The 56865-nt window shown below is 58.8% G+C and carries 52 protein-coding genes, 4 tRNA genes and 1 pseudogene (2 of these 57 running past the window's edge); 35 read left to right on the forward strand and 22 right to left on the reverse strand.

Translation table 11 applies throughout. The features are described 5' to 3' along the window. The 3 genes from IB252_RS27135 to IB252_RS27145 form a co-directional block, all read right to left on the reverse strand. Window positions 1-33, reverse strand: the 5' end (the start) of a protein-coding gene (locus IB252_RS27135; protein ID WP_111451110.1) for a C4-dicarboxylate transporter DctA. The gene continues 1281 nt to the left of window position 1, outside the view; 33 of the gene's 1314 nt are visible here — the first part of the coding sequence; it begins with the start codon at window positions 31-33; the stop codon falls past the left edge of the window. 277 nt (window positions 34-310) lie between these two features. After that, window positions 311-1564 carry a serine hydroxymethyltransferase gene (gene glyA / locus IB252_RS27140; RefSeq protein WP_111451109.1) on the reverse strand — a complete coding sequence of 418 codons (1254 nt, stop codon included), beginning with the start codon at window positions 1562-1564 and terminating at the stop codon, window positions 311-313. Between the two features lie 241 nt (window positions 1565-1805). Then, window positions 1806-5654 (reverse strand): bifunctional diguanylate cyclase/phosphodiesterase, encoded by a 3849-nt coding sequence (locus tag IB252_RS27145; RefSeq protein WP_192410856.1) that lies wholly within the window; start codon window positions 5652-5654, stop codon window positions 1806-1808. 283 nt (window positions 5655-5937) lie between these two features. On the opposite strand from IB252_RS27145, the gene ettA reads away from it, so the two are divergent. Beyond that, complete coding sequence (ettA, locus tag IB252_RS27150; RefSeq protein ID WP_192410857.1) at window positions 5938-7602, forward strand: energy-dependent translational throttle protein EttA; 1665 nt, start codon at window positions 5938-5940, stop codon at window positions 7600-7602. A 158-nt stretch (window positions 7603-7760) separates the two neighbouring features. Here ettA and IB252_RS27155 read toward each other — a convergent pair whose 3' ends face one another. The 4 genes from IB252_RS27155 to IB252_RS27170 all read right to left on the reverse strand — a co-directional run bounded on the left by IB252_RS27155 (window position 7761) and on the right by IB252_RS27170 (window position 11325). Next, window positions 7761-8255 (reverse strand): GreA/GreB family elongation factor, encoded by a 495-nt coding sequence (locus IB252_RS27155; protein ID WP_192410858.1) that lies wholly within the window; start codon window positions 8253-8255, stop codon window positions 7761-7763. A gap of 70 nt (window positions 8256-8325) precedes the next feature. Further along, window positions 8326-8682 carry a hypothetical protein gene (locus IB252_RS27160; RefSeq protein WP_008154250.1) on the reverse strand — a complete coding sequence of 119 codons (357 nt, stop codon included), beginning with the start codon at window positions 8680-8682 and terminating at the stop codon, window positions 8326-8328. A 196-nt stretch (window positions 8683-8878) separates the two neighbouring features. After that, complete coding sequence (locus IB252_RS27165; RefSeq protein WP_192410859.1) at window positions 8879-10732, reverse strand: DUF4105 domain-containing protein; 1854 nt, start codon at window positions 10730-10732, stop codon at window positions 8879-8881. Between the two features lie 104 nt (window positions 10733-10836). Then, the gene (locus IB252_RS27170) at window positions 10837-11325 is read right to left on the reverse strand and encodes a DUF3015 domain-containing protein (RefSeq protein WP_111451104.1); all 489 of its coding nucleotides are present in this window, start codon (window positions 11323-11325) and stop codon (window positions 10837-10839) included. A gap of 276 nt (window positions 11326-11601) precedes the next feature. On the opposite strand from IB252_RS27170, the gene IB252_RS27175 reads away from it, so the two are divergent. Together IB252_RS27175 and IB252_RS27180 are read left to right on the forward strand one after the other, a co-directional pair. Continuing rightward, complete coding sequence (locus tag IB252_RS27175; protein ID WP_008154256.1) at window positions 11602-14040, forward strand: Lon protease family protein; 2439 nt, start codon at window positions 11602-11604, stop codon at window positions 14038-14040. A gap of 319 nt (window positions 14041-14359) precedes the next feature. Next, window positions 14360-14701, forward strand: a complete 342-nt coding sequence (locus IB252_RS27180) for a hypothetical protein (protein WP_008154258.1) — start codon at window positions 14360-14362, stop codon at window positions 14699-14701. A gap of 5 nt (window positions 14702-14706) precedes the next feature. Here the strand turns inward: IB252_RS27180 and IB252_RS27185 are convergent, their stop codons facing one another. Further along, window positions 14707-16536 (reverse strand): hypothetical protein, encoded by a 1830-nt coding sequence (locus tag IB252_RS27185; RefSeq protein WP_192410860.1) that lies wholly within the window; start codon window positions 16534-16536, stop codon window positions 14707-14709. 159 nt (window positions 16537-16695) lie between these two features. Here IB252_RS27185 and IB252_RS27190 point away from each other — a divergent pair, with 159 nt between their 5' ends. The 3 genes from IB252_RS27190 to IB252_RS27200 all read left to right on the forward strand — a co-directional run bounded on the left by IB252_RS27190 (window position 16696) and on the right by IB252_RS27200 (window position 18356). Next, entirely contained in the window at window positions 16696-17184 is a 489-nt protein-coding gene (locus IB252_RS27190; RefSeq protein ID WP_033054284.1) for a TIGR00645 family protein, read from the forward strand. A 133-nt stretch (window positions 17185-17317) separates the two neighbouring features. Further along, window positions 17318-17617 carry a DUF6482 family protein gene (locus IB252_RS27195; RefSeq protein ID WP_192410861.1) on the forward strand — a complete coding sequence of 100 codons (300 nt, stop codon included), beginning with the start codon at window positions 17318-17320 and terminating at the stop codon, window positions 17615-17617. 121 nt (window positions 17618-17738) lie between these two features. After that, window positions 17739-18356 carry an FKBP-type peptidyl-prolyl cis-trans isomerase gene (locus tag IB252_RS27200; RefSeq protein WP_008154266.1) on the forward strand — a complete coding sequence of 206 codons (618 nt, stop codon included), beginning with the start codon at window positions 17739-17741 and terminating at the stop codon, window positions 18354-18356. 134 nt (window positions 18357-18490) lie between these two features. Here the strand turns inward: IB252_RS27200 and IB252_RS27205 are convergent, their stop codons facing one another. The 3 genes from IB252_RS27205 to IB252_RS27215 all read right to left on the reverse strand — a co-directional run bounded on the left by IB252_RS27205 (window position 18491) and on the right by IB252_RS27215 (window position 20447). Beyond that, window positions 18491-18748, reverse strand: a complete 258-nt coding sequence (locus tag IB252_RS27205; RefSeq protein WP_018925879.1) for a hypothetical protein — start codon at window positions 18746-18748, stop codon at window positions 18491-18493. A 206-nt stretch (window positions 18749-18954) separates the two neighbouring features. Continuing rightward, window positions 18955-19296, reverse strand: coding sequence for a zinc ribbon domain-containing protein YjdM (locus IB252_RS27210; RefSeq protein WP_008154270.1), 342 nt, complete (start codon window positions 19294-19296; stop codon window positions 18955-18957). A gap of 182 nt (window positions 19297-19478) precedes the next feature. Beyond that, window positions 19479-20447 (reverse strand): polyprenyl synthetase family protein, encoded by a 969-nt coding sequence (locus IB252_RS27215; protein ID WP_033054288.1) that lies wholly within the window; start codon window positions 20445-20447, stop codon window positions 19479-19481. Window positions 20448-20687: 240 nt separating this feature from the next. On the opposite strand from IB252_RS27215, the gene rplU reads away from it, so the two are divergent. The 5 genes from rplU to IB252_RS27240 all read left to right on the forward strand — a co-directional run bounded on the left by rplU (window position 20688) and on the right by IB252_RS27240 (window position 24463). Beyond that, window positions 20688-21002 (forward strand): 50S ribosomal protein L21, encoded by a 315-nt coding sequence (gene rplU, locus IB252_RS27220; RefSeq protein WP_003176051.1) that lies wholly within the window; start codon window positions 20688-20690, stop codon window positions 21000-21002. Window positions 21003-21036: 34 nt separating this feature from the next. Next, window positions 21037-21312: a 50S ribosomal protein L27 gene (gene rpmA / locus IB252_RS27225; protein ID WP_017340859.1), complete on the forward strand. Its 276-nt coding sequence runs from the start codon at window positions 21037-21039 to the stop codon at window positions 21310-21312. A gap of 194 nt (window positions 21313-21506) precedes the next feature. Continuing rightward, window positions 21507-22730 (forward strand): Obg family GTPase CgtA, encoded by a 1224-nt coding sequence (gene cgtA / locus IB252_RS27230; RefSeq protein WP_111451101.1) that lies wholly within the window; start codon window positions 21507-21509, stop codon window positions 22728-22730. A 137-nt stretch (window positions 22731-22867) separates the two neighbouring features. After that, on the forward strand, window positions 22868-23986 hold the full coding sequence (gene proB / locus IB252_RS27235; protein ID WP_111451100.1) for a glutamate 5-kinase: 1119 nt from the start codon (window positions 22868-22870) through the stop codon (window positions 23984-23986). Window positions 23987-23998: 12 nt separating this feature from the next. Then, window positions 23999-24463, forward strand: coding sequence for a CreA family protein (locus IB252_RS27240; RefSeq protein ID WP_008154938.1), 465 nt, complete (start codon window positions 23999-24001; stop codon window positions 24461-24463). Window positions 24464-24648: 185 nt separating this feature from the next. Here the strand turns inward: IB252_RS27240 and rpsT are convergent, their stop codons facing one another. Further along, on the reverse strand, window positions 24649-24927 hold the full coding sequence (gene rpsT / locus IB252_RS27245) for a 30S ribosomal protein S20 (RefSeq protein ID WP_008154937.1): 279 nt from the start codon (window positions 24925-24927) through the stop codon (window positions 24649-24651). A gap of 252 nt (window positions 24928-25179) precedes the next feature. On the opposite strand from rpsT, the gene murJ reads away from it, so the two are divergent. From murJ to ispH, 6 genes are all read left to right on the forward strand, one after another. Then, the gene (gene murJ, locus IB252_RS27250) at window positions 25180-26718 is read left to right on the forward strand and encodes a murein biosynthesis integral membrane protein MurJ (protein ID WP_111451099.1); all 1539 of its coding nucleotides are present in this window, start codon (window positions 25180-25182) and stop codon (window positions 26716-26718) included. A 129-nt stretch (window positions 26719-26847) separates the two neighbouring features. Next, window positions 26848-27798: a bifunctional riboflavin kinase/FAD synthetase gene (gene ribF, locus IB252_RS27255; RefSeq protein ID WP_192410862.1), complete on the forward strand. Its 951-nt coding sequence runs from the start codon at window positions 26848-26850 to the stop codon at window positions 27796-27798. Continuing rightward, a complete protein-coding gene (ileS, locus tag IB252_RS27260) occupies window positions 27799-30630 on the forward strand; it encodes an isoleucine--tRNA ligase (protein WP_192410863.1) in 2832 nt (943 codons plus the stop codon). Beyond that, window positions 30623-31135 carry a signal peptidase II gene (lspA, locus tag IB252_RS27265; protein ID WP_008154929.1) on the forward strand — a complete coding sequence of 171 codons (513 nt, stop codon included), beginning with the start codon at window positions 30623-30625 and terminating at the stop codon, window positions 31133-31135. Before ileS ends, lspA begins: the two co-directional genes overlap by 8 nt. Window positions 31136-31142: 7 nt before the next feature. After that, window positions 31143-31580 (forward strand): FKBP-type peptidyl-prolyl cis-trans isomerase, encoded by a 438-nt coding sequence (fkpB, locus tag IB252_RS27270; protein ID WP_177327872.1) that lies wholly within the window; start codon window positions 31143-31145, stop codon window positions 31578-31580. Between the two features lie 240 nt (window positions 31581-31820). Beyond that, window positions 31821-32768 carry a 4-hydroxy-3-methylbut-2-enyl diphosphate reductase gene (gene ispH, locus IB252_RS27275; protein ID WP_007901894.1) on the forward strand — a complete coding sequence of 316 codons (948 nt, stop codon included), beginning with the start codon at window positions 31821-31823 and terminating at the stop codon, window positions 32766-32768. Here the strand turns inward: ispH and IB252_RS27280 are convergent. Then, the gene (locus tag IB252_RS27280; protein ID WP_192410864.1) at window positions 32737-33294 is read right to left on the reverse strand and encodes a GspH/FimT family pseudopilin; all 558 of its coding nucleotides are present in this window, start codon (window positions 33292-33294) and stop codon (window positions 32737-32739) included. The two genes, ispH and IB252_RS27280, sit on opposite strands and share 32 nt — an antisense overlap. 131 nt (window positions 33295-33425) lie before the next feature. Between IB252_RS27280 and IB252_RS27285 the strand changes: the two genes are divergently transcribed. The 7 genes from IB252_RS27285 to thiO are packed head-to-tail and all read left to right on the forward strand — an operon-like array spanning window position 33426 to window position 40218. After that, window positions 33426-33899, forward strand: coding sequence for a GspH/FimT family pseudopilin (locus tag IB252_RS27285; protein WP_008154923.1), 474 nt, complete (start codon window positions 33426-33428; stop codon window positions 33897-33899). Further along, entirely contained in the window at window positions 33896-34345 is a 450-nt protein-coding gene (pilV, locus tag IB252_RS27290) for a type IV pilus modification protein PilV (protein WP_192410865.1), read from the forward strand. Before IB252_RS27285 ends, pilV begins: the two co-directional genes overlap by 4 nt. Next, window positions 34342-35055, forward strand: a complete 714-nt coding sequence (locus IB252_RS27295; RefSeq protein WP_192410866.1) for a PilW family protein — start codon at window positions 34342-34344, stop codon at window positions 35053-35055. Before pilV ends, IB252_RS27295 begins: the two co-directional genes overlap by 4 nt. Window positions 35056-35066: 11 nt before the next feature. Further along, window positions 35067-35546, forward strand: a complete 480-nt coding sequence (locus IB252_RS27300) for a PilX N-terminal domain-containing pilus assembly protein (protein ID WP_111451093.1) — start codon at window positions 35067-35069, stop codon at window positions 35544-35546. Further along, window positions 35533-38652, forward strand: a complete 3120-nt coding sequence (locus IB252_RS27305; RefSeq protein WP_192410867.1) for a pilus assembly protein — start codon at window positions 35533-35535, stop codon at window positions 38650-38652. The genes IB252_RS27300 and IB252_RS27305 overlap by 14 nt, the downstream gene beginning before the upstream one ends. 14 nt (window positions 38653-38666) lie before the next feature. Next, window positions 38667-39062 carry a type IV pilin protein gene (locus IB252_RS27310; protein ID WP_008154912.1) on the forward strand — a complete coding sequence of 132 codons (396 nt, stop codon included), beginning with the start codon at window positions 38667-38669 and terminating at the stop codon, window positions 39060-39062. A 55-nt stretch (window positions 39063-39117) separates the two neighbouring features. Beyond that, complete coding sequence (gene thiO / locus IB252_RS27315; protein ID WP_192410868.1) at window positions 39118-40218, forward strand: glycine oxidase ThiO; 1101 nt, start codon at window positions 39118-39120, stop codon at window positions 40216-40218. A gap of 3 nt (window positions 40219-40221) precedes the next feature. Here the strand turns inward: thiO and IB252_RS27320 are convergent, their stop codons facing one another. From IB252_RS27320 to IB252_RS27335, 4 genes are all read right to left on the reverse strand, one after another. Then, entirely contained in the window at window positions 40222-41562 is a 1341-nt protein-coding gene (locus IB252_RS27320) for a sigma-54-dependent transcriptional regulator (RefSeq protein ID WP_111451090.1), read from the reverse strand. Between the two features lie 2 nt (window positions 41563-41564). Beyond that, entirely contained in the window at window positions 41565-43154 is a 1590-nt protein-coding gene (locus tag IB252_RS27325) for a sensor histidine kinase (RefSeq protein ID WP_192410869.1), read from the reverse strand. Next, the gene (locus tag IB252_RS27330) at window positions 43144-43377 is read right to left on the reverse strand and encodes a PP0621 family protein (protein WP_111451088.1); all 234 of its coding nucleotides are present in this window, start codon (window positions 43375-43377) and stop codon (window positions 43144-43146) included. Before IB252_RS27330 ends, IB252_RS27325 begins: the two co-directional genes overlap by 11 nt. Before the next feature lie 122 nt (window positions 43378-43499). Beyond that, window positions 43500-44522 carry an outer membrane protein assembly factor BamD gene (locus IB252_RS27335; RefSeq protein ID WP_192410870.1) on the reverse strand — a complete coding sequence of 341 codons (1023 nt, stop codon included), beginning with the start codon at window positions 44520-44522 and terminating at the stop codon, window positions 43500-43502. Window positions 44523-44673: 151 nt separating this feature from the next. Here IB252_RS27335 and rluD point away from each other — a divergent pair, with 151 nt between their 5' ends. The 9 genes and pseudogenes from rluD (at window position 44674) to IB252_RS30670 (ending at window position 51580) form a co-directional block, all read left to right on the forward strand. Continuing rightward, a complete protein-coding gene (gene rluD, locus IB252_RS27340; RefSeq protein WP_007942311.1) occupies window positions 44674-45636 on the forward strand; it encodes a 23S rRNA pseudouridine(1911/1915/1917) synthase RluD in 963 nt (320 codons plus the stop codon). Next, the gene (pgeF, locus tag IB252_RS27345) at window positions 45633-46358 is read left to right on the forward strand and encodes a peptidoglycan editing factor PgeF (protein ID WP_192410871.1); all 726 of its coding nucleotides are present in this window, start codon (window positions 45633-45635) and stop codon (window positions 46356-46358) included. The genes rluD and pgeF overlap by 4 nt, the downstream gene beginning before the upstream one ends. A gap of 130 nt (window positions 46359-46488) precedes the next feature. Next, window positions 46489-49053 carry an ATP-dependent chaperone ClpB gene (clpB, locus tag IB252_RS27350; RefSeq protein ID WP_111451085.1) on the forward strand — a complete coding sequence of 855 codons (2565 nt, stop codon included), beginning with the start codon at window positions 46489-46491 and terminating at the stop codon, window positions 49051-49053. A 316-nt stretch (window positions 49054-49369) separates the two neighbouring features. Next, window positions 49370-49445 (forward strand) — tRNA-Asn (locus IB252_RS27355). A gap of 9 nt (window positions 49446-49454) precedes the next feature. Next, window positions 49455-49531, forward strand: a tRNA-Pro gene (locus IB252_RS27360). A 5-nt stretch (window positions 49532-49536) separates the two neighbouring features. After that, a tRNA-Lys gene (locus IB252_RS27365) sits at window positions 49537-49612 on the forward strand. A gap of 98 nt (window positions 49613-49710) precedes the next feature. Next, a tRNA-Pro gene (locus IB252_RS27370) sits at window positions 49711-49787 on the forward strand. Window positions 49788-49954: 167 nt separating this feature from the next. Further along, window positions 49955-51227 (forward strand): annotated as a pseudogene (locus IB252_RS27375) (methyl-accepting chemotaxis protein); the annotation flags it as partial. A gap of 26 nt (window positions 51228-51253) precedes the next feature. Continuing rightward, window positions 51254-51580 (forward strand): hypothetical protein, encoded by a 327-nt coding sequence (locus IB252_RS30670; RefSeq protein ID WP_412548183.1) that lies wholly within the window; start codon window positions 51254-51256, stop codon window positions 51578-51580. Between the two features lie 62 nt (window positions 51581-51642). Here IB252_RS30670 and IB252_RS27380 read toward each other — a convergent pair whose 3' ends face one another. From IB252_RS27380 to IB252_RS27400, 5 genes are all read right to left on the reverse strand, one after another. Continuing rightward, window positions 51643-52041, reverse strand: a complete 399-nt coding sequence (locus IB252_RS27380; protein ID WP_192410872.1) for an EF-hand domain-containing protein — start codon at window positions 52039-52041, stop codon at window positions 51643-51645. 318 nt (window positions 52042-52359) lie between these two features. After that, window positions 52360-53658, reverse strand: a complete 1299-nt coding sequence (locus tag IB252_RS27385) for an NAD(P)/FAD-dependent oxidoreductase (RefSeq protein ID WP_192410873.1) — start codon at window positions 53656-53658, stop codon at window positions 52360-52362. A 60-nt stretch (window positions 53659-53718) separates the two neighbouring features. After that, on the reverse strand, window positions 53719-53892 hold the full coding sequence (locus tag IB252_RS27390; protein ID WP_008154890.1) for a DUF3094 domain-containing protein: 174 nt from the start codon (window positions 53890-53892) through the stop codon (window positions 53719-53721). Between the two features lie 55 nt (window positions 53893-53947). Beyond that, window positions 53948-54475, reverse strand: a complete 528-nt coding sequence (locus tag IB252_RS27395) for an MOSC domain-containing protein (RefSeq protein WP_192410874.1) — start codon at window positions 54473-54475, stop codon at window positions 53948-53950. Next, the gene (locus IB252_RS27400) at window positions 54472-55098 is read right to left on the reverse strand and encodes a DUF1780 domain-containing protein (RefSeq protein WP_008154887.1); all 627 of its coding nucleotides are present in this window, start codon (window positions 55096-55098) and stop codon (window positions 54472-54474) included. The genes IB252_RS27395 and IB252_RS27400 overlap by 4 nt, the downstream gene beginning before the upstream one ends. A gap of 129 nt (window positions 55099-55227) precedes the next feature. On the opposite strand from IB252_RS27400, the gene IB252_RS27405 reads away from it, so the two are divergent. Together IB252_RS27405 and IB252_RS27410 are read left to right on the forward strand one after the other, a co-directional pair. Continuing rightward, entirely contained in the window at window positions 55228-55695 is a 468-nt protein-coding gene (locus IB252_RS27405) for an FAD/FMN-containing dehydrogenase (RefSeq protein WP_192410909.1), read from the forward strand. A gap of 302 nt (window positions 55696-55997) precedes the next feature. Then, window positions 55998-56865, forward strand: the 5' portion of a protein-coding gene (locus IB252_RS27410) for an aromatic acid/H+ symport family MFS transporter (protein WP_192410875.1). Its footprint extends 497 nt past the window's final position; only the first 868 of its 1365 coding nucleotides appear in the window; its start codon is at window positions 55998-56000; its stop codon lies off the right edge, out of view.

The following is a 56865-nucleotide window of genomic DNA, read 5'->3' on the forward strand; positions in this document are numbered from 1 at the left end:
GAGGAAGATTGAACGCGAGCACCATCTGAGCATGGGAGGAATCCTGGTCGGTGTCCTGGCTGCCGTGCGCTTCGCGCATCAGATTCAGGACTTAATTATTGTGGTCTTACCGGTATGTCCAGTGCAGGCGCAGTCTAGGCGCTGTTTTTGGGTGTTCGCAAGCAAATTTTGAGTGATTGGCATGACCGGTCTTACCAGTTGGGCGCAATACCCCGACCTTGAGCCTTTTCGCGGTTCTAAAAAAATTGCGGACGAAAAAAAACCGGCCATCACTGGCCGGTTTTTTCATTGCTGCGGTTTAGCGGGCTGATTAGGCGCCGTATACCGGCAGCTTCTTGCAGATGGCCTTGACCTTCTCACGAACGGCGTCGATCACCGCTTCGTTGTTCAGGTCCGCCAGGATGTCGCAGATCCAGCCGGCCAGTTCTTTGCACTCTGCTTCCTTGAAGCCACGAGTGGTCACAGCCGGAGTACCGAAGCGCAGACCGGAGGTGACGAACGGGGAGCGTGGATCGTTTGGCACGGAGTTCTTGTTCACGGTGATGAACGCTTTGCCCAGAGCGGCGTCGGCGTCTTTACCGGAGATTTCCTGCTTGATCAGCGACAGCAGGAACAGGTGGTTCTGAGTACCGCCCGACACCACGTCGTAACCGCGCTCGATGAACACGCCGGCCATGGCCTGGGCGTTTTTCACCACTTGTTGCTGGTAAGTCTTGAACTCAGGTTGCAGCGCTTCCTTGAAGCAGATCGCTTTAGCGGCGATCACGTGCTCCAGCGGGCCACCCTGGGCGCCCGGGAATACCGCGGAGTTCAGCTTCTTCTCGATGTCGGCGTTGGCGCGAGCCAGGATCAGGCCGCCACGTGGACCGCGCAGGGTCTTGTGCGTGGTGGTGGTCACGACGTCAGCGAAAGGCACCGGGTTCGGGTAGACGCCAGCGGCGACCAGACCGGCCACGTGGGCCATGTCGACGAACAGGTAGGCGCCAACCTTGTCGGCGATTTCGCGGAAACGCGGGAAGTCCAGAATCTGCGAGTAGGCAGAGAAACCGGCCACGATCATTTTCGGCTTGTGCTCAACCGCCAGGCGCTCGACTTCGTCGTAGTCGATCAGGCCGTTGCTGTCGATACCGTATTGAACGGCGTTGTACAGCTTGCCGGAGGAGGAAACGCTGGCACCGTGGGTCAAGTGACCGCCGTGCGCCAGGCTCATGCCCAGGATGGTGTCGCCCGCTTGCAGCAGAGCCAGGTAAACGGCGCTGTTGGCTTGCGAACCGGCGTGTGGCTGAACGTTGGCGTAATCGGCGCCGAACAGTTCTTTTGCACGGTCGATGGCCAGTTGCTCGACCACGTCGACGAACTCGCAACCACCGTAGTAGCGCTTGCCCGGGTAGCCTTCGGCGTACTTGTTGGTCAGTACCGAGCCTTGAGCTTCCATCACCGCAGGGCTGGTGTAGTTTTCCGAAGCGATCAGCTCAATATGCTCTTCCTGGCGCTGAGCTTCTTGCTCCATGGCGGCAAAGAGATCGGCGTCGTACTTGGCAATAGTCAAATCACGGCTGAACATGGCGGTCCTCAGGGATCGGGGCAGAAAAGGGGGGCATTCTAACCCAATGGGTTTTAGATGGCATATGAAAGGACATCATGTCGCAGACAAGTGGGCTTCATGACGGGATCGGTGGTGATCATGCTGGCCCAAATCGCCAGCAGGCTGGCTCCCACAGTAGATCTTCAGTGGCCCCAAATCTTGTGTACAGCCAAAAAACCTGTGGGAGCCAGCCTGCTGGCGATGGCCTTCCTACAAAATTTCAGTCGAACATGAAGAGCGCATCATTGCTGAACTGCGCTTCAAACCGGTTCGCCGGCATCGGCCGCCCGAACAGATACCCCTGAACCTCGTCGCAACCATGCTCACGCAGGAAGTCGAGTTGCTCGTGGGTTTCCACGCCCTCGGCGATCACCGCCAGATTGAGACTGTGGGCCATGGCGATGATCGCGCGGGCAATCTGTGCATCCTGCTCACCCGACGGCAGGCCGTCGACGAAGGTGCGGTCGATTTTCAGCACGTCGATCGGGAACTGCTTGAGGTAGTTGAGCGATGAGTAACCGGTGCCGAAGTCGTCGACCGCAATGCTCAGGCCGAGATTTTTCAACCCGGCGAGAATCTGCATCGCTTCGCTGACTTCGCGCATCAGGATACTTTCGGTCAGTTCCAGCTCCAGGCACGCTGGTGGCAGGCCGGTTTCCTTGAGGATGGTGGCGATCCGGGTCCCGAGTTGGCCGTCGGAGAACTGCCGGGCCGAAATGTTCACCGACACCTTCGGCACCCGAACCTTGGCCTGATGCCAGGTCTTGAGCTGACGGCAGGCCTCGCTGATCACCCAGTCGCCGACATCCACCACCAGGCCGAGCTCTTCGAGCACCGGAATGAAGTCTCCCGGCGGCACCAGGCCGCGTCGCGGATGGCGCCAGCGCAGCAAGGCTTCAGCGCCGGTCAGGCGTTTGCCATCGCCGCTGAACTGCGGTTGGTAGTAGAGGACGAATTCGTTCTGTTCCAGGGCGTGACGCAAGTCGCTTTCCAGCTCCAGACGCTCCAGGGCGCTGGCGTTCATGTCGGCTTGATAGAACTGGAAGTTGTTCTTGCCACGCTCCTTGGCGTGATACATCGCGGTGTCGGCGTTTTTCATCAGCTGGCTGAGTTCGTTACCGTCCTGAGGGCTCAGGGCGATGCCGATACTGGCGGTGACGAAGAACTCGCGGCCTTCAAGCACGAACGGTTTCACCAGGCTGGCGAGAATCTGTTCGGCCACATGAATCGCCCGGTTCAAGGCAATTTCACGGTTGGCCCGCGGTTGCAGGAGCAAGGTGAACTCATCGCCGCCCATGCGCGCCACGGTGTCGTCATCATCGACACAGCCGAGCAGGCGCGTGGCCATTTCCTTGAGCATGCGATCGCCGGCGGCGTGGCCCAGGGAGTCGTTGATCGGTTTGAAGCGGTCCAGGTCGAGGAACATCAGCACCACCCAGGACTTCTGCCGTTCGGCCGATTGCAGCGCCGAGTGCAGACGATCCTGGAACAGCGTGCGGTTGGGCAGGTGGGTCAGGGCGTCGTAATAGGCGAGGCGGTGAATCCGCTGCTCACTGGCCTTGCGTTCGCTGATGTCGCTGAAGAAGCACACGTAGCTGGCCAGATCGCCTTCGTCATCCAGCACCGCCGTGATCCCGACCCAGGCCGGGTAATGCTCGCCATTGCGTCGTTTGAGCCAGACTTCGCCTTCCCACGTGCTGTGCTGATGCAATTGCTTGAGCACATAACGCAGATGGGCTTCCTGCTGCTCGTCGACGGTCAGCATGTTCGGCAACTGGTCGAGCACCTGCTCCACCGCATAACCGCTGACACGGCTGAAGGCTTCGTTAGCCTGGACGATGTAGCCGGCCGGGTCGGTGATCAGGATCGCAGAAGTCGAGTGCTCAAATACGGTCGCGGCCATGCGCAGGTCTTTTTCGGCCCGGCGTTGCTGGCTGATGTCGCGACCGACGCCCAGCACGCCTTCGAATGCACCGTGTTCGTCCCAGACCAGCACCAGCCGCAGTTCGATCGGAATCTTGCGCCCGTCGGCCCGCAGGCAATCGAACAAAAACAGTTGGGTCTGCACCTGGCTGCGCAACAGCGCCAGTTGCTCGGGTTTATTCAGCGCTTTGCTGACCCGGTCCATCAGTTGATAAATGCCGGTCAGCTGTTGTGGGTTGGCGATGGTCGATTGCCAGCCGTTCTGGAAAATCCAGTCGGCGTCGTAGCCCAGCACGGCTTGCACCGACGGGCTGACGTAGTTGAGCGCCATCTTGCTGTCGGTTGAGAAAATCACGTCGCTGATGCTTTCGGCGAGCATCCGGTAGCGCTGCTCACTGTCGCGCAGGGACTCACTGGCCTCAATCTGATCGGTGATGTCCTTGGCCACGCCGATGATTCGCGTGACCTGATCGTGCTTGTCCCGCGCCAGCGCCTGTTCGCGGATGTCGAAGCGCCGCCATTTACCGTCCCGGTGGCGGAAGCGCAGCTGGCATTGCATCAGTTGTCGGTAACCGGCCTGGCGCTGGGTCTGGCGCGAGCGGTGGTAGAAGTCGGCATCTTCGGGGTGCAGCAGAATTTCCCAGAAATACTCGCCCATCTGGTGCAGTTCGGTACGGTTGTAACCGAGCGTCTGGCCCAGGTGGTGGTTGCTGAAAATCATTCGCTGGCTGATCACGTCCTGCACGTACAGATGATCCGGCACGGTGCGCACCACGTCGGACCAGAATCCTTCACGCTCCAACAGCGACAGTTCGACGAGCTTGCGACTGGTGATGTCGGTGATGCTCAGGATCACCGCTTTATAGTCGTCCTGGTCTTCCGGCAGACGCAGCACCAGCCACAAGTGCTGGTCGCGGCCATTGGCGTCTTGCAGTTTGATTTCCAGTTCAAGCTGTTTCTGCTGGTTGAGCACTGCGTCGAGCACTTGATTGCCGATGGCTGTGCCGTCCTGCGGGTTACCGTCGATCAGCAGTTTCCAGGCTTGATCGCAGGTGTTGACGTTGAGCAGTTGCAGGGCGACCAGGTTGACTTCGGTGATGCGCAGTTCCTGCAGCAGGTGCTGGCGCTGTTGCGGTGTTTCGAGCCAGGCCTTCAGTTGCTCGCTGCTGTGCAACTGAGCATTGTCGAAGACGCTTTTGAGCCCGGACACGTCGAGTACACACAAGGCGACGCCGGTGCCTTCGAAAATATCCTGGTAGCGTCGACGGCCTTCGTGCACCTGGCGTTGGCGGCGGCGTATGTTCAGCAGGGCGATGAACGGCAGGAGCGAGAAGGCCAGGCCCAGAAGGCATTTGCCAATGAACGCCGGCAGCAGGTGTTCGATCACCCGTTGCCGGTCGAACAACCCGCGCAGTTGCCAGTCGCTGCTGCTCAGGGGCACGGTCAGCACGCTGTTGGCCAGCTCATCCGGTGTTATCACCGCCGGCGTGGCCGAGGGCTGCCCATCGTCGCGGCTGATGATCTGGTGATTGACGCGGTTTTCCACCACCCACAGCGGGCGAATACCGGTTTCGTTTTGTTTGGTCAGCGAAGAGAAAAATGTCGGCGTCAGGCGCAGAGCCCAGTAGCCGCGGGTGCTGCCGCTGGCTTGATGCAGCAGTAGATGCACCACCGAACCGTCATTGGCGTTGCTGAAATAGTGGGCCTGGGCGCGACTGCGCCGTACCAGTTCGCTCAGGTAGTCGGCGTCATCGCTGTTGTCGGCGCTGTCGGTGAGGACTTTCCCGGAAGGGCTGAGCAACGCGAGGCTACGCAGCTCGGGCAAGGATTTCTGCAGTTTGCGAAACAGCGCCTGCTGTTCGTCGGCGCTTTGCGGTTGTTCGACGATCGGTAGCAGGTTGAGGGCGATCTGGGCGTTGAGCGCCATGTTCAGGCTGACTTGCGAGGCCAGATCGGCGGTGTAGTCGATGGTGTACTGACGCTGGTTTTTCTGGGTTTCGCGAAGCTGATCCAGCAATTGCCAAAACAGCAGCGCGAGCAACATCAGCGCGAGCGCCGCCAGCGCGCCCTTCAGGGACCCACGCAGGGGTGAGCCGGTCGCAGGATTGAGTGCGCTCACGGAAGAAGGTGGGGTGACATTAGACAAACTGTAATCCTGCGGTTTGGCTGGACTGGCGCGACGTGCACTATAAGCCGGACGCCCGGAGGGCGGCTAGCATGCCCTGAGTTGTGGCAAAGTGCCAGTCCCGCTCGGCTGGACTGCCTTCCGTCAATCAGGTAGCTTTGCCGGTTACGCGGGAGCGTTCCAGCTCCTAGAATCAGGTTTTTTCAGCGCGCAGCATTGATCGCTATCAATCGTCGACGCGCACAACCTGGACGGGCATCGCCCGCGCCCCAATCATTCATCGTTCACTGACCCTAGGTTCTCCATGGCTCAATACGTATTCACCATGCATCGGCTGGGTAAAGTTGTTCCGCCGAAGCGGGAAATCCTGAAAAACATTTCGCTGTCGTTCTTCCCGGGCGCCAAGATTGGCGTGCTCGGCCTCAACGGTTCGGGTAAGTCCACGCTGCTGAAAATCATGGCCGGCGTCGACACCGAGTTCGAGGGCGAAGCCCGTCCGATGCCAGATCTGAACATCGGCTACCTGCCGCAAGAACCGATCCTGGACCCGACCAAGACCGTGCGTGAAGTGGTCGAGGAAGCGGTCAGCGTGATCAAGAACGCCCAGGCGCGCCTGGACGAGGTCTACGCGGCTTACGCCGATGAAGATGCCGACTTCGACAAACTGGCCGCCGAACAGGCCAAGCTCGAAGCCATCCTGCAGGCCAGCGACGGTCACAACCTGGATCGCCAACTGGAAGTCGCCGCCGATGCGCTGCGTCTGCCGGCCTGGGATGCCAAGGTCGAATTCCTGTCCGGTGGTGAGAAGCGTCGTGTGGCCCTGTGCCGCCTGCTGCTGTCCGCCCCCGACATGCTGCTGCTCGACGAACCGACCAACCACCTGGACGCCGATTCCGTTGCCTGGCTGGAGCACTTCCTGCACGATTTCCCGGGCACCGTGGTTGCGATCACGCACGACCGTTACTTCCTGGACAACGTTGCCGGCTGGATCCTCGAGCTCGACCGCGGCGCCGGTATCCCGTACGAGGGCAACTATTCGGGTTGGCTCGAAGCCAAGTCCGATCGTCTGGCTGCCGAATCCAAGCAGCAGTCGGCCCACGAAAAAGCCATGAAGGAAGAACTGGAGTGGGTGCGCAAAGGCGCCAAGGCCCGCCAGTCCAAATCCAAGGCTCGTCTGCAACGCTTCGAAGAAATGCAATCGCAGGAATTCCAGAAGCGCAGCGAAACCAACGAGATCTACATCCCGGCCGGTCCACGCCTGGGCGACAAGGTCATCGAATTCAAGAACGTTTCCAAGGGGTATGGCGATCGCGTGCTGATCGACAACCTGTCGTTCTCCATGCCTAAAGGCGCCATCGTTGGCGTGATCGGCGGTAACGGTGCCGGTAAATCGACCCTGTTCCGCATGCTGATGGGCAAGGAAACACCGGATTCGGGCACCATCGAAGTCGGCGAAACCGTGCAACTGGCGTGCGTCGATCAGAGCCGGGAAGACCTGGACGGCAGCAAGACTGTGTTCCAGCAAATCTCTGACGGTTCGGATCAGATCCGCATCGGCAATTACGAGATCCCGTCGCGCACCTACGTCGGTCGCTTCAACTTCAAGGGCGGCGATCAGCAGAAGTTCGTCAAGGACCTGTCCGGTGGTGAGCGCGGTCGCTTGCACCTGGCCCTGACCCTGAAAGAGGGCGGCAACGTCCTGCTGCTCGACGAGCCGTCCAACGACCTCGACGTTGAAACCCTGCGTTCCCTGGAAGAAGCCCTGCTGGACTTCCCGGGCGCTGCCATTGTGATCTCTCACGATCGGTGGTTCCTTGACCGCGTCGCGACTCACATCCTGGCGTACGAAGACGACTCGCAAGCGGTGTTCTTCGAAGGCAACTACACCGAGTACGAAGCCGATCGCCGCAAACGCCTGGGCGAAGCGGCGACTCAGCCGCACCGTGTACGGCACAAGAAACTGGCCTGATTTCAGGTTGGTTGCATGAAAAAACGGAGCCTTCGGGGCTCCGTTTTTTTATGGGGTTTTAGATAGACCATTAGGCCGCCATCGCGAGCAGGCTCGCTCCCACAGGGGAGTGCATTTCAAGTGTGGGAGCGAGCCTGCTCGCGATGGCGGCCTAATGGTCACTCAATATCTATATTCAAAACCTCAATCACCAAATCCCCCACCGGCCGCTTCCAGACCACCTCATCTCCGACCTGCGCGCCCAACAGTGCCCGACCCAATGGCGAACCCCAGTTGATCAGCCCACTCGCCGCATCCGCCTGATCCTCGCCCACCAACTGCACACGCTGCTCGTTGCCCTGTTCATCGGCAAACGTCACCCAGGCGCCAATCTGTACTTTGTCAGTCGAAGAGGCCGGGACGACTAACTGAGCGCTTTGCAATCGCTGGTTGAAATACCGCCAGTCACGCTCAAGGTCAGCCTGGCGCTGTTTGTCGGCCAGTTCAGCTTTGGCACTCTGTTCATTGAGCAGGTTCTGCACCTCGGCCAGTTTCGCCTGAAGCTGGGCGAGCCCGGCCGGGGTGACGTAGTTGGGCTGCGCACTGACCTGCCGTTCGACGGGCTGATCGGCTTGCGCGGCGGCGTTATCTTCATTGACGAAGGCGCGACTCATGGTTTTCTCCCGTTATAGGGTTTGGGCCATGGTCGCAGGCTTTTAGTTTCGACCTATATCTGTCAGCGACTTATTGCGAGCGAAAAGCACGAGCAGCGTCCTGATCCTTCTGCTGCTGCCAGGCCTTTTCGCGCTCGTCCCAATGGTGGCTGCGATAATCCTCACGGTCCTCGCTTTCGCGCATCGCCTGACACTGACGGAAGCCATCGCTCCAGCCCTCGGCGTATTGCTTGTCCTTGAGGTAACGCGGAACGTTTTTACGAAACTCTCCGGTGATTGCCCCTGCCGCTTGCCGGCCACTGCTGCAACCGTCATCGAAGCCATCGGCGAATGCCGGTGGATAACCCTTGGCGATCAGATCCTCGTGGGTCGTCTGGCAACCCGCGATCAACATCAGCAAACCCACCACACCCACGCAACGCCACATCTCAGACTCCCAGACCGTCAACGGCCTATAAGAGAAGTCTAGGAGTGGATTCGTGAGCGGGATGTGAAAGAGATATCAAAAGATCGCAGCCCTGTAGGAGCACAGCTTGCTGGCGATGGCATCACCTCGGTCTATCTGAATAACCGCGTCGATATCATCGCCAGCAAGCTGTGCTCCTACAGGTAGTGCGGGGCGGTTAGTAGTGATACCACTTCATCTCAAGCATCACTTCGTTCTCGGGCGAAGCCAGGTGGCTGAATTCGCGCTGGGCACTCAGGCGTAAACCCAGGTTGCGCGACAATTCCCACTGCTGATTCAGACTCACGCTACGGCGCACTTCGCCATTGGTGAAGAAGTCGCCCTTGGCTTCCAGGCTGAAGTTGCCCAGCGGATTTTTCCACAGCGCACCGCTGTTGAAGCCCGCCGCTGGCGCGATGAAACCGGCAAAGTCGTTGTTGTGTTCAATGCGCACGGTGCCCAATGCAAAGCCGAGCATGTCGTCGCCCAGTTGCCAGGTCCCGCCACCGCCACCATTGACGTGGCTGACCAGGGTTTCGTCGTCATGCTTACCCGGCACGCGCTCCAGGCCGCCGGTAACTTGCCACGAGAGTGGCTGCAGCAATTCATTGCGCGGGGTCAGGGAACGGATGGTCGCCAGGTCCAATTGCTGCAACTGCCAGTGATTGCCTTCGTACTGGCGCAGTTTCATTTGCAGGATTTCAATTTGCGCGCCGAGGGGGAAACTCTCGGCGTTGTCGTTGAGGTCGTGATACGCCATGCGCAAGCCGTACTCGCCAAACGCCTTGTCGCCTCGAGTGCCGATACCGGCCTGCCAGGTACGCGATTCATGGCCATCTTCAGGCAGGCCGGGTTGCGGGATGTCCAGTTCCGGTGCCGGGTTCTGGTTGATCGCCCGCAGCAGTTCGAAACTGCGCTGGGCCCGTTGCGGATCACGCTCTTGGCCGTTGGCTCGGTAGCGCTCCAGGCGGTAGGCGGCGTCGATGATCAGCGCCTGACGATCCTTGGGTTGAGCCTTGAACGCCGGGTCTTGCAGTTGCTTCTGGTCGGCACTGACTTTCAGCACCCAATCCTGTTCTTCAGTGGTCAATGGTTCGGCGCGGCTCAGCAGTTCACGTTCGCGAGACGGTCGATACTGAATGGATTCCACCAGTCCTGCTTCTTTCACCGCTTTGACGGTGTCGGTAGGAATTGCGGTGAGCGGGAATTGTTCGGTCAGTCGCAGGCTCGGACGGGCGACTTGCAGCAATTCCAGCAGGCGATAAGAGCAGTTTTCGTCGAAGAAAAAATAGTCGAACTGGATCTGCTTGAGCTCCCAGACGTGCTCGACCATGCGTTCGGTTTCTGCCTGGGTCAGATTGAGGCGGTACTCCCACAGATCGCGATTCTCGAGGCTGCGGTACTCCGAGAGTTTTTCTTGATAGGGCACCAGGGCAAACAAGCCGGGATAGCCGCCCATCAAGCCTTTCCAGGCATACAGGATGCTGTTGTCCGAGCCCTCGATGTACGCGCCGAAGTTGATTGCATAACTGAGCAGGGCGGTTTGATCGCTCTGCACATTGGCCTGGTCGATACGCAGCAACGTGTGGCCGAACATCGATGACGGACTGTTCAGATACGCCGCCGGAAAAATCATCACCGCACTGTGGGGCGAAACATCCTTGAACCATTGCTTGAATTCAGTACAGGGAAGCGTCGGCAGATCGGTCAGGTTGAGCTGTGCCTTGAGCCAGCGGGTGCGGGCCGGGTAGACGCATTGCGCATGTTTCTCGCCAGCACTGGCCGGGGCGTACAGCGCTTGCACGGTCGCCGCCAGCTCGTTGTCGGGATGTTCATTGCCGTCGGCGGCAAGGAAGAATTTCTTGTCGCTGACATAGCTGCGCCAGCCGCCGAGTTTGGCGGTTTCGTAGTGACCCAGGGAAATCCAGAAGGGATCATTGGCCAGTTGCTGCAAACGTTGATTGTCGATTTTGGGCGTGGCAGACAGCGGGGCGCAGACACAGAGCGCCAGCCAGGCAAGGCGTTTGAGCATAGTGGGCAACTTAAGTCGGAAGAAACAAAGACCCAAAGGGGCAGGCCAAAAGGGCCAGGTTCAAAAAATAAAACCCGCCCCGAAAAGGAGCGGGCGGGTCGAGCTTAAGCTTGAGTGGCGTACTTGGCCAGACGCGGATCGCTCTTCAGAACGGCCAGGGTGTTGGTATGCACGTCGTCAGCGGTCACGTCAGCCTTGCTGAAGATCTGCTGGAAGTGCTCATGAGTGACAGCGGCGAAATGCGCACGGTCTTCCGGCGCCACGCCCAGTACCACAGCGTAAGTGGTCAGCGCTTCGCCCTGACCTTTAGCCATGTCTTCGGACAGCTCGTTCATCATGCCATTCATGGCAATCCAGGATTTGCCGCCATAGGTCAGCGACGCATTGGTCGCGCAACCGTTGGTACCCGAGGTCATACCGAACGTTGCGTTGCCGGAAGTGCCGTTGGTGGTGGATGCCAGGAAGTGAGCCGGGGTGCCACGCTGACCTTCGAACAGCATGTTGCCCCAACCGCAATCCGGGCCGCCTGGCGCCTGAGCCATGGCATTGAGGGATACAACGGTGAAGAGAGTACCGAGAAGAATCCGTTTCATAGCTTTGTTCTCTTTATGTGCATACCAATGGACAAGGGGTCTGGCCCGATCTGGCGCCAGTGGGCCGGTTATTGTTCCAGCCGCGCAGTTTGGAGTTTAGGCACGTTCCTGGGGTTCCGTGATTTTTTGCGAAACATTCGTTGAAAACGTTGATTTAGACCCGGCCCGCTTGCCGATAGCGCTTTGTCTATGCTTTGGCTAGAGGCGCGCCTTGCAAGTGAGGTATGGGCAGCGCCAGAATGCCGCTATCTGCCCCGCCTGATGTAAGGAAGCCCGATGCCTGATCCTGTTGCTGCCAGCTTGCGTCTAGCGCCTGAAGCGCTGACCCGTCCGTTTTCCGCTGAACAGTTCAGCTTCTCTACCACCAATGATTTGGAGCCCTTCCGCGGTGTGCTTGGCCAGGAACGTGCGGTCGAAGCCTTGCAGTTCGGTGTGGCAATGCCACGCCCCGGTTACAACGTATTTGTCATGGGCGAGCCCGGCACCGGCCGGTTTTCGTTCGTCAAACGCTACCTGAAAGCCGAAGGCAAACGCCTGCAGACCCCGGCGGACTGGGTCTACGTCAACAATTTCGATGATCCTCGCGAACCTCGCGCACTGGAGTTGCCGTCGGGCACCGCCGGCGCCTTTATCGATGACATCAACGGCTTGATCGACAACCTGCTGGCGACTTTTCCGGCCGTGTTCGAGCACCCGTCCTACCAGCAAAAGAAAAGCGCCATCGACCGCGCCTTCAACCAGCGTTACGACAAGGCGCTGGACGTGATCGAGCGCCTGGCGCTGGAGAAGGACGTTGCGCTGTACCGCGACAGTACCAATATCGCCTTCACACCGATGAGCGAAGGCAAGGCCGTGGACGAGGCCGAATTTGCCCAGTTGCCGGAAGCCGATCGCGAGCGTTTTCACGACGACATTGCATGGCTGGAAGAGCGGCTGAACGAAGAACTCGCCAGCCTGCCGCAATGGAAGCGTGAGTCGAGCAATCTACTGCGCCAGCTCAACGAAGAAACCATCACCCTGGCCTTGCAGCCATTGCTTTCTCCGTTATCGGAGAAGTATGCGGAAAACGCGGCGGTCTGCGGTTACCTGCAAGCGATGCAGGTGTACCTGCTCAAGACCGTGGTCGAGCAACTGGTGGACGACAGCAAGACAGACGCCATCGCCCGCAAGCTGCTGGAAGAGCAATACGCGCCGAGCCTGGTGGTCGGTCATCCGTTCAGCGGCGGTGCGCCAGTGGTCTTTGAGCCGCACCCGACATACGAAAACCTGTTCGGCCGCATCGAGTACACCACCGATCAAGGCGCGCTCTACACCACGTATCGACAGTTGCGTCCGGGTGCGCTGCACCGCGCCAACGGCGGCTTCCTGATTCTTGAAGCGGAAAAAATGCTCAGCGAGCCGTTCGTGTGGGATGCGCTCAAACGCGCGCTGCAATCGCGCAAATTGAAAATGGAATCGCCGCTGGGCGAGATGGGCCGTTTCGCCACCGTGACCCTGACTCCGCAACATATTCCGTTGCAGGTCAAAGTGGTCATCATTGGCGCCCGACAGCTCTACTACACGCTGCAGGACCTCGATCCGGACTTCCAGGAGATGTTCCGCGTCCTGGTGGACTTCGACGAAGACATTCCGATGGTCGACGAAAGCCTGGAGCAGTTCGCCCAGTTGCTCAAGACCCGCACTTCCGAAGAAGGCATGGCGCCGCTGACCGCCGATGCGGTGGCGCGTCTGGCGACTTACAGTGCTCGCCTGGCTGAGCACCAGGGGCGTTTGTCGGCGCGGATCGGTGATCTGTTCCAACTGGTCAGCGAGGCGGATTTCATTCGCCAACTGGCCAGTGACGAAATGACCGACGCCGGGCACATCGAACGTGCGCTCAAGGCCAAGGCCACGCGTACCGGGCGCGTCTCGGCGCGGATTCTCGATGACATGCTGGCAGGAATCATCCTGATCGACACCGCTGGTGCGGCGGTCGGCAAGTGCAACGGGCTGACAGTGCTGGAGGTCGGTGACTCGGCGTTCGGTATACCGGCGCGGATCTCCGCAACCGTCTATCCGGGCGGTAGCGGCATCGTCGACATCGAGCGCGAGGTTAACCTCGGTCAGCCGATTCACTCCAAAGGCGTGATGATCCTCACGGGGTATCTGGGCAGTCGTTACGCTCAGGAATTCCCGCTGGCGATTTCCGCGAGTATCGCCCTTGAGCAATCCTACGGTTACGTCGATGGTGATAGTGCATCGTTGGGCGAGGCTTGCACGCTGATTTCGGCGTTGTCGAAAACCCCGCTCAAGCAGTGCTTTGCGATCACCGGTTCGATCAACCAGTTCGGTGAAGTGCAGGCGGTGGGTGGGGTCAATGAGAAGATCGAAGGCTTCTTCCGACTCTGCGAAGCGCGCGGGCTGACCGGTGAGCAGGGCGCAATCATTCCCCACGCCAACGTTGCCACGCTGATGCTCGACGAGAAAGTGCTGACGGCGGTGCGCGCGGGGCAGTTCCACGTCTACGCCGTGCGCCAGGCTGATGAAGCCCTGAGCCTGTTGGTCGGCGAGCCGGCCGGTGCGCCGGACGCTGATGGCCAGTTCCCTGAAGGCAGCGTTAACGCGCGAGTGGTGGAACGCTTGCGGGTTATCGCAGAAATGATCAGCGAAGAAGACCTCAAGGAAGCCGAGAAAGAAGCTGCGCAGGAAGCACTGGTCGAGGCCAAACCGGCCTGACCTATCTGAAGGATCACACCGATCCACTGTGGGAGCGAGCCTGCTCGCGATGAGGCACCGCCATCCAACACATGTGTTGGCTGGAAGTCCGCTATCGCGAGCAGGCTCGCTCCCACACTTGTATTAAGTGAACGCTGAAAAAAGTGCCATCAGTCTGGCGTCAATATTCACACAATGACCATTCGGCGCCTTCTGGTCTCACTTGACGTGCTAGTCAGACTTTTCCTCTATTCTCAGGTCAAGGATATCGACAGTAATCACTGGATCGAGACAGCCCTCCCGTGGGGGCTGAATACCGGATCTACCGAGGGTCGCCGCCATGTCGCGCAACCTCTGCCTCACCCGTCAATGCCTGGGCCTTGTGACCCGTATCGAGTGTGCCATCCGCCCATTGGCGGGGGATACGGGCATGTGGACCTTACTCTTCGCCGCCGGAATGGCTGGCGAACAACCTTCTGCCATTAAAGCCCAGGGCCCGTTTCATGGCCCCTTTGTGGCTGAGTCGATTCTCGACACCATCGTTGAAAGTCTCACCCTGCACGGCTATGAACTGGCCGATGATCCGCAAATCTGGTGCCTGCACCTGCAAGCTCAGCTGCGCGAAATCAATGGTGGCCGCTGCCGCAACACTGGAGGTTTCGAGTTTCGGCCCGAACACTGAACAGGCTATTGAGCAAGGCTGGATGTGTCCGCCTTGTCGAGTTTGACCTCGAAGCCATATTGCACGGTGGAGAGATCGGTTCGTTGATAGGTTTCCAGACGGGTTGGCTGCCCGTAGAAGTAATGCACCCCCAATAATGCCGGGCCTTCTGCGCTCGCATCGTGGCTGACCGACAGAATCTCCTTCAGATAATTGCCGCTGTCGTCCTTGGCGAAGAAACGCCAGTCCTGGGCGGGAAACAGCTTCAGATCAACCACCAGCGCATTGCCTTTAAGCGCCAGGCCTTTGGGCAACTGGTGGGCGTCGATGGTTTTCTTTTCGATGGTGGCGAGAAACAGCGGCATGGAGCCCACCGCATAAGCCGGCGTTTCCGGAAAGAGGTTCAAGTCGTAGGTGATGATGCCGCGCAAGGGATCGACCTGGTAAGCCTCAGGCGGCAATTCGATCGGCTCATCACGCTTGCCGTTACTGTCCTCGGTAAAGAAACTGACCGGGCTTTCGCCGGGGGTGAAGGAGGTGCCGAGCAGCTCGTCATTGAAGCTTCTGGGGTGATCGAACTCGATGCGCGCAGCGCTGAGGTCTTCGACCGACTGACTGATGCGGACGCTTTTTTTCAGTTGTTCCTCGCCCAGTGTGGCGCCCTTGAGCCAGATCGGGGCCTGGTCGTCGTACACCACCACCGGCAGCGTCAGTGGCTGGATGGTCTTTTGCGTGGTGTGTGGGTCGAAGCGACGTACCGGCAAGTTCAGGTCCTTGCGGGTCACCGTGGCGGTTGAAAAGTCCAGTACGCTGACCTCAAGCGTTTCGATCGGCCCGTTGAAGTACACCTTGGAATAATGGTGGCTCTGTTGCTTCTCGAAGGCGCGCTGTTCTTCTTCGATCTGTTTCTCGAAGCTCTCGCTCCAGGCTTTCTGCTGTTGCATTTTCGCCAGTTGCTTTTGATAGAAGGCTATTTGTGCGGAGGTTTCGTTGATCGAGCCTGAGCGCGAGAGAAATTGCCCGGTGCTGTCCTTGGCCTGGACGATCAGCGGGTTCAGCGGTGTTTCGCTGACCTCGGGGGCCAGTGGCGCGCTGTTGTTGAATTCGATTTCGGCGTAGTTGTTTGCAAGGTTCAGCAGGGTGACGCTGAGGTTGTCGTTGGTGCGAGTCTGGCCAACGTCCTTTTTCGTCAGGTCGAAGCTGTAGAGCCGGCGCGGCGCGATGACTTCCACCTTGCCTTGCAGGCTCACCGGTTGTGGCTGGTTCTTGTTTTCAACATCCAGGCCATCGATGAAGGGGTAGGTCACCGTCAGGTCGTCGGGGTTGGTCAGGTTTGAGCTCGATGGGCTCAGTTGAATTCCAGGATCGGTTTCTGACCATTCCGGCTGAAACGGGATGACGCGTTTGTTGCTCAAAGTCACCGATTGCCATTCAAGACTATGAGGAAAGAGAAACGCGACCGGAATGTTGAAGTTGAAGGGGAACACCGGTTGCAGGTCGGTCAGGTAGTCGGAACCGGAATCTCTATGCAGCACCAACAGGCCGTTGATGTAGGTGTCGACCAAGGCTTGTGGAGTGGGGTAGTGCTTGAGGACGGCGAGGGCGTCTTCGCCATATTCTGTTTCCACCGGTTTGCTGTCGAGCTTGAGCTGGGCACGCTCAAGCAGCAACAGTGAGCCACCGAGTTCAGCCACGGCATCCTTGAGTTTCGGGTCCTGAATCGCATCCAGAGACTTCTCGAACTGCGCCGTCTTTTCCTTGAGGCTGACCTGGCGCTTCTCATCGCTGGGTGAGCAGGCACTCATCAGCAAAGCCAGGCAAATGCCGGCGCTCGTCAAAGGCAATCGCACATCCATTTCCCGTCTTCCTGTCCGATGTCGCTGAGCTGTCAATACTTTGGACACTAGCAGAAAAACCTTGTCACACACGCGCAGGTTGCGGATTTCCCAACGGTTTCTGGGTGTGACAGGCGGCTGTTATACTCGCGGCCATTTCCAGGCCTTGTGTGAGATTTGATGGAACGCTTTATCGAAAATGCAATGTACGCCAGCCGCTGGCTGCTGGCGCCGATCTACTTCGGTCTGTCCCTTGGGCTGCTGGCCCTGGCGCTGAAATTCTTCCAGGAAGTGTTCCACGTCATCCCTAACGTGTTCTCGATGGCCGAGTCGGATCTGATTCTGGTGCTGCTGTCACTGATCGACATGGCGCTGGTAGGCGGTTTGCTGGTGATGGTGATGATTTCCGGTTACGAGAACTTCGTTTCCCAACTGGACATCGACGACGACAAGGAAAAGCTCAACTGGCTGGGCACCATGGATTCCTCTTCATTGAAGATGAAGGTGGCCGCTTCCATCGTGGCCATTTCTTCCATCCACCTGCTGCGGATTTTCATGGACGCCAAGAACGTCGATCCCGAGCATTTGAAGTGGTACGTGATTATCCACATGACCTTCGTGATTTCGGCGTTTGCCATGGGTTATCTGGATAAGCTGACCAAGCACTGATCGCTTTTTATCGCTATACCCAACCGCCCGTCTGTTGCGAAACAGACGGGCGGTGTCGTTTGTGGCTTGTACTTTGATGCGCCGAGGCCTATGCCTGTAATGATCTTGGCTCGCCATTGCGTGAGGTGTGTTCATGGACCTGAAAGAGTTGAATGCTTATGCCATCGCCGGGAAGATCGATGAGCTCAACCTGATTTCAATGGAAGGTGGGATCTACCTGTTGGAAGCGCGGATGCATGGCGCGGCGTACCCGTTGAGCGATGCCCATGGCCAGATGTTTCATTTGCGTTCGGTCGAGCATGCCCGTGAAGTGCTTCATGCCTTTCCCAGCTTGCCGTTCAACCTTGTACATGTTTCGGTTCATGACGAGATGTGTGGGCTCGGTGCCAGCTCCGAGGTGAGCCTGAAGGTACCGATTGCGTGGCACCACTGACGCCCCTCATCAACGCGATAGCATCTGTGCTAGTCTGCTGGCCCTTTTGGTTCCGGGCGCTCCGGGACGCGCTGTGTACGCACGGCTAGTTCCAGGGTCGTCCGCACAGCGGAGCAGTGTCATGTCCGAAGTAAATCTGTCCACCGACGAAACCCGCGTCAGCTACGGTATTGGCCGTCAGCTGGGCGATCAACTGCGCGACAACCCGCCACCGGGCGTTAACCTGGACGCGATCCTGGCAGGTCTGACCGACGCTTTCGCCGGCAAGGAAAGCCGTGTAGGTCAGGAAGAAATGTCCGCGAGCTTCAAGGTCATTCGCGAAATCATGCAAGCTGAAGCAGCAGCCAAAGCTGAAGCCGCTGCTGGCGAAGGCCTGGCATTCCTGGCTGAAAACGCCAAGCGTGATGGCATCACCACCCTGGCTTCCGGCCTGCAATTCGAAGTGCTGACTCAAGGTGAAGGCGCCAAGCCAACCCGTGAAGATCAAGTGCGCACTCACTACCACGGCACCCTGATCGACGGCACTGTGTTCGACAGCTCCTACGATCGTGGTCAGCCTGCAGAATTCCCGGTTGGCGGCGTGATCGCTGGCTGGACCGAAGCCCTGCAACTGATGAACGCCGGCAGCAAATGGCGTCTGTACGTGCCGAGCGAACTGGCTTACGGCGCTCAAGGCGTTGGCAGCATTCCGCCGCACAGCGTACTGGTATTCGACGTCGAGCTGCTCGACGTTCTGTAATACCTGGCTCGATATCACATCGGGCTAATGTGGGAGCGAGCCTGCTCGCGATAGCGGCATAACAATCGACAGAAGTGTTGAATGCTAGTCAGCCTTCGCGAGCAGGCTCGCTCCCACAGTTTTTGCAGTGATCTTCATACCTCGAACTTTGTATTGAGATCATGAGACGGGCGCAATGCCCGGGCATAGCAGAACAGAAACAGATTGCGCACCAGTTCCTTGAGCACCACCGGCTCGCTGGAACTCAAGCCGTTGACGTCCAGATCACCCTGATCCTGCAATTCGTTCAAGGCTTCTTCTTCAAGCACCGCACAGACTTCCCCGGTTTCCCGATGCAGGATCCTGAGGTACGGGTGTGGGCGGTCCAGCCAGGCATCGATCAAATAAGTCATGGGTCTCATCTCCATTGACGGGTTTCAATGAGAATAATTCTTATTCGCCAAATAGCAAGGACCTATTGGCGGTTTGGGTTTTTTTAGGGGTAAAGGTTGCGTAAGGTCAAAACGGCTGGCGTTTGGCTATTGCGAGGGATTGTTGGGCGAAGCGGGGGAGGGTGAAGCACCATCCCACGCAGGACGCGGGATGGAATACAGCAGGCTCAGACTTTTCTGACGAACTCGGATTTGAGCTTCATCGGGCCAATGCCGTCGATCTTGCAGTCTATGTCGTGATCACCATCGCACAGGCGGATGTTCTTGACCTTGGTGCCGACCTTGACCACCAGCGACGTACCTTTGACCTTGAGGTCCTTGATCACGGTGATGGTGTCGCCGTCCTGCAGGACGTTGCCGACCGAATCCTTTTTCACGGTGTCATCGGACACTGCTTCGGCTTCGCCGCTGGCGGACCACTCGTGGGCGCACTCAGGGCAGATCAACTGGGCGCCGTCTTCGTAGGTGTATTCGGAATTGCATTTTGGGCAGGGTGGCAACGTGCTCACTAAAGCTCCTTGGATTGAGGATCGCTAAAAAGCGCACATTATATAGGGTTTTAGGCGGAAGAGGGCGTGGCGCTAAATAACCTGTGGGAGCGGGCTTGCTCGCGAAGGCTGACTAACATTCAACATTGATGTCGACTGTTACGCCGCCTTCGCGAGCAAGCCCGCTCCCACAGGGGGATGAATCAGTGCGTGCGGGCGACCGCAAATTCACTCAACTCGACCAGAGCATCGCGGTATTCGCTGGCAGGCAGCGCATCGAGGCATTTGATCGCTCGGGCCACGTAGTCACGGGCCAGTTGCGCGGTGTAATCCAGCGAACCTGAGGCTTCCACGGCTTCGCGGATGCTTTCCAGGTCTTCGATGCCGCCTTTCTGGATCGCCTTGCGCACCAGTGCAGCCTGCTCCGGCGTGCCTTCGCGCATGGTGTAGATCAGCGGCAGGGTCGGTTTGCCTTCAGCCAGGTCGTCACCGACGTTCTTGCCCAGGGTTTCGGCGTCGCCTTTGTAGTCCAGCAGGTCGTCGACCAATTGGAACGCAACGCCCAGGTGATCACCGAATGTACGCAGGGCTTCCGACTGTTCCGATGTCGCTTCGCAGAGCGCAGCAGCACTGTGTGTCGAGGCCTCGAAGAGCATCGCAGTCTTGCCGCGGATGACTTCCATGTAGGTTTCTTCGGTGGTGCTGGCGTCACGAACCTTCGACAGCTGCAACACTTCGCCTTCGGCGATGATGCGCGTGGCTTGCGAAAGGATTTTCATCACCGGCATGGAGCCCAGCTCGACCATCATTTCGAAGGACCGCGAATACAGGAAGTCGCCCACCAGCACGCTAGGGGCGTTGCCCCACATGGCGTTGGCGGTCGAGCGGCCACGGCGCATGCCGGACATGTCGACCACGTCGTCATGCAGCAGGGTTGCGGTGTGCAGGAACTCGATGGTCGCCGCCAGCAGGCGCAGGTCATCGCCTTCGCGCCCCAGCGCCTTGCCACACAGCAAAACCAATAGGGGGCGCAGGCGTTTACCGCCAGCCGAGGTAATGTAATCGCCGATTTTCGATACCAGCGGCACTCGGGAAGTCAGCTGCTTCTTGATGATGCCGTCGACGGCGCTAAAATCGTCCGCCACCGCGCGGTAGAAAGCTTGGGGTTGCATCAGCGACAGTTGCTCCAGAAGGGTTGCGCGGCATGCTAGGACCCACGTCGGCGGGTGTCAAGGTACGATGGACGGCCTCTTGCATCGCCCTGGCAGCTTGCGTACAATCGCGCACCCTGAACTTCCTGGGCAGCACCTGCCTTACGCAATTGCAAACAGGCCTTCCAGCCCAATGCAGCCATGCCAGCCAATACCTCTTCTTATAAAGAGCTGGGTGAGCAGGATTATCGGAGAAATACCATGTCGTACGCAGTAATTGTTACTGGTGGCAAGCAATACAAGGTCGCCCCAGGTGAATACCTGAAGATCGAAAAACTGGAAATCGCTACCGGCGAATCCGTTACTTTTGATCGCGTTCTGTTGGTCGCCAATGGCGATGACGTGAACATCGGCGCTCCAGTTGTTGCTGGCGCTACCGTTGTGGCTGAAGTGATCTCCCAAGGTCGTCACGATAAAGTCCGCATCATCAAGTTCCGTCGTCGTAAGCACCACATGAAGCGTATGGGCCACCGCCAGTGGTACACCGAGATCAAAATCACCGGTATTCAGGCTTAATTTCAGCCTAATTCCTCACTAGGAGAATTGACTCATGGCACACAAAAAAGCTGGTGGTAGTACCCGTAACGGTCGCGACTCAGAAGCCAAACGCCTTGGCGTGAAGATGTATGGCGGCCAGGTTATCATTCCGGGCAACATCATCGTGCGTCAGCGCGGCACCCAATTCCACGCCGGTTACGGTGTTGGCATGGGCAAGGATCACACTCTGTTCGCTAAAATCGACGGCGTGATCAAGTTCGAAGTAAAGGGCGCCTTCGGTCGTCGTTACGTAAGCATTGTCCCGAAGACTGAAGTCGTCGCGGCATAATTGCGTAGTTGCTGGAAAAGCCCTGTCTCGCGACGGGGCTTTTTCGTTTGTGGGGTGAGTCTCTTGCAAAGCTGTTTGTGATGGGCTCCAGCGCTGGATTTGCGGTCGTTGATTGAGGTCGCTGCGCTCATTTTTGCAAGAGTCTTATGTCTTAGTGTTTTTCGGCTCGTCCGTATGACGAGAGGCGTTTTGTTATGAAGTTTGTTGATGAAGTATCGATTCGAGTAAAGGCCGGCGACGGCGGCAACGGTTGCATGAGCTTCCGTCGCGAAAAATTCATTGAAAACGGCGGCCCGAACGGCGGTGATGGTGGTGATGGCGGCTCGGTCTACATGATCGCCGACGAAAACCTCAACACCCTGGTGGACTACCGTTACACTCGGCACTTTGATGCCGAGCGTGGTTCCAACGGCGGCAGCACTGACTGCACCGGCAAGAAAGGTGAAGAGCTGGTGCTGCGTGTTCCGGTCGGCACGACCGTTATCGACTCCGCCACTCAGGAAGTGATCGGCGACCTGACCAAGGCTGGTCAGCGTCTGCTGGTGGCACATGGCGGCTGGCACGGTCTGGGTAACACCCGTTTCAAATCCAGTACCAACCGTGCTCCGCGCCAGACCACTCCGGGTAAACCGGGTGAGGCGCGTGACCTGAAGCTGGAAATGAAGGTATTGGCTGACGTCGGCCTGCTGGGCTTGCCGAACGCCGGTAAAAGTACCCTGATCCGCGCTGTATCGGCCGCCAAGCCGAAAGTCGCCGACTACCCGTTCACGACGCTGGTGCCGAATCTGGGTGTGGTCAGTGTCGATCGCTGGAAAAGCTTCGTGGTCGCGGATATTCCGGGCCTGATCGAAGGTGCTTCCGACGGCGCAGGCCTGGGGATTCGTTTCCTCAAGCACTTGTCGCGTACCCGTCTGTTGCTGCACCTCGTGGACATGGCGCCGCTGGATGACACCAGCGCTCCGGATGCTGCAGAAGTGATCGTCAGCGAACTGACCAAGTTCAGCCCGTCCCTGGCTGAGCGTGATCGTTGGTTGGTGCTGAACAAGTGTGACCAGATTCTTGAGGAAGAGCACGACGAGCGCGTCAAGGAAATCGTAGATCGCCTGGAGTGGACTGGTCCTGTCTATGTGATCTCTGCGATCTCTAAACTGGGTACCGAGCGTCTGTGCCACGACATCATGCGTTATCTGGAAGATCGTGCCGATCGTCTGGCTGCGGACCCTGCGTACAAGGAAGAGTTGGCCGAACTCGATCAGCGCATCGAAGACGAAGCCCGTGCTCAGCTGCAGGCCCTGGATGACCAGCGTGCCCTGCGCCGTAGCGGCGTGAAGTCGGTCCACGACATCGGCGACGATGATTGGGACGAAGAAGATGTGGATGACGAAGACGGTCCGGAAATCATTTACGTGCGTGACTGATTCGTTGCGATAAACTTAAACGCCGCTCACTAGAGCGGCGTTTTAGTATCTGGAAATCGATAGTTGGTCACGAATAACCACGAATAACGTTATGGGCAGTGCCAGGTCGCGCTGTCCTCAAGCTAAGGTTGAAGATGATGCGGAGCAAGGTGACAGGTGCGCAGCGTTGGGTCGTGAAGATCGGCAGCGCTTTGCTGACAGCGGACGGCAAGGGCCTGGATCGCGCGGCAATGAGTGTTTGGGTCGAGCAGATGGTGGCTTTGCATGAGGCTGGCGTCGAGCTGGTGCTGGTGTCCTCCGGGGCGGTGGCGGCCGGCATGAGCCGCTTGGGCTGGACCGTACGACCCAGTGCGATGCACGAGTTGCAGGCCGCTGCCGCCATCGGTCAGATGGGGTTGGTGCAGGCCTGGGAGTCGAGCTTTGCCGAGCATGGCCGACATACCGCGCAGATTCTCCTGACCCATGACGACTTGTCCGACCGCAAGCGCTACCTGAATGCCCGCAGCACCTTGCGCGCGCTGGTCGAGCTGAAAGTTATTCCGGTGATCAACGAGAACGACACCGTGGTCACTGACGAAATCCGTTTCGGTGACAACGACACCCTGGCGGCGCTGGTAGCCAACCTTGTCGAAGCTGACTTGCTGGTGATCCTTACCGATCGCGATGGCATGTTCGACGCCGATCCGCGCAACAACCCTGACGCCAATCTGATTTACGAAGCGCGCGCCGATGATCCGGCGCTGGATGCGGTGGCGGGCGGTACGGGTGGGGCGCTGGGGCGTGGCGGCATGCAGACCAAATTGCGTGCTGCGCGGCTGGCGGCTCGCTCCGGTGCGCATACCATCATCGTCGGTGGGCGTATTGATCGTGTGCTGGATCGTCTCAAGGCAGGCGAGCGCATCGGCACCTTGCTGTCGCCTGAGCGCGGCCTGTTGGCGGCGCGCAAGCAATGGCTGGCCGGGCACCTGCAAACCCGCGGCACGCTCGTGCTGGATGCTGGTGCGGTGATGGCGCTGTCAAAAGGCAACAAAAGTTTGCTGCCTGTGGGTGTCAAGCGGGTCCAGGGCAGCTTCCGTCGTGGCGAGATGGTGGTTTGCGTGGCGCCGGATGGTCGTGAAATCGCCCGAGGCCTGGCCAACTACAGCGCGCTGGAAGCACAAAAAATCATCGGTCAGTCGTCTGAGGCGATTGTCGGTCTGTTGGGTTACATGGCGGAGCCGGAACTGGTTCATCGCGATAACCTGATCCTGGTCTGAGGGAATACCTGAATGCGCGTGGCAAAAGGATTGTTGGGTCTGCTGTTGGCGATGCCGCTGCTGGCCTCGGCCGAGGAGATTGGTCAGGTGTCGACGGTGTTCAAGTTTGTCGGTCCGAACGACCGCATCGTCGTCGAAGCGTTTGATGATCCAAAGGTTGAGGGTGTGACTTGCTACCTGTCGCGAGCCAAGACAGGTGGCGTGAAGGGTGGTTTGGGATTGGCTGAAGATCGTGCGGAAGCGTCTATCGCTTGTCGTCAGGTCGGGCCGATCCGCTTTAAAGGCGAGTTGAAGGATGGTGACGAGGTGTTCAAGGAGCGCACGTCGCTGGTGTTCAAGACCATGCAGGTGGTGCGATTCCTCGACAAGAAGCGCAATACGCTGGTGTACCTGGTCTATAGCGATCGTGTGATCGAAGGTAGTCCGCAGAATGCGGTCACCGCCATCCCGATCCTGCCGTGGGCGAGCGCTCAATAAGCTAGCGAAGATCCAAATTGTGGGAGCGAGCCTGCTCGCGAAGAGGGGGTGTCAGTCGGCATTAATGTCGTCTGACACACCGCTTTCGCGAGCAGGCTCACTCCCACATTTTTTTGCGGTGCTTTTGCCAAATCGCAGGCAATAAAAAACCGACCCAAGGGTCGGTTTCTTAACAAGCTTATCGCTTATGCGGCAACAGCAAGGTTCAGAGCCTTGACGTGACCGTTCAGACGGCTCTTATGACGAGCAGCCTTGTTCTTGTGGATGATGCCTTTATCGGCCATACGGTCGATAACTGGCACGGCCAGAACGTAAGCAGCTTGAGCTTTTTCAGCGTCTTTTGCGTCGATGGCTTTAACTACATTCTTGATGTAGGTACGAACCATGGAACGCAGGCTGGCGTTGTGGCTGCGACGCTTCTCAGCCTGTTTTGCACGTTTTTTGGCGGAAGGTGTGTTGGCCACCGTCGAGCTCCTCGAAAGACTTTTTAGGAAATAGCAAACAAAATAGGCCGCGAATCATGCCGATGAGTTGATGTCTTGTCAAGGGCGGTTGAGACGTTCCGCTAAGTGGTAGGTATAAAGAGGCGGGATATTTATTTCCGGCGCTTGACCTGTAAACTCGCGAGCTTTGGCTCTGTGCTGCTGCGGCGCGGAGTATCGCATAAGTAGGCGCTTTGTTCGCCTGCTGTTTATCGACAGGCACAAACTCTTTCAATGAATCTGCTCAAATCGTTAGCCGCCGTCAGCTCTATCACGATGCTTTCCCGGATTCTGGGGTTCGTTCGTGACACTCTCATTGCACGCACATTTGGCGCCGGGATGGCGACCGACGCCTTCTTTATCGCCTTCAAATTGCCCAATCTGCTGCGACGGATCTTCGCCGAGGGGGCTTTTTCCCAGGCATTCGTGCCGATTCTTGCGGAATATAAAAGCCAGAAGGGCGAGGAGGCGACGCGAACCTTCATTGCCTACGTCTCGGGCCTGCTGACGCTGGTGCTGGCGTTGGTCACCGCCTTGGGCATGATCGCTGCGCCGTGGGTCATCTGGGCGACCGCGCCGGGTTTCACCAATACGCCGGAAAAATTCGAGCTGACGGCCAGCCTGTTGCGGGTGACCTTCCCTTATATATTGCTGATCTCCCTGTCTTCATTGGCCGGGGCAATCCTCAATACCTATAACCGCTTCTCGGTGCCGGCCTTTGTGCCGACGCTGCTCAACGTCAGCATGATCATCTTTTCGGTGTTCCTGACGCCGTACTTCGATCCGCCGGTCATGGCGCTGGGCTGGGCGGTATTGGCGGGTGGTCTGGCGCAATTGCTCTATCAGCTGCCGCACCTGAAAAAGCTCGGCCTGCTGGTGTTGCCACGCCTGAACCTGCGTGACAGCGGCGTCTGGCGGGTCATGAAACAAATGCTGCCGGCGATTCTCGGCGTGTCCGTGAGCCAGATTTCGCTGATCATCAACACCATTTTCGCTTCGTTCCTGGTCGCCGGTTCCGTGTCCTGGATGTACTACGCCGACCGTTTGATGGAGTTACCGTCCGGTGTTCTGGGCGTGGCGCTGGGCACGATTCTCCTGCCCACCCTGGCCAAGACTTACGCCAGCAAGGATCGCGAGGAATATTCACGGATCCTCGATTGGGGTCTGCGCCTGTGCTTCATGTTGGTGTTGCCTTGCTCCCTGGCACTGGGGATTCTCGCCGAGCCGTTGACGGTTTCTTTGTTCCAGTACGGCCAGTTCAGCGCGTTTGACGCCACCATGACCCAACGGGCGCTGATCGCTTATTCGGTCGGTTTGCTCGGGATTATTGTGATCAAAGTGCTGGCGCCGGGCTTTTATGCGCAACAAAACATCCGCACACCGGTAAAAATCGCGATTTTTACCCTGATCGTTACCCAGTTGTTCAATCTGGTGTTGATCGGTCCGCTGGCCCACGCCGGTCTGGCGCTGGCCATCAGCATCGGCGCGTGCATTAACGCCGGCCTGCTGTTCTATCAACTGCGCAAGCAGCAGATGTATGAGCCGCAACCGGGTTGGGCGAAGTTCGGCTTCAAGCTGGTGATAGCCGTGTTGGTGATGTCTGCTGTATTGCTGCTTGGAATGCATTTCATGCCAGCCTGGGATCAGGGGCATATGCTGGAGAGGTTCCTGCGTCTGGGCGCATTGGTCGTTGCCGGTGTGGCGGCTTATTTCGGCATGTTGCTGTTGATGGGCTTCCGTTTGCGAGACTTCAATCGCAAGGCGCTGAGCTGAGGTCACGACCTCGATAAACACGGGCGAATCGACAGTTTTGTCGGCTCGATCACTTTGGGTTACGGTGTTGCCTGTCGTCGGCCGCCGGGTGTGGTTATAATCGACCACTTTATGAGCAAGAAGCGCGTTATGCAGCTGGTTCGAGGCCTCCACAACCTGCGCCCCCAGCATCGGGGCTGTGTCGCCACTATTGGCAACTTTGACGGTGTTCACCGTGGCCACCAGGCTATCCTGGCGAGGCTCCGTGAGCGTGCGCTCGAGTTGGGCGTGCCCAGCTGCGTGGTGATTTTTGAGCCGCAGCCGCGAGAGTTCTTCGCGCCGGACACGGCTCCGGCCCGTCTGGCCCGGCTGCGGGATAAACTGCAGTTGCTGGCCGAAGAAGGTGTCGACCGGGTCCTGTGCCTGGCCTTCAACCAGCGCCTGAGCAAGCTCAGCGCCGCCGAATTCATCGATACCATTCTGGTGGACGGCCTCGGTGTGCAACATCTTGAGGTCGGTGACGATTTCCGTTTTGGCTGTGACCGGGTAGGGGATTTCGATTTCCTGCAACAGGCTGGCGTCCTTCAGGACTTTACCGTCGAAGCGGCGCAGACGGTCGAGCTGGACGGTATTCGCGTGAGCAGCACCCAGGTTCGCAATGCCCTGGCGGCTGCCGATTTTGCCTTGGCCGAGCGACTGCTCGGTCGTCCGTTCCGGATTGCCGGACGGGTCCTGCATGGCCAGAAGCTGGCGCGCCAGTTGGGTACGCCGACGGCCAACATACAACTCAAGCGTCGTCGCGTGCCGCTGACCGGGGTTTACCTGGTCAACGTCGACATCGACGGCAAGACCTGGCCAGGCGTCGCCAACATTGGCGTGCGGCCAACCGTTCAAGGTGATGGCAAAGCCCACCTCGAAGTGCATCTTTTAGATTTTGCCGGCGATCTGTATGACCGGCGTTTGACGGTGGTTTTCCACCACAAGCTGCGTGAAGAGCAGCGTTTCGCCTCTCTGGAGGCGCTTAAGACGGCGATCAATGCGGATGTTGCCGCCGCCCGTGCCCTGTCGCACCTAGCGCCAATCGCTAATGAAGAGCCTTAAATGACCGACTATAAAGCCACGCTAAACCTTCCGGACACCGCCTTCCCAATGAAGGCCGGCCTGCCTCAGCGCGAACCGCAGATTCTGCAGCGCTGGGACAGCATTGGCCTGTACGGTAAGTTGCGCGAGATTGGCAAGGATCGTCCGAAGTTCGTACTTCACGACGGTCCTCCGTACGCCAACGGCACGATTCACATCGGTCATGCGCTGAACAAGATTCTCAAGGACATGATCATCCGCTCGAAAACCCTGTCGGGTTTCGACGCGCCTTATGTTCCGGGCTGGGACTGCCACGGTCTGCCGATCGAGCACAAAGTCGAAGTGACCCACGGTAAAAACCTGGGCGCGGACAAGACCCGCGAACTGTGCCGTGCCTACGCCACCGAGCAGATCGAAGGCCAGAAGTCCGAATTCATCCGTCTGGGCGTGTTGGGCGATTTTGCCAACCCGTACAAGACCATGGACTTCAAAAACGAGGCCGGCGAAATCCGTGCCTTGGCTGAAATCGTCAAGGGCGGTTTCGTGTTCAAGGGCCTGAAGCCTGTGAACTGGTGCTTCGATTGCGGTTCGGCCCTGGCTGAAGCGGAAGTCGAGTACGAGAACAAAAAGTCATCGACCATCGACGTGGCGTTCCCGATTGCCGACGAAGCCAAACTGGCTGCCGCTTTCGGTCTGCCGTCGCTGGGTAAACCTGCTTCTATCGTGATCTGGACCACTACCCCGTGGACCATCCCGGCCAACCAGGCGTTGAACGTTCACCCGGAATTCAACTACGCCCTGGTCGACGTCGGCGACAAACTGCTGGTGCTGGCTGAAGAGCTGGTCGAGTCATGCCTGGCCCGCTACAGCCTGGAAGGCTCGGTCATCGCGACCACCACCGGTAAAGCGCTGGAGCTGATCAACTTCCGTCACCCGTTCTACGATCGTCTGTCGCCGGTTTACCTGGCCGACTACGTCGAACTGGGCGCTGGCACCGGCGTGGTTCACTCTTCGCCGGCCTACGGCGTAGACGACTTCGTGACCTGCAAGAAGTACGGCATGGTCAACGATGACATCATCAATCCGGTTCAAAGCAACGGCGTTTACGTACCGTCGCTGGAATTCTTCGGCGGCCAGTTCATCTGGAAGGCCAACCCGGCCATCGTCGACAAATTGACTGAAGTCGGTGCGCTGCTGCACACCAGCGTCATCGAACACAGCTACATGCACTGCTGGCGTCACAAGACCCCGCTGATCTACCGCGCCACCGCGCAGTGGTTCATCGGGATGGACAAAGAACCTGTGACCGGCGACACCCTGCGCAAGCGGGCGATCAAAGCCATCGAAGAGACCAAGTTCGTCCCGGCCTGGGGCCAGGCGCGCCTGCACTCGATGATCGCCAACCGTCCGGACTGGTGCATCTCCCGTCAGCGCAACTGGGGCGTGCCGATTCCGTTCTTCCTGAACAAGGAAAGCGGCGAGCTGCACCCGCGTACTGCCGAATTGATGGAAGAAGTCGCCAAGCGCGTCGAAGTCGAAGGCATCGAAGCCTGGTTCAAGATGGACGCCGCCGAGTTGCTTGGTGACGAAGCGCCGCAGTACGACAAGATCAGCGACACCCTGGACGTCTGGTTCGATTCGGGCACCACGCACTGGCACGTTCTGCGCGGTTCGCACCCGATGGGCCACGAAACCGGTCCACGTGCCGACCTGTACCTGGAAGGTTCGGACCAACACCGTGGCTGGTTCCACTCGTCGTTGCTGACTGGTTGCGCCATCGACAACCACGCGCCATACCGCGAGCTGCTGACTCATGGCTTCACCGTCGACGAGTCCGGCCGCAAGATGTCCAAGTCCCTGGGCAACGTGATCGCGCCGCAAAAGGTCAACGACACCCTGGGCGCCGACATCATGCGTCTGTGGGTTGCTTCCACCGATTACTCGGGTGAAATGGCGGTTTCCGAGCAGATCCTGCAGCGCAGTGCGGACGCTTACCGGCGGATCCGTAACACCGCGCGCTTCCTGCTCTCCAACCTGACCGGTTTCAACCCGGCCACCGACATCCTGCCGGCCGAAGAAATGCTGGCGCTGGACCGTTGGGCCGTGGACCGCACCCTGCTGCTGCAACGCGAGCTGCAAGAGCACTACGGTGAATACCGCTTCTGGAACGTCTACTCCAAGATCCACAACTTCTGCGTGCAGGAGTTGGGCGGTTTCTACCTCGACATCATCAAGGACCGTCAGTACACCACTGGCGCCAACAGCAAGGCCCGCCGTTCGGCGCAAACCGCGCTGTACCACATCTCCGAAGCGCTGGTGCGCTGGATCGCGCCGATCCTGGCGTTCACCGCTGACGAACTGTGGGAATACCTGCCGGGCGAGCGTAACGAATCGGTAATGCTCAATACCTGGTACGAAGGCCTGACCGAGTTGCCGGAAAACGTCGAGCTGGACCGCGCCTACTGGGAGCGGATCATGGCGGTGAAGGTCGCGGTCAACAAGGAAATGGAAATCCAGCGCGCGGCCAAGGCCGTCGGTGGCAACCTGCAAGCCGAAGTGACGCTGTTCGCCGAAGAGGCGCTGAGCGCCGACCTGGCCAAGCTGAGCAACGAACTGCGCTTCGTACTGATCACCTCGACCGCGACCGTTGCACCGTTCGTTCAGGCGCCGGCCGATGCCGTGGTCACCGAAGTCAGTGGTTTGAAACTGCAAGTGGTCAAGTCGAGTCACGCCAAGTGCGCCCGTTGCTGGCACTGCCGTGAAGACGTCGGCGTGAACCCGGAGCATCCGGAAATCTGCGGTCGTTGCGTCGACAACATCAGCGGCGCTGGCGAGGTTCGTCACTATGCCTAATGCGGCTGGCCGTTTCGGACGGCTGAGCTGGCTCTGGTTGAGTTTGCTGGTCCTGGTCATCGACCAGGCCAGCAAGTTCTACTTCGAAGGCAAGCTCGAGATGTTCCAGCAAATCGTGGTGATCCCCGATTTGTTCAGCTGGACCCTGGCCTATAACACGGGTGCGGCATTCAGCTTCCTGGCCGACAGCTCCGGCTGGCAGCGCTGGTTGTTTGCCCTGATCGCGGTCGTGGTCAGTGCGGTGCTGGTCGTGTGGCTCAAACGTCTGGGGCGCAACGAAACCTGGCTGGCCGTCGCTTTGGCGCTGGTGCTGGGTGGCGCGCTGGGTAATCTGTATGACCGCATCGCCCTGGGCCATGTGATCGACTTCATTCTGGTGCATTGGCAGAACCGCTGGTATTTCCCGGCGTTCAACTTTGCCGACAGTGCAATCTCTGTCGGTGCCGTAATGCTTGCGCTAGACATGTTCAAAAGTAAGAAAACCGGAGAAGCCGTTCATGACTGAACAGGTATTGGCTGAGCAACGCATCCGCCAGAACACGGAAGTCACCTTGCACTTTGCACTGCGCCTGGAGAACGGCGACACGGTCGACAGCACCTTCGACAAAGCCCCGGCGACCTTCAAGGTCGGTGACGGCAACCTGTTGCCAGGGTTCGAAGCAGCGCTGTTCGGCTTCAAGGCTGGCGACAAGCGTACGCTGACAATTCAGCCGGAAAACGCTTTTGGCCAACCCAACCCGCAGAACGTACAAATCATCCCGCGCTCGCAGTTCAAGGACATGGAACTGTCGCCTGGCTTGCTGGTGATCTTTAACGATGCGGCCAATACTGAGCTGCCGGGTGTGGTGAAGACCTTCGATGACGAGCAAGTGACCATCGACTTCAACCACCCGCTGGCCGGCAAGACATTGACCTTTGACGTCGAGATCATCAACGTCAAATCGCTGTAACTGACCGGACACGGTCAAAAATGTGGGAGCGGGCTTGTGTGGCGAGGGTATTTATCCCCGTTCGATTGCGAAGCAATCGTAAACCAGGCCGCGTGTTCTTATTCAAGACCGCGGTGATTGGATTCAGGGGCGCTTCGCACCCCAACGGGGATAAATCCCCTCACCACAAAGGCTCGCTCCCACAGTAAGAAGTTTTTTACAGTTTTCGCTATTTCTTGCGCGCAAGACACGAGGCACAGCATGCAAATCAAACTCGCCAACCCCCGTGGCTTCTGCGCCGGTGTGGACCGGGCAATCGAAATCGTCAACCGCGCCCTGGAAGTCTTTGGGCCGCCGATCTATGTGCGCCACGAAGTGGTCCACAACAAATTCGTCGTTGAAGACCTGCGTGCTCGCGGGGCGATTTTCGTCGAAGAACTGGATCAGGTGCCGGACGACGTCATCGTGATCTTCAGTGCCCACGGTGTTTCCCAGGCCGTGCGCACCGAAGCCGCCGGTCGTGGCCTGAAGGTGTTCGACGCCACTTGCCCGCTGGTGACCAAGGTACACATCGAAGTGGCCCGCTACAGCCGCGACGGCCGTGAATGCATCCTCATCGGCCACGCCGGTCATCCGGAAGTCGAAGGCACCATGGGCCAGTACGATGGCAGCAATGGTGGCGCGATCTATCTGGTCGAAGACGAGAAAGACGTCGCCGAATTGCAGGTGAACAACCCTGAAAGACTGGCGTTCGTGACCCAGACTACCCTGTCCATGGACGATACCAGCCGCGTCATTGACGCTCTGCGTACACGCTTCCCGGCGATCGGTGGTCCACGCAAGGATGACATCTGCTACGCCACGCAAAACCGTCAGGACGCGGTCAAGCAACTCGCCGACGAATGCGACGTGGTCCTGGTGGTCGGCAGCCCGAACAGCTCCAACTCCAATCGCCTGCGTGAACTGGCTGAGCGCATGGCCACCCCGGCCTACCTGATCGACGGTGCCGAAGACCTGCAAAAGAGCTGGTTCGACGGTGTCGAGCGAATCGGCATCACCGCTGGCGCCTCCGCACCGGAAGTGCTGGTGCGTGGCGTGATCCAGCAGTTGCAGGCGTGGGGCGCTACTGGCGCCGATGAATTGGCCGGTCGCGAGGAGAACATTACCTTCTCCATGCCTAAAGAGTTGCGCGTCCGCTCCCTGCTTTAACGCTCTTGCCCCCCGGGCACAGCGCCTGCTCAGCCTTATGGCTGCGCAGGCTGACGCGACCGGTCGCGGCCAGCACCACCTGGAGCTGAGTGACCGGTTCGCGGGCGGCGCAAATGTGCAGTGTCCCCGCTTGAAAGGCCCGTCCGGGCATCTGTGGCTCACCGATACTGTTGAAGCGTATGTATCGCCTGACCGGCCAATTGCCGACAATCGGCACCTCAGTGCCACTCGCGCGCTCAATCAGCAGCGGATTGCTGTTGTCCTCCGCCCCTTTGCCACTGATATCCAGAATGATCCGCCAGCCCTGACTCCAGTCGCCGTTGATGCCGTGAATCACGACGCTCTGGTTGCGTGTGATGGCAACGGTTCTGGCGTTGCGTATACCGCCGATAAGCGACTCTGCCACCTGTTCGCGATGGTTCGATTCAGTCAGTGCAGCAAACGCCGGACTGACCAACAGCAGAACAATCCCGACAATTGTCAGTCCCATGAGCAGTTCGATCAGGCTGAAACCTCGCTGATGCATGTCATCTCCCTCCCTGGAGTGCTGCGGCCCGCGCGATCCCTGCGCGAGTAATGGCAAAACAACCGAACATCTGCCGGTCGAATGTTCTAGCGTGTAGAAGCAGGTATAGCCGACGGCAACGGAGGGCACCGATGGATCATCGTACAAAAGGTTTCACGCTGATCGAGTTGCTGGTCGCGCTCGCGGTGTTTCTGGTCCTGATCACGCTGGTTGTACCGGCGTTTACCCGTTCGGTGCAAATCACTAAGGCCGACACCGAAATCGGCGATCTGCAGCGCGGACTCAATTTCGCCCGACTGGAGGCTATCGACCGTGGTGTCACCACCCGGCTGCGCCCGACGGCCGGCGGCAGCGTCTGGAGCGGAGAATTAACGGTCTTTGACGGTACTGGCAATCCGGCCAATGTATTGCGGGTTGTTCCAGCGATGAGCAGTGGCGCGACTCTGACGCTAACCTCAGGAGTGACCGCTATCGATTTCAACAACCTTGGCGGGTTGTCGGCACCGTCCACGGCGGTGGTGATCAGCTACGTACGGGGGGCAGAAAGCAGGACACTGAATGTGTGTTTGAACGGACGAATTCTATTGGGTGGAAGCTGCGGATGAGGGGATGGAGCAAGCGTGCACAGGAGGGCATGACGCTGATCGAAGTCTTGGTTGCGTTGTTGATTCTGAGTGTGGGGCTGTTGGGGGCGGCAGCGATTCAGCTTAATGCGCTGAAGTACACGGACAGCGCGCGGATGACCAGCCAGGCGAGTTTTATCGCCTACGACATGATGGACCGCATTCGCGCCAACTCCGGTGCCGACTACACCATCACGCCTCCGACCTCGGGCAACCTGAGCGTCGCTCGGGATCAGGATCTCTACGACTTCACCACCAACATTGTCAATTTCGGCGGCGCCACTGCCACCGGAAGCGTTACGCTCAATCAGCGGGTGTACACCATCACCATCACTTGGGATGACTCACGGGCGGCCAATACTGCCAATTCACGCCGTAGTTTCGTCCTGACCAGTCGCGCCACCCTTGATCCGGTGTCGACGCCATGAACCAGACCAACAGAGGTTTCGGCCTGATCGAGTTACTGATCGCCCTGGCGTTGAGTCTGGTCGTGGTCCTGGGTGTGGCGCAGATTTTCATCGCGGCCAAGAATACTTATGTCAGCCAGAACACCGCTGCCGCCATGCAGGAAGATGCGCGTTTCGTGCTGAGCAAGATGATTCAGGAAATTCGCATGGTCGGCATGTTCGGATGTCTGGGGGCGGTCACCGATTCAAGCTCGGCGGGTGACTTCAATGCCAGCCAGACAATGCCCATCAGATGGGACAACGCCAACCTCAAACTGACCCTGGTGACAGCGGATGTCGGCGGCAGTGGCGGGGTACCGACCTGGACGGTGGTTTCCGACTGTAGGAACAGTGCAACGGCCTACACCGGCGTCCGGGTTCCGGGGGCGGGAGAGCTGGCGTTTCCGATCCGGCGCTTGATCTACAGCTTCAGCAACAATCAACTGCTGATGGGTGTCGGCAGCGGCACGCCGGCTCAGGCGGTGCTGGTGAACAACGTCAGTGCCTTCAACGTGAGCTTCGGCCTCGCCAGTTCCGCCACTGATGTGGCGGCCTCCAGTTACAGCAACAACCCTACTGATCCGGCGCGCATCCGTAGTGTTCGCCTGACATTGACCCTCACCGACCCGAACAACCGGGTAGGCAATCAAACCTTCAACGTGGTTGCCGCGCTGCGCAACCGCTTGCCATGAGGAGAGGGCCGATGAGTATTTCTCCCGTGACCCCTCCCGCCCAGCGGGGCATGGCGCTGCTGGTCAGCCTGGTGTTTCTTCTGTTGCTGACACTGATCGGCCTTTCATCCATGCAAAACGCCACCCTGCAGGAAAAAATGGCCGCCAGCGTGACCTTGCGCAATCAGTCGTTCCAGGGCGCCGAATCGGCGTTGCGCGTAGGTGAAAGCGCAGTGCAACTGGATACCTATTCGTTGCCGGTCTGCAGCGGCACTACCCAATGCGCGCCACCGGCCGAGTCGTCGACAATCACCGGCGCTGGCTTCAATTCCACCTCGGGGGTGACCTGGATCGCCTCCGGCAGCGGTTTTTACGGGGTACAGAACATCGGCACCACCCTGACCGCCGTGAATGTGCCGAGCAACACCTCGACAACGCTGTACCGGGTGACCGCCGTCGGCATCGCGGGCAACTCGCGCAGTGTGGTGGAGAGTATCTATGCGAAATACTGAGGCCCGCGCAGGCTGGCGCCGTTGGTTGTTGCAGTTGTTCTGCGGCGCGGCGTTGAGCCTTTATCTGGCAGCGCCGACTTACGCCTTCACTCCCTCGGATTCGCCGCTGTTGAATGCGGCGGCCGTGGCCCCCAATGTGATGCTGTTGCTCGATGACTCGGGGAGTATGAACAGCATTATCTGGGCGGCAGGCTTCGACCCGACGATCACGCGCACTCAGGTGACTATTTGCCTCTCGAATGGTTCGTGCTTGAAAGGGCGGGAACTTGATATGACCGACAGCAATATCTCCTTGTCGAGTTTGACTCGAGGAACATGTTCGAAAGGATGGTACGGTTTTTATAACAACAGCTTTTTCGGTCTGGATTCGCTTTGCCTGAAGCTTCCCGATCCGGTAGGGGGTGAGGACACTCGCTATTCGGCGAAATACTTGTCGTATCTGGTAAGCCTCGCCAACAATTCCGACCGGGATTTCACCGATGGCTCGATCCCCAATGATTACCGGATGAATGTGGCGCGCAACGTCTCCAAAGCGTTGGTGGCCGGCAATCGCTCGCTGCGTATCGGTCTGGCGACGTTCAACCTGGCGGTCGGAAACCATAAGAATGACGGCGGTTACATCGCCCGCTCGATCAGTGATTTGTCGGCAGTCAGCGGCACCGTGACGCAGGCTCAGGCCGATACCAACTACAACGAATTGATCGCCGGAATCGACGAACTGAGCGCGCAGGCCAATACGCCGCTGGCTGAAGCCTATTACGAGATCACCCGCTATTTCCGTGGCATGGCGCCGTACAACAACTCGACACCCACCACCTACACCAGCCCGATTCAGTATCGCTGCCAGAGAAATTACGGGGTGGTGATCACCGATGGTCTGCCCACCTACGACCAAACCTTTCCGACTGACGATCCGCTGGGTGGCAGCCGCTTACCGAACTGGGACGGGATCAGCAGTAACGATGGCGCCAACCGCTTTGGCGACGACGAGGGCGACACCCTGTACCTGGATGACATCGCCAAGTTCGCCTTCGATATCGACATGCGCTCCACGGGAGTCGATGCCGCGGGTAAAAGCTGGGACGCCCCGGATTTTCCCGGGCAGAACATGAATACCTACACCGTGGGGTTCGCCGCGGCAAACCAAATGCTGGCGGACGCCGCGACCTACGGGCAGGGCAAGTACTACCAGGCGACTGACGGCGCCGAGCTCAACAGCTCACTGTCTTCAGCCCTGAGCGATATCACCTCCAAGGCCGGCTCCGGCGGCAGTGGCGTCGCCAGCGGGACCACTCTGGGCAGCGGTTCGAGTTACTTTCAGACCAGTTACGATCCCAAGGATTGGCGCGGCACCATTAAGTCCTTTGGTTTCACATCGACGGGCGCGGTGAACACGGCCGCGGTACTGTGGACGACCGATACCACCATCGTGCCCGGCGCGACCGCGCCGACCTACCAGTCCTGGAATACCCTGACCAACGCCGTTGTTACCTTGGCCTATAGCAATTTTTCCCCAGCCCAGCAGTCCTTCCTCAGCCAGAGCCTGCCCACTGGCATCACCGGCAGCGATCTGGTGGAGTGGAGCAAGGGCACCAACAAAACCGGGTTGAGAACGCGCAGTGTATTGCTCGGCGATATCATCAATTCGCCTCTCGTGCTGGCCGCGCCCACGAACAAAACCGCGTCCGATCTGGTGGGTGACACCACTTACAGCACCTACCTCGCCACCAAAGCCGCCAACATGAACTCCAGCCTGGTGGTGAACGCCAACGACGGTTTTGTAAACGTCATCAGCTCGACCAACGGTGCCAGACGCTACGGCTATATGCCCTCCAGTGTGCTGCCATCATTGCGCTACATCGCTGACCCCACTTACATCAATGGTGTGAGCCACAAATATCTGGTCGACGGTCAGGTCGGTGTGTTCGATGCCCAGCTCGGCAGCGCCTGGAAAACCCTGGCGATTGGAGGAACAGGGGCGGGCGGCAAAACCTTTTATGCACTGCAACTGTTCGACGCGTCGGCCGGTAACGTGACTAACGCGTTGTGGGAGATCAGTGCACCGGCCACAGCAAATACGGCGAACGTTTTCAATGATCTGGGTTATGCCTATGCGCATCCCGAAGTGGCACGCTTGGCCGACGGTCGATGGGCGGCATTCATCTCCAACGGTTATGGCAGCAACTCCGGGGTGGCAGCGCTGTATGTGGTGGATATCCGCGACGGCTCGCTGATCAAGAAAATCGTGGTCGACAGTACAGAAACCACCAACGGCCTGTCGTCGGTGAAACTCAGGGTCGACTCGCAAAATGTGGTGCAGGCCGCCTATGGGGGCGATCTGAAAGGGCGGTTGTGGAAGTTCGATTTGAGTGGCACTGCCTCCGATACCTGGGGCGTGGCATTTTCCGGCAAGCCGTTGTTCACCACTGCAGGTGGCGCGACCCAGCCGATTACCGCGCAACCGTTGCTGGCCGATCACGCATTGGGCGGCAAGGAAGTGTTTTTCGGCACCGGTAAATTCAACGAGACTGCCGACAAGACCAACAAAGACCTCCAGGCGTTCTATGCCGTGTGGGATGCGGAAGGTGGCTCCGGGCAAATCACAACGTCCAGTTTGCAGGCGCAGGCGGTGACTGGCGTGTTCTCGGGTAGCAGTGGGCAATTCATCACCACCAGCCAGAACGACGTGACCTATCCGGCAGAGAAGGGCTGGTATCTGCCATTGGTTTACAACAACGTGTTGACCGGCGAGCGGGTAATCAATCAGGCCAGTCTGGTGGCCGGCCGGATCGTATTCACCACGGCCAGCGTGGACACCACCGACCCTTGCGCCAGTTTCGGCACCGGCAAACTGGTCGAGCTGGATGCATTCAGCGGTAAGATGCTCAATTACGCGGTGCTCGACAGCAATGGCGACGGGTTGGTCGACATCAAGGATTCGATCTCCAGCGGGGTGGTTTTCACCGGTGGTATTCCGACGCTGAACGCGATCGTCAACAATGCGTCCCGCAAGATTATGAACGACTCCAGCGGTGGCATCAGCTCCCTGGTGGAAAAGCCCGGCAGCGGCGGTAGCCGTCGCATCATGTGGCGACAAATACAGTAAGTGAGAGTTGAGGCATGCGCAGATCCAACCGAGGTTTTACCCTGATCGAAATCATGATCGTGATTGCGATCATCGGGATCGTCATCACCATTGGCTACCCGAGCCTCACCGAGTATGTGAACAAGGGCCGCCGCACTGAAGTCGCCGGCCTGCTCTCCGAACAAGCGCAGATCCTTGAACGCTTCTATTCGAAGAATAATGTCTACACCAATGCCACCGGCCTGAGCGCCGGTAATGACTTCTACACCATCACCCCGACCCTGACCGATCAGACCTTCCTGCTGACGGCGGTGCGCAAGCCTGGCAAGGCCATGGCAGCTGACAAGTGCGGTGATTTCACCATCACCAACACTGGCGTCAGAAGCATGGTCAATGCGACGGCCGCGACCAAGGATTGCTGGGGGCGCTAAGTTCTTTTTTTGGGTGCCTTTTGTGCCCCTGTCTTTTTAACGGTTGGATCAGAACATGACCAGGCAACAGCAAGTGGTGATTGTCGGCGGCGGCGTGATTGGCCTGCTGACTGCGTTCAATCTCGCGTCCGAAGTGGAAAAAGTTGTGCTGCTGGATCGCTCGAACGTCGGTCAGGAGTCGTCCTGGGCCGGTGGCGGCATCGTTTCGCCGCTCTACCCGTGGCGCTACAGCCCGGCGGTCACCGCGTTGGCGCATTGGTCCCAGGATTTTTATCCCCAGCTGGGTGAGCGACTGTTTGCCGCCACCGGTGTCGATCCCGAGGTGCATACCACCGGGTTGTACTGGCTGGATCTGGATGATGAGGCTGAGGCGCTGGCCTGGGCCGAGCGGGAAAATCGTCCGTTGCGGGCTGTGGATATCTCGGCGGCTCACGACGCAGTGCCTGTGTTGGGGAACGGTTTTTCCCGGGCGATCTACATGGCAGATGTGGCCAATGTGCGTAATCCGCGGCTGGTGAAGTCCCTCAAGGCCGCGTTGCTGGCGCTGCCGAATGTGAGGATTCATGAACAGTGTGAAGTCAGCGGGTTTATCCGTGAAGGCGCTACGGTGGTCGGGGTGCAGACCTCGGCGGGAGCGATTCATGGCGATCAGGTGGTTCTGACCGCCGGTGCCTGGAGCGGTGATTTACTCAAGAGCCTGGATCTGGAGCTGCCGGTCGAACCGGTGAAAGGTCAGATGATTCTGTACAAATGCGCGGCGGACTTTCTGCCGAGCATGGTTCTGGCCAAGGGGCGTTATGCGATCCCTCGGCGCGATGGGCACATTCTGATTGGCAGTACGCTGGAGCATGAAGGCTTCGACAAGACGCCAACCGAATCCGCCCTGGAGAGCCTGAAGGCGTCGGCGGTGGAGTTGATTCCTGCACTGGCGGATGCCGAGGTCGTGGGGCACTGGGCCGGGTTGCGACCGGGTTCGCCGGAAGGTATTCCCTACATCGGTCGGGTGCCAGGGTTCGAAGGGCTTTGGCTGAATTGCGGGCATTACCGTAATGGCTTGGTGCTGGCGCCCGCATCGTGTCAGTTGTTTGCGGATGTGATGCTGGGGCGTGAGCCGATCATTGATCCGGCGCCGTATGCACCGGCTGGACGGATCTGAGACTCAATCGAGCCCCAGTTTCTTGAGCCTGTAGCGCATCGACCGGAATGAAAGATTTAACCGCTGAGCCGCCGCCGTGCGGTTCCAGCGGGTTTCTTCCAGGGCCTGGAGGATAAGGTTGCGTTCGACGTTTTCCAGGTAGTCTTCCAGGTTGTCGATCTGCGTCAGGTCCGGCACACCGCCTTCCGGGTTGCAGTTGCCTTCGGCCAGTCGCAGATCGCTGGCTTCAATTTGTTTGTTTTCGCACAACGTGTGCGCCCGTTCGAGGACGTTTTCCAGTTCCCGCACATTGCCGGGGAAGCGATAGCTTTTCAGCGCGTCGAGGGCTTGGGGGTGGAGTTTTGCGACGGGTTGGCCAGTGCTGGTGGCCAGGCGTTTGAGCACATGGCTGGCGAGGGATTCGATGTCGTCACGGCGTTCGCGCAAGGGCGGCACCCGTAGTTCGATCACGTTCAACCGGTAGTACAAATCCTGGCGAAAGCGTTCGGCGGCAACTTCGGCGTCGAGGTCTTTGTGGGTGGCGCACAGGATACGCACATCGACCACGGTTTCCTGTTGCTCGCCGACACCGCGAACGGCTTTTTCCTGTATGGCCCGTAGCAGTTTGACCTGCATCGCCAGCGGCAAATCAGCCACTTCGTCGAGGAACAGGGTGCCGCCATGGGCCGCCTGGAACAGTCCTGGTTTGTCTTCGATGGCACCGCTGAAACTGCCTTTGCGATGCCCGAAAAATTCGCTCTCCATCAATTCCGACGGAATCGCCCCGCAATTGACCGGAATAAAAGGTTGGTTGGCGCGTGGCCCTTGCTCATGGATCAGTCGCGCGACCAATTCCTTGCCGCTGCCGGATTCGCCGCTGATGTACACCGGCGCCTGGCTGCGGGCCAGTTTGTCGATGTGTTTGCGCAAGGCGCGCATGGGCGGTGAATCACCCAGCAGCCGGCGATCGATGGCAATGCCGGTGCCGCCCGGCGCAGGCAACCGAAGCGCACTGCTGACCAGTTCCCGCAGGCGAGTGAGGTCCACCGGTTTGGTCAGGAAGTCGAAGGCGCCGGCTTTGAGGGCGTTGATCGCCGTTTCCAGGCTGCCATAAGCGGTGATCATGGCCACCGGTACTTGGGGGTGGCGTTGCTGGATGTGTTGCACCAGCTCAAGGCCGGTGCCGTCCGGCAAGCGCATGTCGGTCAGGCACAAATCGAACGACTCTCGCGACAGCAGTGCCTGGGCTTCGCCGAGGTTGCGGGCACTGAAGGTGTCGAGTTTCATCCGTCCCAGGGTGATTTCCAGGAGTTCGCGGATATCCGGTTCGTCGTCGACGATCAGGACTTTTTGCCGTGGGCTCATGTTCAACTTTGTTTCCGTCCGTGAGCAAAAGTGATGCGAAAGCAGCCGCCGCCTTGGCGTGGTTTGAAGTCTAGGCGGGCCTGGTTGCTTTCGCACAGCTCACGGGACAGATAAAGCCCCAGGCCGGTGCCTTGGGTGCTGGTGGTGAAGAACGGTTCGAACAAGTGCACGTGATGCTCTGGCGTCACGCCGGGGCCATCGTCCAGGATCTCGAGGATCGGCAGCTGACTGTCCGAATCGACAAACAATTCGAGCCAGACCTGTGCCAGGTCGTGATTCAAGGCGCTATGGCGCCAGGCGTTGCGCAACAGATTGTCGAGAATCTGGGTCAGTTGGTCTGGATCCATCAGGGTTTTGAAGTCTCCTGAGCCGATGCGCAGATGAATCTGCTGATGCTCGGTCGCCCTCTCGCGGTTTTCGTTGACGAACTGTTCCAGCCACGGCTTCAGATCAAGCCGTTGCGCTATGGTTTGCTGACGGCGGGACAGTTGCAGGACGTTTTCGATTACCCGATTCATTCGCTGAGAGTGGTCTTGAATAATCTGTGTCAGACGTCGATCCGCGCCGTTCAGTTCCTCTGATTCCTGCAATAGCTGCGCGGCATGACTAACGGCGCCCAGTGGGTTGCGGATTTCATGGGCGATACCGGCGGTCAGGTGACCGAGGGCGGCGAGCTTCAATTGCTGGGCTTGTTGAGCGATTTGCGCGAGGTCTTCGAGAAAGACCAAGGTCTGGTGGTGTGGGCTTTGGTCCAGGGCAATGAAGCTCGGTTGCAGCTCCAGACCACTGCTGGCGACTTTCAGGCTCTGGGGGCGCAGCGTCGGATTGTTGCGCCACAATTGCAGGCGTTCGACCAGGCTGGGCAAGTAGTCGTCGATCAACTGGCCTGCAAGATTTTCCCTGCCTAACAGGTTCAGGGCGCTGTGGTTGGCCAGTTGAACCCGCCGCTGGTCGTCGAGTACCAGGATGCCGGTCCGCATGCGTTGCAGGATCAGGGCGTTGAGGGCTTCGAGGCTGACAACTTCGCTGGCCCGCTGTTCGGCGAGGGTTTCGCTGACATCCAGGCGTCGGATCAGCCCTTGCACCAGCAATGCAGCAGCAAAACACAAGGCGCCGAGCGTGCCGACTTGCAAGTAATCGTTGGGGGTGGCGCGATGGCTGAAACTCAGGAGGAAGCTCAGCCCGACGATGCCGAGTGCGCCAACGGCGGCAATCAGCAGGCCGATGCGCCCTCGCAACAAGGTGTTGCTGATGGCTACCGATACGATCAGCAAGTTGCCGATGGCGCTGGCCACACCGCCGGCGGCATAGAACAGACCGCACAGTAGCAGGACGTCGGTCAGCGCCAGGCTGAACAGTTGCGCCGGGCGCCGGGTGTTCCCGAGGAATACCACCAGCAGGATGTTCAGCACCAGGTAAAACCAGCTGCCACTGCGCAGCAGGTCGTCATTGCTGAACGTCAGCAGCTGGTTGTCCATGTTGCTGGCGATCAACAGCACCAGGGTGATGCCGATGCTCAAACGGTAGAGGTGATAGAGGCGCAGCAGTCGCTGGGCCTGTTTGCTGCCGGGACTGGAGGTCTCAGCGATCACTGGAGCCCGGGCCTTGCTCAAGATGAGCCTGGCTGCAATACCACTGTTGTTGAAGTCTCAGCGCGCGGTCGCGTGGCAGGTGTACGCCGCAATGGGCGCAGCGGACCATCGGAGCCGCCTCCAGCTCGGCAGAGGACCTGGGCACGGACGCCTGGCCCTTGAACTTGCGCCAGAACCATACCGCAGCGGCAATCAGGGCGATCCAGAACAGTAAACGAAGCATGATGAGCTGCTATTCGACGAGTGATGAGCCAGTTTAGCCAAGGACATGACCAGCGCACAGCGTAATCATCGAGCCCATAAAAAAGGAGCCTCGAAAGGCTCCTTTTCGTACAACCCGATGTGTCAGTCAAACACGCCGAAGGTCATGTAGCTGAACCACGAGCGGTCGCTGTTATTGGCTTCGGAGTCGTGTTCCTCTTCTTCGATCACGTCGCCTTTTTCATCTTTAGGCTTAAGATCGTTCGGAATCGCGTCCTTGGCGTCCTGGAACTGCTTCTGCACGTCCTGGTTGGCGCGGGTTTCGCCCGGCGGCAGTGGTGGACGGGATTCGATCAGGCCCAGGGTCGCCTTGCTCAGCCACGAGCGGTTGTCGGCTTCGGCCACCGAAGGCTGGAACTGACCGTCGACCAGGCTTGGATGGTTCGGGTAGTTGAGCTTCAGGGTTTCGAGGCTGGTAGCGGCCAGATCGTCCAGGTGCAGACGCTGGTAGGCCTCTGTCATCACCGCCAGGCCGTCACCGACCGAAGGGGTTTCCTGGAAGTTTTCCACTACGTAGCGACCACGGTTCGCGGCGGCGACATAGGCCTGACGGGTCAGGTAGTAGTCGGCAACGTGAATCTCGTAGGCCGCCAGCAGGTTGCGCAGGTAGATCATGCGCTGCTTGGCGTCCGGCGAGTAGCGGCTGTTGGGGAAGCGGCTGGTCAGCTGGGCGAACTCGTTGTAGGAGTCGCGAGCGGCACCCGGGTCACGCTTGGTCATGTCCAACGGCAGGAAGCGCGACAACAGGCCGACGTCCTGGTCGAAAGAAGTCAGACCCTTGAGGTAATACGCGTAATCCACGTTCGGGTGCTGCGGGTGCAGACGAATGAAGCGCTCGGCGGCGGACTTCGCCGCTTCAGGCTCGGTGTTCTTGTAGTTGGCGTAGATGAGCTCGAGTTGAGCCTGATCGGCGTAGCGACCGAACGGATAACGCGACTCCAGCGCCTTCAGCTTGGCTGTGGCGGCGGTGTAGCTATTGTTGTCCAGATCGTGCTGAGCCTGCTGGTACAGCTCGACCTCGCTCAGGTTTTCGTCTACGACTTCCTTCGATGAGCAAGCAGCGGTCAATGCGAGGATGGCGATCAGCAGCAGGTGTTTCACTTGCATGGCGGCTTGCGTCCCTATGACGGCCGCTGTCTTGGGCGGGGCCGTCCTGTTATGATGAACGCCCCGTTGAATAGCCTCGGGGCAAAAGACGCCGTATTTAACCACAAGCGCGCAGCCGAAACCAAAGGCTGTGCCGACGCCTAGTCTGAGCATGTCCGATAAAATTGAACTTCGCGCAGAGGTGCCGTCCGAATTGGGCGGCCAACGCCTCGATCAAGTCGCCGCACAATTATTCGCTGAGCACTCGCGCTCGCGCCTTTCCGCCTGGATCAAAGACGGCCGCCTGACTGTGGATGGGGCGGTTATCCGCCCGCGAGACATCGTTCATGGTGGTGCCATTCTTGAACTCACTGCCGAGCAGGAAGCTCAGGGCGAATGGATCGCTCAAGACATCGAGCTGGACATCGTCTATGAAGACGACGACATCCTGGTGATCAACAAACCCGCGGGTCTGGTGGTGCATCCTGCCGCAGGTCACGCTGATGGCACCTTGCTCAACGCCTTGCTCCACCACGTGCCGGACATCATCAATGTGCCCCGCGCCGGTATCGTGCATCGCCTGGACAAGGACACCACCGGTCTGATGGTGGTGGCCAAGACCATTCAGGCGCAGACACAGCTTGTCACGCAATTGCAGAGCCGCAGCGTAAGCCGGATCTACGAGTGCATCGTGATCGGCGTGGTGACTGCCGGCGGCAAGATCAACGCGCCGATCGGTCGTCACGGTCAGCAACGCCAGCGCATGGCCGTGATGGAAGGTGGCAAGCAGGCCGTCAGCCATTACCGCGTGCTCGAGCGTTTCCGCTCCCACACGCACGTGCGGGTGAAGCTGGAAACCGGTCGTACGCACCAGATTCGTGTGCACATGGCCCACATCAACTACCCGTTGGTCGGAGACCCTGCCTACGGCGGTCGCTTCCGTATTCCGCCGGCAGCCAGTGTGACCATGGTCGAATCGTTGAAGGCGTTCCCGCGTCAGGCGCTGCATGCGCGGTTCCTGGAGCTGGATCACCCGACCACCGGTAAACGCATGAGCTGGGAATCGCCACTGCCGGACGATTTCGTCTGGTTGCTGACGCTGCTCAAGCAAGACCGCGAGGCGTTCATCGGATGAGTGACTGGCTGATTCCCGACTGGCCTGCGCCTGCCGGGGTGAAAGCCTGCGTTACCACCCGTGCGGGCGGCGTCAGTCTGGCGCCGTTCGACAGCCTCAACCTCGGCGATCACGTCGATGACAGCCCCGAAGCTGTGGTCGAAAACCGCCGTCGCCTCATTGATCATTTCGCTATTCAACCGGCCTGGTTAAAGCAGGTTCACGGCATTGCCGTGGCCCACGCAGACCCAAGCCTTACGGCCACTGCCGATGCCAGCTGGACGGCAACGCCCGGTATTGCCTGCACGGCAATGACTGCGGATTGCCTGCCGGCGCTGTTCTGTGACCGTGCCGGTACTCGCGTCGCGGCGGCTCATGCCGGATGGCGCGGGTTGGCGGCGGGTGTGCTGGAAGCAACCCTCGACAGTCTGGCCGTGCCGCCAGAAGAAGTGCTGGTCTGGCTCGGTCCGGCCATTGGTCCGCAAGCCTTTGAAGTCGGCCCTGAAGTGCGCGAAACCTTCGTCGAGCAATTACCCGAAGCCGCTAAAGCGTTTGTGCCGAGTGCAAATGCTGGCAAATTCTTGGCTGATATCTATGAGCTGGCGCGCTTGCGTCTGGCGGCTCGCGGTGTCACCGCTGTTTATGGTGGCGGTTTCTGTACCGTGACCGATCCTCGCTTCTTTTCCTACCGCCGCAGTCCACGCACCGGTCGGTTTGCCTCCTTGGTCTGGCTCGAACGCTAGACTTCTCTGATCTACATCAACATCACGACGCTTGAAACTCCCAGAATCGACCGCATCTATAACGGTATCTGGCAGGTTTCTTCATTCAGGATGTTTTATAGGTCCGACCTGCTCAAAAGGAAGGTGACCCATGCGTATAGACCGTTTAACCAGCAAGTTGCAGTTAGCCTTGTCCGACGCCCAATCCCTGGCCGTCGGCCTCGATCATCCGGGCATTGAACCGGCGCACTTGATGCAAGCCATGCTTGAACAGCAGGGTGGTTCGATCAAACCCCTGTTGATGCAGGTGGGCTTCGACGTCAACAGCCTGCGTAAAGAGCTGACCAAAGAGCTCGACCAACTACCAAAAATCCAGAACCCGACCGGCGACGTGAACATGTCGCAGGATCTGGCGCGTCTGCTCAACCAGGCCGACCGCCTGGCCCAGCAGAAGGGCGATCAGTTCATCTCCAGTGAGCTGGTGTTGCTCGCCGCCATGGACGAGAACAGCAAGCTCGGCAAGCTGTTGCTCGGTCAGGGCGTCAGCAAGAAAGCCCTGGAAAACGCAATCACCAACCTGCGTGGTGGTGAGGCCGTCAATGACGCCAACCATGAAGAGTCGCGCCAGGCGCTGGATAAATACACCGTCGACCTGACCAAGCGCGCCGAAGAAGGCAAGCTTGATCCGGTGATCGGCCGTGACGACGAAATTCGCCGGACCATTCAGGTGCTGCAACGCCGCACCAAGAACAACCCGGTGCTGATCGGTGAGCCTGGCGTGGGTAAAACCGCCATCGCCGAAGGCCTGGCCCAGCGCATTATCAACGGCGAAGTCCCGGATGGACTGAAAGGCAAGCGCCTGCTGTCCTTGGACATGGGGTCGCTGATTGCCGGTGCCAAGTACCGTGGCGAGTTCGAAGAACGCCTCAAATCCTTGCTCAACGAACTGTCGAAGCAGGAAGGGCAGATCATTCTGTTCATCGACGAACTGCACACCATGGTCGGCGCCGGTAAAGGCGAAGGCTCGATGGACGCGGGCAATATGCTCAAGCCTGCGTTGGCCCGTGGTGAACTGCACTGCGTCGGCGCGACCACGCTCAACGAGTACCGCCAATATATAGAGAAGGATGCGGCCCTCGAGCGGCGCTTCCAGAAAGTCCTGGTGGATGAGCCGAGCGAAGAAGACACCATCGCCATCCTGCGTGGCCTGAAAGAGCGTTACGAGGTTCACCACAAGGTGGCGATCACCGACGGCGCGATCATCGCCGCGGCCAAGCTCAGCCATCGCTACATCACCGATCGTCAGCTGCCGGACAAGGCCATTGACCTGATCGACGAAGCCGCCAGTCGTATCCGCATGGAGATCGACTCCAAGCCGGAAGTGCTGGACCGTCTGGAGCGTCGTCTGATTCAGCTGAAGGTGGAATCCCAGGCGCTGAAAAAAGAAAGCGACGACGCGGCGAAGAAACGTCTGGAAAAACTCCAGGAAGAAATCGTTCGTCACGAACGTGAGTACTCGGACCTGGAGGAAATCTGGAACGCGGAAAAAGCCGAAGTGCAGGGTTCTGCGCAGATCCAGCAGAAAATCGAACAGTCCCGTCAGGAACTGGAAACGGCCCGCCGCAAAGGCGACCTGAACCGCATGGCCGAGTTGCAGTACGGGATCATCCCGGACCTGGAGCGCAGCCTGCAAATGGTCGACCAGCACGGCAAAACTGAAAACCAGTTGCTGCGCAGCAAGGTGACCGAAGAAGAGATCGCTGAAGTCGTTTCGAAGTGGACCGGCATTCCGGTGTCGAAAATGCTCGAGGGTGAGCGCGACAAGCTGATGAAGATGGAAAGCCTGTTGCACCAACGTGTGATCGGCCAGGACGAAGCGGTGATTGCCGTTTCCAACGCTGTGCGGCGTTCCCGTGCCGGGTTGTCCGATCCGAATCGCCCGAGCGGTTCGTTCATGTTCCTCGGCCCGACCGGTGTCGGTAAAACCGAGCTGTGCAAGGCGCTGGCCGAGTTCCTCTTCGATACAGAAGAGGCGATGGTGCGGATCGACATGTCCGAGTTCATGGAGAAACATTCCGTGGCTCGTCTGATCGGTGCGCCACCAGGCTACGTAGGCTATGAAGAGGGCGGTTACCTGACCGAGGCGGTGCGTCGCAAGCCTTATTCGGTGATCCTCCTGGACGAGGTCGAGAAGGCCCACCCGGACGTCTTCAACATCTTGCTGCAAGTGCTGGAAGATGGCCGACTGACCGACAGTCATGGTCGCACGGTGGATTTCAAAAATACCGTGATTGTCATGACCTCCAACCTCGGTTCGGTGCAGATCCAGGAATTGGTCGGTGATCGTGAGGCGCAGCGTGCGGCAGTGATGGATGCGATTTCCACGCACTTCCGACCTGAGTTCATCAACCGGGTCGATGAAGTGGTGATCTTCGAGCCGTTGGCTCGGGATCAGATCGCGGGCATTACCGAGATCCAGTTGGGTCGCCTGCGCAGTCGCCTGACCGAACGCGAGCTGAAGCTTGAACTGAGCCCTGAGGCCATGGATAAGCTGATCGCGGTGGGTTACGACCCGGTTTACGGCGCACGGCCGCTCAAACGAGCCATTCAGCGCTGGATTGAAAACCCGCTGGCGCAGCTGATTCTGTCCGGTCGTTTCATGCCGGGCGATACCGCCAAGGGTGTCGTGGAGAACGACGAAATCGTATTTGCCTGATCCACGGCGGCAGTAAAATTGAAGAGGCCTCGCATTGCGAGGCCTTTTTTTCGCCAGGCTGTTGAACTCTAAGGAAAAGGCTTGTAAAGTGCGCCCCGCAGTAAGTCGCCCTGAAGGGTTCCAGCTCCCCAAGCAGGAATCTGAAATAAGTTGCAAATCATTAACTTGAAAGCAATTTAGGGGGTTGACAGAGGTGCTTAAGATTGTAGAATAGCGCGCCTCAGACACACGAACGCAGCGATGCGAACGGGTCGAAGAGGTGAAGCAAGCTTCACAGTTGTAAATTGAAATATCAGTTGTAATTGAAATATGTAGTTCCGTGATAGCTCAGTCGGTAGAGCAAATGACTGTTAATCATTGGGTCCCAGGTTCGAGTCCTGGTCACGGAGCCAATTTCAAACCGGGGTATAGCGCAGTCCGGTAGCGCGCCTGCTTTGGGAGCAGGATGTCAGGAGTTCGAATCCCCTTACCCCGACCATTTTTGGGTCGTTAGCTCAGTTGGTAGAGCAGTTGGCTTTTAACCAATTGGTCGTAGGTTCGAATCCCACACGACCCACCATTTTTGAAACCAGTTCACGCTGGGATCAGATCTTAAGATCAGAGGCCAAAAGCACTGATCGAAGAAGGCGACTTTTTTAAAGGTCGCCTTTTTATTACCGGGGTATAGCGCAGTCCGGTAGCGCGCCTGCTTTGGGAGCAGGATGTCAGGAGTTCGAATCCCCTTACCCCGACCATATTAAAAATCCTCGTATCGAAAGATACGGGGATTTTTTTTGTCTTCGATTTTTTGACTTCGAGAAATAACACTTCAGTCGTCGTACAACTTGCCGATAACGAGGCGACGGGGTACTGCCGAAACAACGCCCCTTATCCAGGCCACTACAAGAAAAAGGCGTTCGTTATGGTGCTTCGACAATTAAATATCGCTCCTCGGGCAGCCTTGGGGTTTGCCTTGATTGCCGTATTGGTCGCGTTGCTCGGGATTTTTGCCCTGGGGCAGATGTCGAGCATTCGCGATAGCGAGGTGGCGGTGGAGAAACAATGGCTACCGAGTATTCGCGGCGGTGACGAGATCCGCGAAATCATGCTGCGCATCCGTACCATTTCCCTGCGCATGGCCCTGGATCAGGATCCGAAGAACATCCCTGTCTACCGCGGCCAGATGGACACTCGCGACAAAGAGTTGAGCGAGAAGATTGCGGCATATGACAGGTTGGTCAACACCGTCGAAGGCAAAGCCTTGTATGACCAGTTCAAAACCACCTTCGCGGCTTATCGTGCCGGCATTGCCCAATCTTTTTCCCTGGCCGAACAGGGTCGTCATGACGAATTGACCAAGTTGCTGCTGGTAGACATGAAAACCGTGGTCGATGGTTCCGGCAAGCAACTCACTGACCTGGCGGATCTGTTCGCCAAACAAGTCGCCGCCGAGAGCCAGAAATCTGCAGCGCATTACGAAACATCGCGGATGATCGTCAGCCTGTTTATCGCATTGGCGGCATTGGCCACCGTCGGCCTGGCCATGCTGCTGACCCGCAGCATAGTCAAACCGTTGAACGAAGCGTTGGATGCCGCGGAAAACGTGGCGCGAGGCGACCTGACGCGCCCCATCGAAACCCATGGCAACGATGAAGTGAGTCGTTTGCTCAAGGCGTTGGCGACCATGCAGCGTAACCTGCGCGAAACCTTGCAAGGTATCAGCGGCTCGGCCGCGCAATTGGCGACAGCGGCTGACGAGTTGAATGCCGTCACCCTCGACAGCACGCAAAACCTGCAACAGCAGAACAATGAGATCGAACAAGCGGCGACGGCTGTCACTGAAATGACCACCGCGGTGGAGGAGGTCGCTCGCAACGCGGTGTCGACCTCCGACGCCACGCGCCAATCCAGTGAGTCCGCGCACGTCGGCCAGGAGCGGGTCAGCGAAACAGTCACAGCCATTGGCGCCCTGGCCAGCGATGTGCAGATCACCGGCGGATTGGTGCAGTCCCTGGCCAACCAGTCTCAGGGCATCGGCAAGGTACTGGAGGTGATTCGTGCGATTGCCGAGCAAACCAACTTGCTGGCCCTCAACGCAGCCATTGAAGCGGCGCGCGCCGGGGAAAGCGGTCGCGGTTTCGCGGTGGTTGCCGACGAAGTTCGCGCTTTGGCCTATCGCACGCAGCAATCGACTCAGGAAATCGAGTAAATGGTTCAGGGTATGCGCAACGGCTCAACTCAGGCGCTGGATTCCATGCACGCCAGCTCAAGCCGTGCGGCCAGCACATTGGCCTTGGCCGAGCGTGCAGGTGAAGCGTTGCAGACCATCACCGCGTCGGTTCATCAGATCCACGAGCGCAATCTGGTGATCGCCAGCGCTGCCGAAGAACAGGCGCAGGTGGCGCGTGAAGTCGACCGCAACCTGGTGAATATCCGTGACCTTTCGGTGCGATCTGCCGCCGGGGCGGATCAGACCAGCGCGTCCAGCCAGGAGCTGTCTCAGTTGGCCAATGCCTTGCAGGGCATGGTGCGGCGCTTTCAGCTTTAAATTTTCCAGACGCAAAAAAGCCGCGCTTCTCGATGGAAAAGCGCGGCCTGGTTTTCGGAAGCTTAGGCGCCGTCTTGGTCTTTCAAGTGCTCGAACAGGCCTTTTGGCATTTTCTTGCCATTGGCTTCGTAGTTGGCTTTCACGTTATCGAATGCCTCTTGCTCGTCGATGAAGCCATCATGGTTGGTGTCGATCTTGTCGAAGTTGGACTTCGGCGCGACTTTCAGGAATTCGGCACGGGATACCTTGCCGTCGCCATCCGTGTCGGTTTTTGCCATCGAGGCATCGCCACACTTGCCTTCGCCACATTTACCTTCAGGGGTCTTCACGACCTGTTCGGCCGAGGCCAGCAGGTAGCCTTGTGTCAGGGGTTGCGCGGCGAACACGGCGCCGGACAACATCATGCCACCGGCCAAAACAGCGCCGAGCAGACCGATAGGGTTTTTGGTGGTACGGGACATTTCAATACTCCTGGGTTGCACGACACAACCGTTCGATAAAGGACGCCACGTAAGTGCGGCGATAACCGTAGCTGGCGGGGTGCCTTGCTCGGGTGTGGCCATTTAGCGGGCGTGGTGTATCGCTACTGTGTCGCGCAGGGGGGGAGTTTGTAAGCGAAGGGGATGAAACGGCGGGGGAGATACAGTGAGACACAGATCTACAGGCTGGTGAGTAAAAATGTGGGAGCGAGCCTGCTCGCGATGGCGGCCTGACATTCAGCACATATGTTGAATGTTAATCCCTCATCGCGAGCAGGCTCACTCCCACAGTGGATTGTGTCAGTGAAGTTTGAGTCGCGGCTCAGTCCCGCGCCCGATCTTGCTGCCCAACATCAGCATCGCCGTACGAAACGCGCCATACAGCGCCATCTGGTGCATGCGATACAGCGACACGTAAAACATCCGCGCCAGCCAGCCTTCCAGCATCACGCTGCCGGTGAGGTTGCCCATCAAGTTACCCACAGCCGAAAAACGCGACAGCGAGATCAACGAGCCGTAGTCGGTGTATTTGTACTCAGGCAGCGGCTTGCCTTCGATCCGCAGTTTCAGCGATTTGGCCAGCAACGAAGCTTGCTGATGCGCAGCCTGGGCGCGCGGCGGCACGTTGCGATCGCTGCCCGGCTGCGGGCAGGCCGCGCAGTCACCGAAGGCGAAGATATTCTCGTCGCGGGTGGTTTGCAGGGTCGGCAGCACTTGCAGCTGATTGATCCGGTTGGTCTCCAGGCCATCGATGTCCTTGAGGAAGCCTGGTGCACGAATCCCGGCCGCCCAGACTTTCAGGCTGGCGTTGATGACTTTGCCATCGGCGGTAATCAGGCTGTCGACCGTCACTTCACTGACGGCGGCATTGGTCATGACGTTGACCCCGAGTTTCTCCAGGGTTTTATGCACAGGCCCGCCAATACGTTCCGGCAACGCTGGCAACACCCGTGGCCCGGCTTCGATCAAGGTGATGTGCATGTTTTCCGGTTTGATCCGGTCCAGGCCGTAAGCCGCCAGTTCATGGGCGGCGTTGTGCAGTTCGGCGGCCAGTTCGACCCCGGTGGCACCGGCGCCGACGATGGCCACGCTGATCTGCTCGACCTTGTCGGTTTGCCCGGCATGGGCGCGCAGGTAGTGGTTGAGCAATTGCTGGTGGAAGCGCTCGGCCTGTTTGCGGGTGTCGAGGAACAGGCAGTGTTGCGCCGCGCCCTGAGTCCCGAAATCGTTGGTGGTGCTGCCGACCGCGATCACCAGCGAGTCGTAACCCACTTCGCGTGCCGGGACCAATTCAATGCCGGCTTCGTCGTAGGTGGCGGCCAGCTGGATTTTCTTCTGCGCGCGATCAAGCCCGCTCATGCGCCCCAGCTGGAACTCGAAGTGGTTCCATTTCGCCTGGGCAACATAGTTGAGTTCGTCTTCGGAAGAGTTCAGGGAACCTGCCGCCACTTCGTGCAACAGCGGTTTCCAGATGTGGGTCAGGTTCGCGTCGACCAGCATCACACTGGCCGTGCCGCGCTTGCCCAGAGTCTTACCCAGACGGGTAGCCAACTCCAGACCGCCGGCGCCGCCGCCAACGATGACAATACGATGAGTCATGGGGATATCTCGCAAGGCTAAAAGAAATCGGTGCAATTACCCGAGCGAGCGCGATGCAGCTCATAGCGTCAGGTAACTGATAAGTCGGCTCAACAGGCCCAGACCAATGGTCACTGCCAACACCACCACCAGGAGCATCCACGGCCGGAAAGGCCGGCGCTCGACTTGGTGCTGGGACAATTGCAGGTACTCTTCGACATGCTTTTGGTCGTCTGGGTTCAGGCGGCTGGTCATATTGGGCCTCGTCAGGGGGTAGACGTTGCTGAGTGTGTAGAAGCTACAGGCGGATTTAACGAACGTTGAACGGAGCATAGCCGCTGGCAGGAATGGGCTCGACGCTCACCGTATCGTCCAGGCGAATGATTCCACTTTGTAACACCCGGGCGGTGATTCCGCCATGTCCTCGAACGGCCTGAAAGGTCCCGGGGCCGAGGTTGTTCTCGAGACGGGCGCAGGGTTGGCACCAGCCAGTGGTTTCGAAAATCGCCTGGCCAATCCTGAAGCGTCGGCCCTTGAGACTGAAGAGATTGATGCCGCTGACGACGATGTTGCGCCGCAAGTCCTGCGCTAACACCGGTTGATCCACCGGGCGGCCCATCAGCGAATTGATCACCGCCAGATGCTCCCATTGGATCAGCGTTACCTGCCGCGCATTGCGTACGCCGGGACGCGTGTGATCACCGGTCAAACCGGCTTCAAGCCGCGCCTCCACGGCATCGAGTTCGATCATTTGAGAGCGTGACTGCGGCCGCACGCCGATCCAGCGAACGCGACCCGTTTGCGGCACTTCGGCAATCAGCGCCTGCAATGGACTCACAGGCTGATCCCGACGTCGAAAACAATGCTGCGACCCAGGTTGCTGCGCAGGAAATCCGGCGCATCCGGGTGAGCGAACAGCACACGGGCGAAGGTCGGGCCGACCAGCGACAACGAGCGCCAGCCCTGACGCAGGTATTCGGTAGGCGGCGGGAAATGGCTGTTGAGGTCCAGCACTTCGCGCTTGAGGCTGGCGAAGGCGATGATGTCCAGTTCGCCCAGGTCCATGCCGCGTTCTTTGTAGTTGTGCGCTTTTTTGCGCAAGGTCGGCGCCAGTCTCAGCAGAAACTCATTGGCCGGAATGCGCCGGGGCTTGGCCTCACGCCGTACCAGCGAACTCAGGGAAAATGCGCTGCGCCGACGTTGCAGTTCATCGCGCCATTCGTCGTTGAGGCGTCGGCCTTCATCGAGCACGAAAAACACTTCGAAACTGGCGTCACGAAACAGCACGTCCGGCGGCTCCCCGGCCGGGGCGAATTCGTCGGCGCGATAGGGAATGTTCAGGCCTTGCAGCAGGCGCTGGCAGACCCAACGCTCACGCTCCCATTTGCGGGCATTGGACAGGAACGCGTTGGCTTGCTCGGCCGCAATGGTCAGCAGGCGTAAATAATCTGAGTCATCCATAGGCCCAAGCTTAGCGTTCATTTGCGACAAGCAGAAAGCGTGAAACGGTAAACAGTGGGACTGGGCGCTCGAAATGGGCGGTGTAGACTGATGGCCATTACGCAAATGCGCTTGAACGAGGACTGGAACGTGAAATATTGGCCCGTGTTATTGCTCAGTCTTCTGCCTCTTTGGGCGCAGGCACTGGAGGTGGGTGAGCGGCTGGCGCCGTGGACCTTGCTCGATCAGTTCGATCAGGCCTTCACGCTTGATAATCAGACTCAGACGTTGCTGGTGGCGCGCAGCATGGACGCGGCCAAACTGGTCGGCGCCGCTCTGCAGGACCAGCCCAAGGGCTACCTGGAGGCTCGGCACGCGGTATTTGTCGCGGACATCCAGCGCATGCCTCGACTGGTCGCGAAAATGTTCGCTGTACCGGCCATGCGCGATTATCCCTATCGAGTGATGCTCGACCGCGATGGTCGCGTGGCGCCACGCTATCCCGGGCCTGTGGATAAAGTGCTGTGGCTGCAGCTCAAGGACGGTCGATTGGTGGCTCAGCATGAATACGCCACGGCTGCGCAATTGCGTGAGGCGCTGGAGAAAGCCCTGCCCTGATCCGCGCAAAGCGCCTGTGACCGCAGGCGCTGACATCTCAATCGTCCATCAGCCCGCGCTTAGCGTTTCAAATCTGATCGCAATGAAGGCAGTTCATCGCAGAGGTTCCGATCTGCCGGATTTGCTGCCCGCCATCCCCGCAATACTCCCCATCCCGCGCCCGGTTCAGGGCCTTGCACAAAACGGATAGCGATCTGCGCAAAGCGGATATTGCCCCGCGCCTGGCGCCTCTACCCTCGGCTGTACGGACGTTAGCCGTGTTGCCGACGCTCTTAAAAAAATAACAACAAGAGATAAATGCCATGCGCAAGATCGACGTACATGCGGTTATCGACAACGCACGATTCAATCGCTTTCACTGGATGGTGCTGTTCTGGTGTGCCCTGATCATCATTTTCGACGGTTACGATTTGGTGATCTACGGCGTGGTGCTGCCGATGCTGATGAAAGAGTGGGGGCTCAGTCCTCTGCAAGCGGGCGCACTGGGCAGTTATGCATTGTTCGGCATGATGTTCGGCGCGCTGTTTTTTGGCCCGCTGTCGGACAGGATCGGTCGCAAAAAAGCCATCACGATCTGCGTGATGCTGTTCAGCGGTTTTACCGTGCTCAATGGTTTTGCCCGCAACCCCACCGAGTTTGGCCTCTGCCGGTTCATTGCCGGGCTTGGCATTGGCGGGGTGATGCCCAACGTCGTGGCGCTGATGAACGAGTACGCGCCGAAGAAAATCCGCAGCACGCTGGTGGCGATCATGTTCAGCGGCTATTCGGTAGGCGGCATGCTGTCGGCGGGGCTCGGTATCGTGCTGATCCCGAGTTTTGGCTGGCAATCGGTGTTTTACGTGGCGGTGCTGCCGTTGCTGTTGTTGCCGTTGATCATGTACTTCCTGCCCGAGTCGGTAGGTTTCATGCTGCGCCAGGGGCGCAATGAAGAGGCGCGCAACGTCCTGCAGCGAATTGACCCGGCGTACGTCGCGCAAACCAGCGATCAGTTGCACATGAGCGAAGTGAAGGGCACTGGCACGCCGGTGTTGCAACTGTTTCGCGAAGGTCGTGCGCTGCGCACGCTGATGTTATGGCTGGCGTTTTTCTGCTGCTTGCTGATGGTCTACGCCTTGAGTTCCTGGCTGCCAAAACTGATGGCCAACGCCGGTTACAGCCTGGGCTCGAGTC

This window comes from Pseudomonas sp. PDM10 (assembly GCF_014852295.1).
GTDB lineage: Bacteria > Pseudomonadota > Gammaproteobacteria > Pseudomonadales > Pseudomonadaceae > Aquipseudomonas.

Coding starts and splice junctions, on each gene's coding strand:
- glyA (WP_111451109.1), bottom strand. CDS start 1,564: ATGTTCAGCCGTGATTTGACTATTGCCAAGTACGACGCCGATCTCTTT.
- ettA (WP_192410857.1), top strand. CDS start 5,938: ATGGCTCAATACGTATTCACCATGCATCGGCTGGGTAAAGTTGTTCCG.
- IB252_RS27155 (WP_192410858.1), bottom strand. CDS start 8,255: ATGAGTCGCGCCTTCGTCAATGAAGATAACGCCGCCGCGCAAGCCGAT.
- IB252_RS27160 (WP_008154250.1), bottom strand. CDS start 8,682: ATGTGGCGTTGCGTGGGTGTGGTGGGTTTGCTGATGTTGATCGCGGGT.
- IB252_RS27165 (WP_192410859.1), bottom strand. CDS start 10,732: ATGCTCAAACGCCTTGCCTGGCTGGCGCTCTGTGTCTGCGCCCCGCTG.
- IB252_RS27170 (WP_111451104.1), bottom strand. CDS start 11,325: ATGAAACGGATTCTTCTCGGTACTCTCTTCACCGTTGTATCCCTCAAT.
- IB252_RS27175 (WP_008154256.1), top strand. CDS start 11,602: ATGCCTGATCCTGTTGCTGCCAGCTTGCGTCTAGCGCCTGAAGCGCTG.
- IB252_RS27180 (WP_008154258.1), top strand. CDS start 14,360: ATGTCGCGCAACCTCTGCCTCACCCGTCAATGCCTGGGCCTTGTGACC.
- IB252_RS27185 (WP_192410860.1), bottom strand. CDS start 16,536: ATGGATGTGCGATTGCCTTTGACGAGCGCCGGCATTTGCCTGGCTTTG.
- IB252_RS27190 (WP_033054284.1), top strand. CDS start 16,696: ATGGAACGCTTTATCGAAAATGCAATGTACGCCAGCCGCTGGCTGCTG.
- IB252_RS27195 (WP_192410861.1), top strand. CDS start 17,318: ATGGACCTGAAAGAGTTGAATGCTTATGCCATCGCCGGGAAGATCGAT.
- IB252_RS27200 (WP_008154266.1), top strand. CDS start 17,739: ATGTCCGAAGTAAATCTGTCCACCGACGAAACCCGCGTCAGCTACGGT.
- IB252_RS27205 (WP_018925879.1), bottom strand. CDS start 18,748: ATGACTTATTTGATCGATGCCTGGCTGGACCGCCCACACCCGTACCTC.
- IB252_RS27215 (WP_033054288.1), bottom strand. CDS start 20,447: ATGCAACCCCAAGCTTTCTACCGCGCGGTGGCGGACGATTTTAGCGCC.
- rplU (WP_003176051.1), top strand. CDS start 20,688: ATGTCGTACGCAGTAATTGTTACTGGTGGCAAGCAATACAAGGTCGCC.
- rpmA (WP_017340859.1), top strand. CDS start 21,037: ATGGCACACAAAAAAGCTGGTGGTAGTACCCGTAACGGTCGCGACTCA.
- cgtA (WP_111451101.1), top strand. CDS start 21,507: ATGAAGTTTGTTGATGAAGTATCGATTCGAGTAAAGGCCGGCGACGGC.
- proB (WP_111451100.1), top strand. CDS start 22,868: ATGCGGAGCAAGGTGACAGGTGCGCAGCGTTGGGTCGTGAAGATCGGC.
- IB252_RS27240 (WP_008154938.1), top strand. CDS start 23,999: ATGCGCGTGGCAAAAGGATTGTTGGGTCTGCTGTTGGCGATGCCGCTG.
- murJ (WP_111451099.1), top strand. CDS start 25,180: ATGAATCTGCTCAAATCGTTAGCCGCCGTCAGCTCTATCACGATGCTT.
- ribF (WP_192410862.1), top strand. CDS start 26,848: ATGCAGCTGGTTCGAGGCCTCCACAACCTGCGCCCCCAGCATCGGGGC.
- ileS (WP_192410863.1), top strand. CDS start 27,799: ATGACCGACTATAAAGCCACGCTAAACCTTCCGGACACCGCCTTCCCA.
- lspA (WP_008154929.1), top strand. CDS start 30,623: ATGCCTAATGCGGCTGGCCGTTTCGGACGGCTGAGCTGGCTCTGGTTG.
- ispH (WP_007901894.1), top strand. CDS start 31,821: ATGCAAATCAAACTCGCCAACCCCCGTGGCTTCTGCGCCGGTGTGGAC.
- IB252_RS27280 (WP_192410864.1), bottom strand. CDS start 33,294: ATGCATCAGCGAGGTTTCAGCCTGATCGAACTGCTCATGGGACTGACA.
- IB252_RS27285 (WP_008154923.1), top strand. CDS start 33,426: ATGGATCATCGTACAAAAGGTTTCACGCTGATCGAGTTGCTGGTCGCG.
- pilV (WP_192410865.1), top strand. CDS start 33,896: ATGAGGGGATGGAGCAAGCGTGCACAGGAGGGCATGACGCTGATCGAA.
- IB252_RS27295 (WP_192410866.1), top strand. CDS start 34,342: ATGAACCAGACCAACAGAGGTTTCGGCCTGATCGAGTTACTGATCGCC.
- IB252_RS27300 (WP_111451093.1), top strand. CDS start 35,067: ATGAGTATTTCTCCCGTGACCCCTCCCGCCCAGCGGGGCATGGCGCTG.
- IB252_RS27305 (WP_192410867.1), top strand. CDS start 35,533: ATGCGAAATACTGAGGCCCGCGCAGGCTGGCGCCGTTGGTTGTTGCAG.
- IB252_RS27310 (WP_008154912.1), top strand. CDS start 38,667: ATGCGCAGATCCAACCGAGGTTTTACCCTGATCGAAATCATGATCGTG.
- thiO (WP_192410868.1), top strand. CDS start 39,118: ATGACCAGGCAACAGCAAGTGGTGATTGTCGGCGGCGGCGTGATTGGC.
- IB252_RS27320 (WP_111451090.1), bottom strand. CDS start 41,562: ATGAGCCCACGGCAAAAAGTCCTGATCGTCGACGACGAACCGGATATC.
- IB252_RS27330 (WP_111451088.1), bottom strand. CDS start 43,377: ATGCTTCGTTTACTGTTCTGGATCGCCCTGATTGCCGCTGCGGTATGG.
- IB252_RS27335 (WP_192410870.1), bottom strand. CDS start 44,522: ATGCAAGTGAAACACCTGCTGCTGATCGCCATCCTCGCATTGACCGCT.
- rluD (WP_007942311.1), top strand. CDS start 44,674: ATGTCCGATAAAATTGAACTTCGCGCAGAGGTGCCGTCCGAATTGGGC.
- pgeF (WP_192410871.1), top strand. CDS start 45,633: ATGAGTGACTGGCTGATTCCCGACTGGCCTGCGCCTGCCGGGGTGAAA.
- clpB (WP_111451085.1), top strand. CDS start 46,489: ATGCGTATAGACCGTTTAACCAGCAAGTTGCAGTTAGCCTTGTCCGAC.
- IB252_RS30670 (WP_412548183.1), top strand. CDS start 51,254: ATGCGCAACGGCTCAACTCAGGCGCTGGATTCCATGCACGCCAGCTCA.
- IB252_RS27380 (WP_192410872.1), bottom strand. CDS start 52,041: ATGTCCCGTACCACCAAAAACCCTATCGGTCTGCTCGGCGCTGTTTTG.
- IB252_RS27385 (WP_192410873.1), bottom strand. CDS start 53,658: ATGACTCATCGTATTGTCATCGTTGGCGGCGGCGCCGGCGGTCTGGAG.
- IB252_RS27390 (WP_008154890.1), bottom strand. CDS start 53,892: ATGACCAGCCGCCTGAACCCAGACGACCAAAAGCATGTCGAAGAGTAC.
- IB252_RS27400 (WP_008154887.1), bottom strand. CDS start 55,098: ATGGATGACTCAGATTATTTACGCCTGCTGACCATTGCGGCCGAGCAA.